At 64.3% G+C, this 57,671-nt stretch carries 49 protein-coding genes; 23 read left to right on the forward strand and 26 right to left on the reverse strand.

Annotated elements, in window-relative coordinates; genetic code table 11:
* Window positions 1-88: 88 nt before the first annotated feature.
* Entirely contained in the window at window positions 89-1,210 is a 1,122-nt protein-coding gene (locus U5798_RS33340) for a polyamine ABC transporter substrate-binding protein (RefSeq protein WP_322084487.1), read from the reverse strand.
* A gap of 241 nt (window positions 1,211-1,451) precedes the next feature.
* Between U5798_RS33340 and U5798_RS33345 the strand changes: the two genes are divergently transcribed.
* The 3 genes from U5798_RS33345 to U5798_RS33355 all read left to right on the forward strand — a co-directional run bounded on the left by U5798_RS33345 (window position 1,452) and on the right by U5798_RS33355 (window position 4,344).
* Window positions 1,452-2,285, forward strand: coding sequence for a helix-turn-helix transcriptional regulator (locus U5798_RS33345; protein WP_322084488.1), 834 nt, complete (start codon window positions 1,452-1,454; stop codon window positions 2,283-2,285).
* 137 nt (window positions 2,286-2,422) lie between these two features.
* Window positions 2,423-3,595, forward strand: coding sequence for a porin (locus tag U5798_RS33350; protein WP_124456681.1), 1,173 nt, complete (start codon window positions 2,423-2,425; stop codon window positions 3,593-3,595).
* 104 nt (window positions 3,596-3,699) lie between these two features.
* Window positions 3,700-4,344, forward strand: a complete 645-nt coding sequence (locus U5798_RS33355; protein WP_322084489.1) for a glutathione S-transferase — start codon at window positions 3,700-3,702, stop codon at window positions 4,342-4,344.
* A 63-nt stretch (window positions 4,345-4,407) separates the two neighbouring features.
* On the opposite strand, the gene U5798_RS33360 is transcribed toward U5798_RS33355, so the two are convergent.
* The 4 genes from U5798_RS33360 to U5798_RS33375 form a co-directional block, all read right to left on the reverse strand.
* The gene (locus U5798_RS33360) at window positions 4,408-4,908 is read right to left on the reverse strand and encodes a hypothetical protein (RefSeq protein WP_322084519.1); all 501 of its coding nucleotides are present in this window, start codon (window positions 4,906-4,908) and stop codon (window positions 4,408-4,410) included.
* Between the two features lie 221 nt (window positions 4,909-5,129).
* Window positions 5,130-5,597, reverse strand: a complete 468-nt coding sequence (locus tag U5798_RS33365) for a sodium:proline symporter (RefSeq protein ID WP_322084490.1) — start codon at window positions 5,595-5,597, stop codon at window positions 5,130-5,132.
* A 36-nt stretch (window positions 5,598-5,633) separates the two neighbouring features.
* Window positions 5,634-6,305, reverse strand: coding sequence for a nitroreductase (locus tag U5798_RS33370; protein ID WP_322084491.1), 672 nt, complete (start codon window positions 6,303-6,305; stop codon window positions 5,634-5,636).
* A 196-nt stretch (window positions 6,306-6,501) separates the two neighbouring features.
* Entirely contained in the window at window positions 6,502-7,479 is a 978-nt protein-coding gene (locus U5798_RS33375) for a LysR substrate-binding domain-containing protein (RefSeq protein WP_124456685.1), read from the reverse strand.
* Between the two features lie 57 nt (window positions 7,480-7,536).
* Between U5798_RS33375 and U5798_RS33380 the strand changes: the two genes are divergently transcribed.
* The 3 genes from U5798_RS33380 (at window position 7,537) to U5798_RS33390 (ending at window position 10,619) form a co-directional block, all read left to right on the forward strand.
* Window positions 7,537-8,436, forward strand: coding sequence for a DMT family transporter (locus tag U5798_RS33380; RefSeq protein WP_322084492.1), 900 nt, complete (start codon window positions 7,537-7,539; stop codon window positions 8,434-8,436).
* Window positions 8,437-9,075: 639 nt separating this feature from the next.
* Window positions 9,076-10,230 (forward strand): branched-chain amino acid ABC transporter substrate-binding protein, encoded by a 1,155-nt coding sequence (locus U5798_RS33385; RefSeq protein ID WP_124456687.1) that lies wholly within the window; start codon window positions 9,076-9,078, stop codon window positions 10,228-10,230.
* An 86-nt stretch (window positions 10,231-10,316) separates the two neighbouring features.
* Window positions 10,317-10,619, forward strand: a complete 303-nt coding sequence (locus tag U5798_RS33390; protein ID WP_124456688.1) for an XRE family transcriptional regulator — start codon at window positions 10,317-10,319, stop codon at window positions 10,617-10,619.
* A 92-nt stretch (window positions 10,620-10,711) separates the two neighbouring features.
* Here U5798_RS33390 and U5798_RS33395 read toward each other — a convergent pair whose 3' ends face one another.
* Window positions 10,712-13,759, reverse strand: a complete 3,048-nt coding sequence (locus U5798_RS33395; protein WP_322084493.1) for an FAD-binding and (Fe-S)-binding domain-containing protein — start codon at window positions 13,757-13,759, stop codon at window positions 10,712-10,714.
* A 152-nt stretch (window positions 13,760-13,911) separates the two neighbouring features.
* Here U5798_RS33395 and U5798_RS33400 point away from each other — a divergent pair, with 152 nt between their 5' ends.
* Window positions 13,912-14,802, forward strand: a complete 891-nt coding sequence (locus tag U5798_RS33400; RefSeq protein ID WP_124456690.1) for a LysR substrate-binding domain-containing protein — start codon at window positions 13,912-13,914, stop codon at window positions 14,800-14,802.
* Window positions 14,803-14,824: 22 nt separating this feature from the next.
* Here U5798_RS33400 and U5798_RS33405 read toward each other — a convergent pair whose 3' ends face one another.
* Window positions 14,825-15,676, reverse strand: coding sequence for a LysR substrate-binding domain-containing protein (locus U5798_RS33405; RefSeq protein ID WP_322084494.1), 852 nt, complete (start codon window positions 15,674-15,676; stop codon window positions 14,825-14,827).
* Between the two features lie 110 nt (window positions 15,677-15,786).
* Between U5798_RS33405 and U5798_RS33410 the strand changes: the two genes are divergently transcribed.
* Complete coding sequence (locus U5798_RS33410) at window positions 15,787-16,434, forward strand: LysE family translocator (RefSeq protein WP_322084495.1); 648 nt, start codon at window positions 15,787-15,789, stop codon at window positions 16,432-16,434.
* Between the two features lie 63 nt (window positions 16,435-16,497).
* Here U5798_RS33410 and sfnG read toward each other — a convergent pair whose 3' ends face one another.
* Together sfnG and msuE are read right to left on the reverse strand one after the other, a co-directional pair.
* A complete protein-coding gene (gene sfnG / locus U5798_RS33415) occupies window positions 16,498-17,601 on the reverse strand; it encodes a dimethylsulfone monooxygenase SfnG (protein ID WP_322084496.1) in 1,104 nt (367 codons plus the stop codon).
* Window positions 17,602-17,636: 35 nt separating this feature from the next.
* Window positions 17,637-18,197, reverse strand: coding sequence for an FMN reductase (gene msuE, locus U5798_RS33420; protein ID WP_322084497.1), 561 nt, complete (start codon window positions 18,195-18,197; stop codon window positions 17,637-17,639).
* A 477-nt stretch (window positions 18,198-18,674) separates the two neighbouring features.
* On the opposite strand from msuE, the gene U5798_RS33425 reads away from it, so the two are divergent.
* Both U5798_RS33425 and U5798_RS33430 read left to right on the forward strand, forming a co-directional pair.
* Window positions 18,675-19,829 carry a sigma-54 interaction domain-containing protein gene (locus U5798_RS33425; protein WP_322084498.1) on the forward strand — a complete coding sequence of 385 codons (1,155 nt, stop codon included), beginning with the start codon at window positions 18,675-18,677 and terminating at the stop codon, window positions 19,827-19,829.
* A gap of 226 nt (window positions 19,830-20,055) precedes the next feature.
* Window positions 20,056-21,756, forward strand: coding sequence for a dihydroxyacetone kinase family protein (locus U5798_RS33430; protein WP_322084499.1), 1,701 nt, complete (start codon window positions 20,056-20,058; stop codon window positions 21,754-21,756).
* A 43-nt stretch (window positions 21,757-21,799) separates the two neighbouring features.
* Here U5798_RS33430 and U5798_RS33435 read toward each other — a convergent pair whose 3' ends face one another.
* From U5798_RS33435 to U5798_RS33490, 12 genes are all read right to left on the reverse strand, one after another.
* Window positions 21,800-22,261 carry a hypothetical protein gene (locus tag U5798_RS33435; RefSeq protein ID WP_322084500.1) on the reverse strand — a complete coding sequence of 154 codons (462 nt, stop codon included), beginning with the start codon at window positions 22,259-22,261 and terminating at the stop codon, window positions 21,800-21,802.
* A gap of 51 nt (window positions 22,262-22,312) precedes the next feature.
* Entirely contained in the window at window positions 22,313-22,600 is a 288-nt protein-coding gene (locus tag U5798_RS33440; RefSeq protein WP_124456700.1) for a DUF1330 domain-containing protein, read from the reverse strand.
* A gap of 129 nt (window positions 22,601-22,729) precedes the next feature.
* Complete coding sequence (gene tssF / locus U5798_RS33445) at window positions 22,730-24,610, reverse strand: type VI secretion system baseplate subunit TssF (protein ID WP_322084501.1); 1,881 nt, start codon at window positions 24,608-24,610, stop codon at window positions 22,730-22,732.
* A gap of 171 nt (window positions 24,611-24,781) precedes the next feature.
* Complete coding sequence (locus tag U5798_RS33450) at window positions 24,782-25,042, reverse strand: PAAR domain-containing protein (RefSeq protein ID WP_322084502.1); 261 nt, start codon at window positions 25,040-25,042, stop codon at window positions 24,782-24,784.
* A 13-nt stretch (window positions 25,043-25,055) separates the two neighbouring features.
* Window positions 25,056-26,126 (reverse strand): DUF6708 domain-containing protein, encoded by a 1,071-nt coding sequence (locus U5798_RS33455; protein ID WP_322084503.1) that lies wholly within the window; start codon window positions 26,124-26,126, stop codon window positions 25,056-25,058.
* 113 nt (window positions 26,127-26,239) lie between these two features.
* A complete protein-coding gene (locus U5798_RS33460) occupies window positions 26,240-27,298 on the reverse strand; it encodes a DUF6708 domain-containing protein (RefSeq protein WP_322084504.1) in 1,059 nt (352 codons plus the stop codon).
* A 127-nt stretch (window positions 27,299-27,425) separates the two neighbouring features.
* Window positions 27,426-28,493 (reverse strand): DUF6708 domain-containing protein, encoded by a 1,068-nt coding sequence (locus U5798_RS33465; RefSeq protein WP_322084505.1) that lies wholly within the window; start codon window positions 28,491-28,493, stop codon window positions 27,426-27,428.
* 3 nt (window positions 28,494-28,496) lie between these two features.
* On the reverse strand, window positions 28,497-31,058 hold the full coding sequence (locus tag U5798_RS33470; protein WP_322084506.1) for a T6SS effector BTH_I2691 family protein: 2,562 nt from the start codon (window positions 31,056-31,058) through the stop codon (window positions 28,497-28,499).
* A gap of 17 nt (window positions 31,059-31,075) precedes the next feature.
* A complete protein-coding gene (locus U5798_RS33475; protein WP_322084507.1) occupies window positions 31,076-31,957 on the reverse strand; it encodes a DUF4123 domain-containing protein in 882 nt (293 codons plus the stop codon).
* A gap of 5 nt (window positions 31,958-31,962) precedes the next feature.
* Complete coding sequence (locus U5798_RS33480; protein WP_322084508.1) at window positions 31,963-34,431, reverse strand: type VI secretion system Vgr family protein; 2,469 nt, start codon at window positions 34,429-34,431, stop codon at window positions 31,963-31,965.
* Between the two features lie 75 nt (window positions 34,432-34,506).
* Window positions 34,507-34,827, reverse strand: a complete 321-nt coding sequence (locus tag U5798_RS33485) for a hypothetical protein (protein ID WP_322084509.1) — start codon at window positions 34,825-34,827, stop codon at window positions 34,507-34,509.
* 34 nt (window positions 34,828-34,861) lie between these two features.
* Window positions 34,862-35,722 (reverse strand): FAS1-like dehydratase domain-containing protein, encoded by an 861-nt coding sequence (locus tag U5798_RS33490; protein ID WP_322084510.1) that lies wholly within the window; start codon window positions 35,720-35,722, stop codon window positions 34,862-34,864.
* A gap of 323 nt (window positions 35,723-36,045) precedes the next feature.
* On the opposite strand from U5798_RS33490, the gene U5798_RS33495 reads away from it, so the two are divergent.
* The 7 genes from U5798_RS33495 to U5798_RS33525 all read left to right on the forward strand — a co-directional run bounded on the left by U5798_RS33495 (window position 36,046) and on the right by U5798_RS33525 (window position 42,632).
* Window positions 36,046-36,525 carry a MarR family winged helix-turn-helix transcriptional regulator gene (locus U5798_RS33495; RefSeq protein ID WP_124456723.1) on the forward strand — a complete coding sequence of 160 codons (480 nt, stop codon included), beginning with the start codon at window positions 36,046-36,048 and terminating at the stop codon, window positions 36,523-36,525.
* Window positions 36,522-38,645, forward strand: coding sequence for an FUSC family protein (locus U5798_RS33500; protein ID WP_322084511.1), 2,124 nt, complete (start codon window positions 36,522-36,524; stop codon window positions 38,643-38,645). Before U5798_RS33495 ends, U5798_RS33500 begins: the two co-directional genes overlap by 4 nt.
* Before the next feature lie 34 nt (window positions 38,646-38,679).
* Complete coding sequence (locus U5798_RS33505) at window positions 38,680-38,892, forward strand: DUF1656 domain-containing protein (protein WP_124456703.1); 213 nt, start codon at window positions 38,680-38,682, stop codon at window positions 38,890-38,892.
* A 1-nt stretch (window position 38,893) separates the two neighbouring features.
* Window positions 38,894-39,874 (forward strand): HlyD family secretion protein, encoded by a 981-nt coding sequence (locus U5798_RS33510; protein WP_124456704.1) that lies wholly within the window; start codon window positions 38,894-38,896, stop codon window positions 39,872-39,874.
* The gene (locus U5798_RS33515) at window positions 39,871-41,370 is read left to right on the forward strand and encodes an efflux transporter outer membrane subunit (protein WP_322084512.1); all 1,500 of its coding nucleotides are present in this window, start codon (window positions 39,871-39,873) and stop codon (window positions 41,368-41,370) included. The genes U5798_RS33510 and U5798_RS33515 overlap by 4 nt, the downstream gene beginning before the upstream one ends.
* 187 nt (window positions 41,371-41,557) lie before the next feature.
* Complete coding sequence (locus U5798_RS33520; protein WP_124456706.1) at window positions 41,558-41,983, forward strand: TOBE domain-containing protein; 426 nt, start codon at window positions 41,558-41,560, stop codon at window positions 41,981-41,983.
* Between the two features lie 58 nt (window positions 41,984-42,041).
* Entirely contained in the window at window positions 42,042-42,632 is a 591-nt protein-coding gene (locus tag U5798_RS33525) for a nitrogen fixation protein NifQ (protein ID WP_322084513.1), read from the forward strand.
* Window positions 42,633-42,745: 113 nt separating this feature from the next.
* Here the strand turns inward: U5798_RS33525 and U5798_RS33530 are convergent, their stop codons facing one another.
* Both U5798_RS33530 and U5798_RS33535 read right to left on the reverse strand, forming a co-directional pair.
* On the reverse strand, window positions 42,746-43,807 hold the full coding sequence (locus tag U5798_RS33530) for a DMT family transporter (protein ID WP_124456708.1): 1,062 nt from the start codon (window positions 43,805-43,807) through the stop codon (window positions 42,746-42,748).
* A 460-nt stretch (window positions 43,808-44,267) separates the two neighbouring features.
* Window positions 44,268-44,951, reverse strand: coding sequence for a ProQ/FinO family protein (locus U5798_RS33535; protein WP_124456724.1), 684 nt, complete (start codon window positions 44,949-44,951; stop codon window positions 44,268-44,270).
* Between the two features lie 621 nt (window positions 44,952-45,572).
* Here U5798_RS33535 and U5798_RS33540 point away from each other — a divergent pair.
* Entirely contained in the window at window positions 45,573-46,157 is a 585-nt protein-coding gene (locus U5798_RS33540) for a DUF2889 domain-containing protein (protein ID WP_124456709.1), read from the forward strand.
* A gap of 69 nt (window positions 46,158-46,226) precedes the next feature.
* Here the strand turns inward: U5798_RS33540 and U5798_RS33545 are convergent, their stop codons facing one another.
* Both U5798_RS33545 and U5798_RS33550 read right to left on the reverse strand, forming a co-directional pair.
* Window positions 46,227-46,718, reverse strand: a complete 492-nt coding sequence (locus U5798_RS33545) for a flavodoxin family protein (RefSeq protein WP_124456710.1) — start codon at window positions 46,716-46,718, stop codon at window positions 46,227-46,229.
* Window positions 46,719-46,829: 111 nt separating this feature from the next.
* On the reverse strand, window positions 46,830-47,483 hold the full coding sequence (locus tag U5798_RS33550) for a TetR/AcrR family transcriptional regulator (protein ID WP_124456711.1): 654 nt from the start codon (window positions 47,481-47,483) through the stop codon (window positions 46,830-46,832).
* An 83-nt stretch (window positions 47,484-47,566) separates the two neighbouring features.
* Here U5798_RS33550 and U5798_RS33555 point away from each other — a divergent pair, with 83 nt between their 5' ends.
* The 4 genes from U5798_RS33555 (at window position 47,567) to U5798_RS33570 (ending at window position 53,371) form a co-directional block, all read left to right on the forward strand.
* Window positions 47,567-48,691 (forward strand): MBL fold metallo-hydrolase, encoded by a 1,125-nt coding sequence (locus tag U5798_RS33555; RefSeq protein ID WP_322084514.1) that lies wholly within the window; start codon window positions 47,567-47,569, stop codon window positions 48,689-48,691.
* A 130-nt stretch (window positions 48,692-48,821) separates the two neighbouring features.
* On the forward strand, window positions 48,822-49,838 hold the full coding sequence (locus U5798_RS33560; protein ID WP_322084515.1) for an AraC family transcriptional regulator: 1,017 nt from the start codon (window positions 48,822-48,824) through the stop codon (window positions 49,836-49,838).
* 1,813 nt (window positions 49,839-51,651) lie between these two features.
* The gene (locus U5798_RS33565; protein ID WP_011350423.1) at window positions 51,652-52,347 is read left to right on the forward strand and encodes a ParA family protein; all 696 of its coding nucleotides are present in this window, start codon (window positions 51,652-51,654) and stop codon (window positions 52,345-52,347) included.
* Complete coding sequence (locus U5798_RS33570) at window positions 52,340-53,371, forward strand: ParB/RepB/Spo0J family partition protein (protein ID WP_124456714.1); 1,032 nt, start codon at window positions 52,340-52,342, stop codon at window positions 53,369-53,371. The genes U5798_RS33565 and U5798_RS33570 overlap by 8 nt, the downstream gene beginning before the upstream one ends.
* A gap of 97 nt (window positions 53,372-53,468) precedes the next feature.
* Here U5798_RS33570 and U5798_RS33575 read toward each other — a convergent pair whose 3' ends face one another.
* Window positions 53,469-54,785 carry a replication initiation protein gene (locus U5798_RS33575; protein ID WP_322084516.1) on the reverse strand — a complete coding sequence of 439 codons (1,317 nt, stop codon included), beginning with the start codon at window positions 54,783-54,785 and terminating at the stop codon, window positions 53,469-53,471.
* 2,504 nt (window positions 54,786-57,289) lie between these two features.
* Here U5798_RS33575 and U5798_RS33580 point away from each other — a divergent pair.
* Window positions 57,290-57,604 carry a DUF4148 domain-containing protein gene (locus U5798_RS33580; protein ID WP_322084520.1) on the forward strand — a complete coding sequence of 105 codons (315 nt, stop codon included), beginning with the start codon at window positions 57,290-57,292 and terminating at the stop codon, window positions 57,602-57,604.
* Window positions 57,605-57,671: the final 67 nt, after the last annotated feature.

The raw sequence follows: 57,671 nt of genomic DNA on the forward strand, positions 1-57,671 counted from the left end.
TTCTCGATGCGGACGAACGCGTCCGTGCCGAAGCGTGCGCCGGCCGCGGCCGGCACTGCGAGGAGTGGCTGGATCATCGTCGTCTCCCTCAACCGCCCGACTTCAGTTGCAGCCAGAGACGGTTCTGCATCCGCGCGATCTCGGCGCTTCTAGGCATCGCGAGCGCCGTCTTCGCGATCGTCGCGTCGGACAGGTAGACGCTCGGATCCTGCACGATCGCCGGTGTCACGAACGCGCGCGCGGCCTTGTTCGCGCTCGGATAGAAGATCTCGTTCGTGATCGCCGCGTTGGTCTTCGGATCCTCGATGTAGTTGATCCACTTCAGCGCGGCTTCCGGATGCGGCGCATCCTTCGGAATCGCCATCACGTCGAACCACAGCAGGCCGCCTTCCTTCGGATTCACGTAGCGGATCTCGTACGAGCGCTTCGCGTCCAGCGTGCGCCGCCGCGCGATGCTCACGTCGCCCGACCAGCCGAGCACGACGCACACGTCGTTGTTCGCGAGATCGTCGGAATAGCCGGCCGAACTGAACTGCGTCACGTACGGGCGGATCTTCTTCAGCACGTCGTAGGCGGCCTGGTAGTCGGCCGGGTTCTTGCTGTTCGGATCCTTGCCCATGTACTGCAACGTCGCGGCGAACGCGGCGTCCGGCGCGTCGAGCAGCGAGATGCCGCAGCCTTTCAGCTTCGCCGCGTTCACCGGGTCGAACAGCAGCGCCCAGCTGTCGATCGGCGCGCTGTCGCCGAGCCGCTTGCGCACGGCCTCGACGTTGTAGCCGATGCCGGTCGTGCCCCATGCCCACGGCACGCCGTACTGGTTGCCCGGATCGACCTTCGCGATCATTTTCATCAGCACCGGATCCAGGTTCGCGAGGTTCGGCAGCTTCGACTTGTCGAGCTTCTGGTACACGCCGGCCTGGATCTGCTGCGCGAGATAGTTGGACGTCGGCACGACGATGTCGTAGCCCGAACTGCCCGCGAGCAGCTTCGTCTGCAGCGTATCGTCGCTGTCGTAGCTGTCGTAGCGCACCTTGATGCCCGACTGCTTCTCGAACGTGGGCACCGTGTCCTTCGCGACGTACTCCGACCAGTTGTACACGTTCAGGTTGGTGTCGCCCGCACGGGCCGACAGGCTGGCCGCGAGGGCCAGTACCGCCGACGCGACGAGCGTGGCGCGCAGGGCCGGATGACGACGGATACGGATACGCATGGGGACTCTCCTTGTGATGGGGATCGGCCGTTGCGCCCGGTCCGGGTCCGGACTCGCGTCAACGCCGTCGAGCGGTGTTCAGCACAAGGGGCAATGTAGAGATCGCGGCCCGCACCGTCAGTCCTGCAAACCGGGACAAACGGCGACTTCGTTTCGGGCCGCTTGGGTAGATTCCCGCGTAGGCAGTCGAAATTATTCGTGATACCTGTAGCGCCACCTGAAATCTTCGACACCCGACGCCATGAGCGCTGCGCTTCCCGCCCCCGATCTCCCGCTGAGCCACGTCGCGTTCGTCACCGAAACGCTGGGCGATATCGCGCAAGCGGTCGGGACGCCGCAATTCATGCGCGCCGTCTACGACACGCTCGTGCGCTACGTCGACTTCGACGCCGTGCATCTCGACTACGAACGCGGCGCGTCGGCGGGCCGGCGCAACGTCGGCTGGATCGGCAGCTTCGGCCGCGAGCCCGAGCTGGTCGCGCAGGTGATGCGGCACTACTACCGCAGCTACGCGAGCGACGATGCGACGTATGCGGCGATCGAAACCGAGAGCGACGTGCAACTGCTGCAGGTGTCCGCGCAGCGCGTCGCGAGCGAACTCCGGCACCTGTTCTTCGACGCGGGCGACATTCACGACGAATGCGTGATCGCGGGCGTGACGGGCGGCACGCGCTACTCGATCTCGATCGCGCGCTCGCGGCGGCTGCCGCCGTTCTCGCTGAAGGAGCTGAGCCTGCTGAAGCAGCTGTCGCAGGTCGTGCTGCCGCTGGCGTCCGCGCACAAGCGCCTGCTCGGCGCGATCTCCGCAGACGACTCGCCGCGCGACGAGCTCGATCTCGACCTCGTCGCGCAATGGCTGCCCGAATGGCAGGGGCGGCTGACCGCGCGCGAGATGCATGTGTGCGCATCGTTCATCCAGGGCATGACGTCAGCCGCGATCGCGCAGGCGATGGGGCTGAAGACGTCCACCGTCGATACGTACGCGAAACGTGCATTCGCGAAGCTCGGCGTCGAATCGCGGCGGCAACTGATGACGCTCGTGCTGAGGAATGCGTCGCGACGGCACGACGCGTAGGCTGCCAGCCCGTTGCGCGCGCATCCATCACCGCGCCGCCTCATAACGATTCGACAATTTATTGGTTCCCTTGACGATGCGCCGTCCGTATCGTTCACCGATTCGTCAGACCAATCGACCTACGGGGGAATCCAACAATGAAACGCATCCGTTCATTCGCACTGCTCGCGCTGCCGGCCGCGCTGTACGCCGCCGGCGCGCACGCGCAAAGCAGCGTCACGCTGTACGGCATCGCCGACGCAGGCATCGCCTACGTGCACAACGCGCAGAACGCGAACGGCAGCAATGCGTCGAGCCTCGTCAAGTTCAGCAGCGGCAACCTGTCCGGCAGCCGCTGGGGGCTGCGCGGCATCGAGGATCTCGGCAGCGGCCTGTCCGCGCTGTTCCAGCTCGAGAACGGCTTCAACATCGGCACCGGCGCACTCGGCCAGGGCGGGCGCGAATTCGGCCGCAAGGCCGTCGTCGGCCTCGCCAGCAGCACGTACGGTACCGTGACGCTCGGCCGCCAGTACGATCCGGTCGTCGACCTCGTGCAGGGCCTCACGCAGGACAACTATTTCGGCGGCGTGTTCGCGACGCCGGGCGACCTCGACAACTACGACAACAGCCTGCGCGTCAGCAACTCGGTGAAGTACACGAGCCCGCTGATCTCGGGCTTCCAGTTCGCGGCCCTGTACGGCTTCGGCGGCGTCGCGGGCGCCACCGGCAACGGCCGCACGTACAGCTTCGGCGCGAGCTACGCGAACGGCCCGCTGTCGCTCGGCGCCGGCTTCTTCTACGCGAACGGCGGCACGACGGTCGCCAACGGCGTGCGCACGTGGTCGAGCAGCTCGGACACGCTGTTCAACACCGTGATCAACCAGGGCTTCTCGAGCGCGAAGTCGATCCAGATCGTGCGCGTGGCCGGCCAGTACGTGGCCGGGCCGGCGACCTTCGGCCTCGCGTATTCGAATACGCAGTACGGTGCGGACACGCTGTCGGCGTTCAGCCAGAACGCGAAGTTCAACAACGGCTCGGCGTTCTTCAACTGGCAGTTCTCGCCGGCACTGCGCGCGGGCGTCGGCTACAACTACACGTCGCTGACGGGCCCGGCTTCCGCGCACTACAACCAGGTCAACCTCGGCGCGGACTACGCGCTGTCGAAGCGCACCGACCTGTATGCGCTGTTCGGCTACCAGAAGGCGAGCGGCAACACGCTCAACGCGAGCGGCGCCACCGTGAAAGCGGCCGCATCGGTCGGCTCGTACGGCGTGAACTCGGGCACCGATACGCAGGAACTCGCGATCGTCGGCATCCGCCACAAGTTCTGATCGCGTCGTCGCACGACGACTGCCCCGCAGGCGCGCACCACGGTGCGCGCCTGCGGCGTTTACACTGTCCGACTTCAGGTTCCGCACGACGCAAGGAGACCGGCATGCTGACGGTATGGGGACGACGCAACGCGTTCAACGTCCAGAAGGTGATGTGGCTCGTCGACGAGCTCGCGCTCGCGCATCGGCACGTGCCGGCCGGCGGCCGGTTCGGCGTGCTCGATACGCCCGAGTTTCTCGCGATGAACCCGCATGGACGCGTGCCCTTGATCGACGACGAAGGTACCGTCGTATGGGAATCGCACAGCATCCTGCGCTACCTCGCCGCGCGTTACGGGCGCCCCGGCTTCTGGCGCGACGACCCGGCCGAGCAGTCGCGCGCCGACCGCTGGATGGACTGGGCGCAGACGACACTGCAGCCGACGTTCCTCAACGGCGTGTTCCGCGGTTACTTCCGGACGCCGCCCGAGCAGCGCGACACCGTGCGCGTCGAGCAGAGCATCGCGCAGTGCGCGCAGTATTTCCAGCTGCTCGACGCAGTGCTGGCCGAACATCCGTTTCTCGCCGGCGACACGATCACGCTCGCCGACATCGCGGCCGGCACGCACCTGTATCGCTATTCCGAACTCGACATCGCGCGGCCGGAGCTGCCGCACGTGCAAGCGTGGTACGAACGCCTGCAGGCGCGGCCCGCGTATCGCGCGAACGTGATGATCCCGTTCGACGACCTGCGCGGCAAGCTCGACTAGGCTGGCGCCGCGCCGACGGCGGAACGACTTGCCGGAAGGTCTCGGGAACCGCTGATTGCCGGCCTAACGCCGCCGCATGCCTCCCGCCCCGCCCATGCCGCCGAACCGGTGCATGCCGCCAAACCCATGCCCGACTCCGACCGGGAACGCGCCATGGTGAAAGCCCGCGTCCATCGGTACACCGAAGCGGCGATGATCGATCGGGTTGAAATGGTTGACGTGATCGAAGTGGTGGAAGCGATGGAACCGATCGACGAAGATGAAGCTCACGCCCGCGCCGATGAACACCGGCGGCCCCCAGTACCACGCGTCGTCATACGGATAGGCTGCCACCGGATACCACAGCACGCTACCGTCGGCACTTTGCACGATCTGCCAGGTGCCGTCGCTTTGCAGGCACGCGCGCCCGACGATTTGCTGCGCCGTGCCGTCGATGTCGGCTTGCGCGACGACTGCGCGGCAGTTCGTGCCGTTGTCCGAAGGATCGTCGATCATTTGCGCAAGGACGGACGTGGAAAGACCGAGACAGACGATGCCCGCCACGGATCGAAACAGGTTGCACATGATCGGCTCCTGCGTTGTTGCCCCCGACCACCCGATCCCCGGCGTCGCTGGCGGCGCCCGGAACACCGGTTTGCTTGCGCACGATGGGGCGCGCGGCGGTCATGGCGCACCGCGTCCTCGTGCAGGGTCTCCTGACGGCTAAACGACGCGGCCAGGCGGGTTATTCCTGGGGTCTGGATGCGAAGGGCCGGTGCCGGAACCGTCGGCACGCGTTGCCGTGGTCAGCGCACGGCGTGGCGAGTCGCGACGCGGTAAACGGCGGCTGCCGCGACCCCGAATACCAGATGGGCTAGCAGCGTGATCTCGCCGCGAACCGGGATGAACCACGGGAAGATTGCGGTGAAGGCGTACAGGTTGACGCCATACAGGAGGAGTCCGAACGCACTGCCGGCGAGCAGCGTGGCGCGGAACGACAATCCGTGGACCAGCCGTGCCAGCACGGCCGCATAGACCAGCGAAAGCGCGGCATGCACGACCGTCGCCACGCCCATGACCAGCGGATCGAAGCCGCCGGACGAACCGAGCACGCCGCGCCCCATCACGATGGCCGCCGTGAGGCGCGCGTCGCGAAGCAGGTTCCGGACGGCGTCATCGCCGACGATCGCCCAGAGCAGCAGCTCGATGACGGTCGAGGCGACCGCCGCGCCGAATGCCGCCCAGAGGATCGGAACCGGGCCGGTCTGCTTCAAGTGCCCACCTCCGCGATGGCAATCCGCTGCGCAGACTTACAACGGCCGTTCGCAATCCGACCAGTACGCAAACGGGTCGCGATGCTTCGGATAGTGCTCGTCGAGCCATTTCAGCAACGTCGCACGCGCATTGTCCATGTCGGCTTTCAGCGACGACGTCGTGAGTTCGTGCACTTCGATGGACTTTTCGCGGTCGATCACGAAGCAGTTCCAGTCGGGGCCGTCGAGATCCGGATCGTCGGATGGCTTCGACGACTTGCTCCAGCCGAAGCGCTTGCGTGCGTCGATGTAGTAGCGCGGGTGCACCTTCAGATACGACATCTCGCCGCCCTGCAGGCTGCTCTCGGCGCGCAGCACGTCGCGTTCGTCGACGATCTGCGTGACTTCCGGAAGGCGGCGCGAGCGCCATCCGGCCGGCAGCGTCGCCACGGCCCGGACGCTGTCGTACGTCCCCCATTCCAGCCCCCATGCTTCGGCCATGCGCTTCATGAACGCATCGGCGCTCGGATAGCCGCGCAGCTGGATCCGGGTCGACAGCGTGACTTCGACGCCGCCACGGCCGCCGGATGCACGGGACACCTCGTCGTCCGCCGCTTCGAACGGATTGCCGGGGCGCGGCGACGAACGCGTCGCGTCCGCGGGCGCCATGCCCGAAAACAGTTGATCCAGCGCGGCACGCGCTTTCGACGACTTGTCTGGTCTATTCATCGGTTCCCTTTTCTGCAAGTTTGAACCCGTACTGCAATGGTTGGAGATTGGCTCGCCGCCGGCCAAAGGCGCGATTTTGCCTCATTGCGGCGATCTCGCCGTATTCCGCGGCTGCATTGTAACGATCTGGCGACGCCGGTCGAGCGAACAGCATGGGCATGGGCACGGTCCGTCGCATCCACGGCAAGCCGCGCGCCTACCCCAGCGCCTTCACCATCCGCTCCATCAACGCCAGCACTTCCGGCCGATTCTCGCCCTTCGCATGCACGAAGTGATACCTGAGCAGCGAATCGACTTCATGCCGGCTGACGCGGACGAGCGTACTGCGCTTCAGGTACGCGTCGGCCAGCGGCGTCCGCGCGAGCGCCACGCCGAGGCCCGCTTCGGCCGCCGCCAGCACGAGGTTGTAATCCTCGAACCGGCGATCCTGCGCCCGCGGCTTGAACGGGATGCCGAGCCCGTCGAACCAGGTGCGCCAGCCCGTCACGTCGGAATCGTGCAGCAGCGGCATGTCGAGCAGCGCGGCATCGCCGGTTCGGCGGCGCGCCTTCGCCAGCTGCTCGGCGAGCCGCGGATGCGCAACCGGATACAGCCGTTCCGGCATGAACGCACGGGTTTCGAGCTGGCGCCAGTTGCCGCGCCCGTACCGGACCGACAGATCGGCTTCGCCGCCGGCGATATCGACGTTGCGCAGTTCGATGCCGAGCTCGATACGCAGCGCGGGCGCCTCGCTTTCGAGCATAGGCTGCCGCTCGAACAGCCACAACTGCGCGAACGCGGGCACCACGCTCATCCGGACCAGCCGCGGCGTACGCGGGGAGCGCCACTGATCGGCCGCGCCGTCGATGATCGCGAATGCCTGCTCGATCCGGCCGACGAAGCGCTGCCCGTCCGGCGTCAGGCGCACGCCGCGCGCATGCCGCTCGAACAGCGCCATCCCGAGCCAGTTCTCGACGGCGGCCACCCGCCGGCTGATCGCGCCGTGCGTGACGCCGGAAACGTCGGCGGCCGCGAGAAACGAACCCTCGCGTGCCACCGTGCAGACGGTCTCCAGGCTCGCGAGCGGCGGCCGCGGGCCGGGCGCCGGCGCGGCGACCGGCAGTGCGCCCACGACCTGGCGCGCACGCGCCGGATCGTCAGCCCGCCGCGAACCCGAGCTGTGAGCCATTTTCATATCCGGATGTTGATCTGTGCGCTAGCTTAACATCTCGCCACGCCGCACCATGGCTGCATGAATACCCTTTCCTCATCGACGTCGCGCGGCGCGCGACAACCGCTCGTCGCGGCAGGCGCGGTCGCATTCACGATCGTCTCGTGGGCGTCCGCCTTCCCGTTCATCCGGATCGGCCTGCACGGCCTCGCACCGCTGCAGCTCGCGTCGGCGCGCTTCGCGACCGCGGCCCTGCTCGTGATCGCGTGGCTCGCATGGCGACGGCCGCCGCTGCCGGCGAAACGCGACGCGCTGCGCTTCGTCGCGTGCGGTTTTCTCGGCATCGCGCTTTACAACGCACTGCTCAATACCGGCGAGCAAACCGTGTCGGCCGGCGCAGCGAGTTTCATCGTGAACACGCTGCCGATCTTCACCGCGCTGCTGGCCGCCGTGTTTCTGCACGAGCGCTTCAATCGCTGGGGATGGCTCGGTTCGCTGGTCAGCCTGGCCGGCATCGCAGTAATCGCACAAGGGCAGCCCGGCGGCCTCGTGCTCGGCTCGGGAAGCACGCTGATCCTCGGCGCGGCGCTGTGTTCGGCCAGCTATTTCGTCTTGCAGCGACGGCTGATCCCCGTGTACGGCGCACTGACCTGTACCGCGTACACGCTGCTGGCCGGCGCGGTGCTGCTCACGCCCTGGCTGCCCGGCGCGCTCGGGTCGCTCGCAGGCGGATCGCGCGATACGGCGCTGGCCGTCGTTGTGCTCGGCGTATTTCCCGCCGCGCTGGGTTACGCGACCTGGACCTTCGCGCTCGGCTACTTCGGCGCGGCGCGCGCGGCCAACTTCCTCTATCTGACGCCGGCGGTCGCGACGCTGCTGTCGATGGTGCTGACGGGCGAGCGGCCCGGCATCGCGACGGCATGCGGCGGCCTGCTGGCGATTGCCGGCGTGGTCTTCGTCGCATTGCGCGGACGTTTGTAGGATCGCAACGCCACCGAAAGACAGTACCGGCCCGTCGATCCGGATGCGGGCCGGGCGAAAAGACCCCGGCACCTGCCAAGCGGTATGGATGATCCATGCCGTGAAGTCCGCATCCGTTCGCCGATGCCGGCGAACCTGACCGTTAGTTGCGTTATAGAGGAAGCAACCGTTGATGAAACCAGCCGACGAAACCGGATACGCGCTTGCGAGTGTCCAAACTGTGCAGACAAATCGACCGAACAGTTCCCGATTGACCGTGCATCAGTGTCCATGGCTTCGTCCTGGCGACCGGCCGAATAATGCGTGTGGCCGTAAGGCCGACGTCAGCGAATCGCAGCCTTGGGGCTCGCCGCAGCGCACGATTTCCGGCATCCGGAGCCTTCGACGTCCGGGTGCCGGCCCGCGCCGCACCGGCCCGCTACGCGATTCGCCGCAGCGCGCAAAACCGGCTTCAGATATATTCATACGAATTGCATGATGTCCGGCGACGATCCGCCCGCTCGCCCGGGCGGTCCGTCACACCACCGGACGCCATGCAAGTGAAGCCCGTGATGGGTATGGAGACGCGTCCGATCGCCCCGGCACCCCGGCCGGCCGGTCGAGACGTCACTAGAAAGACATTCAATTCGGAGATGGCAGATGGAACGAAGCACTGTCGGCATGCGCTGCAAACCCCTGATCACCGTTGCACTGGCTGCCGCCGCGTTCGCGGCCGCGTCGACGGCAATGGCCGACCAGGTCGTCAAGATCGGCAGCGTCGAACCGACGACGGGCGGTATCTCGCACCTCGGCAAGGACAACGAGAACGGCGCGCGCCTCGCGGTCGAGGAAATCAACGCCAAGGGCCTGACGATCGGCGGCAAGAAGGTCACGCTGCAGCTCGACGCGCAGGATGACGCGGCCGACCCGCGCCAGGCCACGCAGGTTGCGCAGAAGCTCGTCGACGACAAGGTCGTCGCCGTCATCGGCCACCTGAACTCGGGCACGTCGATCCCCGCATCGAAGATCTACAGCGACGCGGGCATCGTGCAGATCTCGCCGTCGGCCACGAACCCGACCTACACGCAGCAAGGCTTCAAGACGACCTACCGCGTCGTCGCGACCGATGCGCAGCAGGGCCCGGCGCTCGCGAGCTACGCGCAGTCGAAGGGCGTGAAGAGCGTCGCGGTGATCGACGATTCGACCGCGTACGGCCAGGGCCTCGCGAACGAGTTCGAGAAGAAGGCGAAGGCGCTCGGCCTGAAGGTGCTGTCGCACGACGCGACCAACGACAAGGCAGTCGACTTCCGCGCGATTCTGACCAAGGTCAAGGGCGAGAACCCCGACGCGATCATGTACGGCGGCATGGACGCCACCGGCGGCCCGCTCGCGAAGCAGGCGAAGCAGCTCGGCCTGCGCGCGAAGATCCTGTCCGGCGACGGCGTGTGCACCGACTCGCTGGCCGAACTGGCCGGCCCGGCGGCCGACAACGTGCTGTGCTCGCAGGCAGGCGCTGCGCTCGAGAAGATGCCGGGCGGCGCGGACTTCCTCGCGAAGTATCAGAAGCGTTTCAACCAGGGCATCAAGTTCGACGCACCGTTCGCGTATGACGCGGTCTACATCGCGGTCGACGCGATGAAGCGCGCGAATTCGACCGACCCGGCGAAGATCCTCGCGGCGATGCCGTCGACGAAGTACGACGGCGTGATCGGCACGACGACGTTCGATTCGAAGGGCGACCTGACGCACGGGATCATCTCGATCTACGGCTACAAGACCGGCAAGAAGACCTTCCTCGACCAGGTGAAGATGTAATCCGCGCGGCGCCGGCACGACGGGAACGCCACCTGTCGGCGCCGGCGCCACGCGGACCGATTTCTGATTCGCGGAGACGAAGCATCATGTGTGCAATGGCGTATGCGGAATTCCAACAGGAGTTGAAGAAGGCTCAGCTGACGGCGCGCGAGTTCGCCCGCCTGATCCGGATGAACGAAAGTTCGATCACGAACTATTCGAGCAAGGGCACCGTCCCGTCCCACCTCGCGGTCATCGCGAAACTGATCGGCACGCTGGCCGCGCACGAGATCGACTTCCGGCGCGTGATCCGGCAAATGCGGATCGAGCCGAAACGGCCGCGCGGCGTCGGCGTGTTTCCCGCGGCGGAAAAGCCGCGCACGCGGAAAGCCGCGAAAGCCGACGCCTGAACGGCGGCATGCGTCGAACGCGGCAAGGAGATGGCCGCTCGACGCTCGATCGATGCATCCTCACGGGCCGTGCGACACGCGCCGCCCGATCGTCACCCCGCCGCCCGCACGTGATCGAGCAGCGCCTGCAGCGGATGGCGCAACTGCTTCGACGACATGCGCTTCACCTGGCTGCGACAGGAATACCCGGTCGCCAACGCCTCGCCCTCGTCCTCCGGGCCGTCGACGTGCACCGCCCACGACTGCGCATAGATCGTCTTCGACGTCGCGAGATTGCGCGCCTCGTGCCCGTAGGTACCCGACATCCCGCAGCATCCGGTCGACTCGACCTTCAACCGCAGCCCGCGCCGCGCGAACACCTGCGTCCATTGCTTGCCGCTGTCGGGCGCATTGGTCTTCTCGGTACAGTGCGGCAGCAACCGGTACGAACCGGTCGCACCGCCCGCACCGGCTTCCGGCAGTGCCTGCAGCAGCCACTCCTGCGGGAGTGCAACTTTCGGTACCTCGGTAAGCCCCGTCACCTTCAGGTATTCCTGCCGGTACGTGAGCGTCATCGCCGGATCGAGACCGACCAGCGCGACGCCCGAACGCGCCAGCGCGGCCAGTTGCGTCGCATTGCGGATCGCGGCCTTCTCGAACGCCTGCAGAAAGCCCTGGACGTGCAGCGCCTTGCCGTTCGGTGCGAGCGGCGCGAGCCAGACCTGGAAGCCCGTGCGCGCCGCCAGCTCGATCAGCGTCGCCAGTTGCCCGGTATCGAAATAGCGCGTGAACGTGTCCTGCACGATGACGACGCTGCGCTCGCGCTGCGCATCGCTCAGTGCGGCGAGCGCATGCGGGTCGGCCGGCTTCACGTTCCATTGCCGGATCACGGCCGCGAGATCGAAGCGGCTCAGCAGCGGGCTGTCGACCATCCCGACCTGCCGCTCGAGCAGCGTGCGCATCCACCTCGCACGCATCAATCCGTTGTACAGCGCAGGCACGCGTGCCATCCACGGCATCGTGAATTCGAGCGAGCCGATCAGGTAGTCGCGCAGCGGCCGCAGGTAGCGCTGGTGATACAGCTCGAGAAAGCGTGACCGGAACTCGGGCACGTTGACCTTCACCGGGCACTGTCCCGCGCACGACTTGCATGCGAGGCAACCGGCCATCGCGTCGTACACCTCGTGCGAAAAATCGGCGTCGCCGTTGCGCGCCGCGCGGCTGTTGCGCCAGCGCTCGGCCAGGCCGCGCAGGAGCGGCTGCCGCGCACGCGCCGCCGCGACGACGTCGATGCCGGCCTGTCCTTGCAGGCGCAACCATTCGCGCATCAGCGACGCGCGCCCCTTCGGCGATTGCACGCGTTCGCGCGTCGCCTTCCACGACGGGCACATCGCGTCGTCCGGATCGAAGTTGTAGCACGCGCCGTTGCCGTTGCAGTGCATCGCCGTGCCGTAGCTCTGCCACACGCGCTCGTCGATCTGCCGGTCGTGGTCGCCGCGCGTCGGCACCTCGTCGATCTTCAGCAGCCGCATCGTGTTGTCCGGCGGCGTCGCGATCTTGCCCGGGTTGAACTGGTTGTGCGGATCGAACGCGGCCTTCAGCTGCTGCAGCGACGGATACAGCTCGCCGAAAAACGCCGGTGCATATTCGGAGCGCACGCCCTTGCCGTGCTCGCCCCACAGCAGGCCACCATGCCGCTGCGTGAGTTCGGCCACCGCGTCCGACACGGGCCGCACCAGCGCGGCCTGCTTCGGGTCCTTCATGTCGAGCGCCGGGCGCACGTGCAGCACGCCCGCGTCGACGTGGCCGAACATCCCGTACTGCAGCCCGTGGCCGTCGAGCAGCGCACGGAATTCGGCGATGTACGCGGCGAGGTTCTCGGGCGGCACCGCGGTGTCCTCGACGAACGGCTGCGGGCGCGCCTCGCCCTGCACGTTGCCGAGCAGGCCGACGGCGCGCTTGCGCATCGCATACACGCGCTTCACCGCATCGTCGCCGGCCGCGAGCGTATGGCCGAGGCGCTCCACGCTCGTATCGGTGCGCAGATGCTCGACGAACGCACGCACGCGCGCATCGACGTCGTCCGCGTCGTCGCCGCTGAACTCGATCAGGTTGATGCCGAGCGTCGGCCGCTGGTCGTCCTGCGGGAAATACTCGGCCACGCTGCTCCACACGAAATCCTTCATCGCGAGCATCAGCACCTTCGAGTCGACCGTCTCGATCGACAGCGGCTTGAGTTCGAGCAGCGCGCGCGCATCGCGCAGCGCGTCCATGAAGCCCGCATAGCGCACGTTGACGAGCACCGAAACCTTCGGGATCGGCAGCACGTTGAGTTTCGCCTCGACGACGAAACCGAGCGAGCCCTCCGCGCCGCACAGCACGCTGTTCAGGTTGAAACGGCCGTCGGGTTCGCGCAGGTGCGCGAGGTCATAGCCGGTCAGGCAGCGGTTGAGCTTCGGAAATTTCGCGTCGATCAGCGCCGCCTTGTCGTCGCTGATGCGGCGCGCGGTGCGATACACCTTGCCGATACGATCCTGCCGCGCGCACCGGCGCTCGAGTTCGTCGTCATCGAGCGCGTCGCTGTGCAATTGCTCGCCGCCCATCAGCACGAAATCGAGTTCGAGCACGTGGTCGCGCGTCTTGCCGTACGTGCAGCTGCCCTGCCCGCTCGCATCGGTGTTGATCATCCCGCCGACGGTCGCGCGATTCGACGTCGACAGCTCCGGCGCAAAAAACAGCCCGTGCGGCTTCAGCGCCGCATTGAGCTGATCCTTGACGACGCCCGCCTGCACGCGCACCCAGCGCTGCTCGACATCGATTTCGAGGATCCGGTTCATGTTGCGCGACAGGTCGACGACGACGCCGTCGGTCAGCGACTGCCCGTTCGTGCCCGTGCCGCCGCCGCGCGCGGCCACGGCAACGTCGCGGTGCGCGGGCTCGGCCAGCAGTCGTGCCACCAGCCGGACGTCATCGGCATGCGCGGGGCAGATCACCGCCTGCGGCAGGCGCTGGTAGATCGAGTTGTCGGTGGCCTGCACCGTCCGGTTCGCGTGATCGGCACGGATCTCCCCGGCGAATCCGGCGGCCCGCAGCGCGGCGAGAAAGTCGCGGTACGCGTTGGCAGGCGGGCTGGCGGGACGGGGCAACGGGGCGATCGACATGGGTAAAAGCGCAGTGTGGGTGGAGCCGGCCGGCATGCGCGCGCCAAAACATGAATTTTCGGCAAGTTTCCACGCGACCGGGAATTCCAGTATCTTCGGAGATTCCATGAGAAACAAACGAATTCTCATCCGTCGAATATTGCATAAAACTCATGAATTACCGTCGCCTGACCCCGTCGATGTCATTGCTGCTCGTGTTCGAGGCCGCCGCCCGGCATGAAAGCTACACGCGCGCGGCCGAGGAACTGTCGCTGAGCCAGAGCGCGATCAGCCGGCAGGTCCAGACGCTCGAGGATCAGCTCGGCGTGCCGCTGTTCCGGCGCGAGGGGCGCTCGGTCAAGCTGACCGAAGTCGGCCGCCGCTACTTTGCCGAACTGAGCGGCGCGCTCGGGCGCATCCGTGGCGCGACGCTGCAGGCGATGTCGCATCAGGCGGGCGCCGGCACGCTGCGGCTCGCCACCTTGCCGACGTTCGGTTCGAAATGGCTGCTGCCGCACCTGCACGACTTCTACGCCGCGCATCCGGGCGTGACCGTGCATCTTCATTCGCGGATCGGCGCGATCGATTTCCTGCACGACGACCTCGACGCGGCCATCACCGTCGGCGCGGGCGACTGGCCCGGCCTGCACGCGCACCGGCTGTACAACGAGTTCCTGATCGCGATCGCGCCGCCCGACCCGGGCCGTGGCCGCAAGGCCGACGCGCGCACGCCGGCGTGGGCCGCCAAGCAGACGCTGCTGGGCGTGACGAGCAACCAGCAGGCGTGGGCCGAATGGTTCTCGCACTATCGGCTCGATCATCGCCAGATGCGGATCGGCCCGAGCTTCGAGCTGACGTCGCACCTGATCCAGGCCGTGCGCGCCGGGATGGGAATCGGGCTGGTGCCGAAGGTGCTGGTGGAGGATGAACTGAGCCGCGGCGAACTCGTGTCGATCGGCGACGCGATTACCAGCCAGCGCAGCTACTACCTCGTCTATCCGCCGGGCAACGAGACGCTGCCGTCGCTCGTCGCGTTCCGCGAATGGCTGATGACGTCGTGCTGACGCGCGGCCGGCCGCGGGCCGCTCAGGTGCGCCATTCGCCGAGAATCTGCTCGGCCAGGTAGTCGCACGGCGGGCGCGCGGACTGCGCGCTGCGCGCGAGCACGACTTCGATCTCGCCCAGCGGCGGCAGCCCGTGGCTTTCCGACAACTGCATCAGGTGATCCGGGATGCAGCAGCGCGCCAGCGGCGCGACCGCGAGCCCGGCCTCCACCATGCTCAGCAGCCCGAGGTGACTCGGGCTTTCGTACGACATCCGGTACGGGATCTTCTGCCGGTTCAGCGCCTTGACCGCCCGATCGCGCGCCATGCTGCCGCCGTACGTGAAAAACGCCACCGGCAGCGGCCGCTCCTCCCACACGTCGCGCTTCGGCGACCCGGCCCAGACGAGCGGCTCCATCCGGATCAGCTCGCCGGTCACGCCCTTGATCCGCGTGAGGCACGCGAGGTCGACCGTGTTGTCCTTCAGCATCGGCACGAGCGCGCTGCTCGGCTGGCCGATCACGCGCACTTCGACACGCGGGTGCATCGCGGCGAATTTGCCGAGCACCTGCGGCAGCAGCGACGAAATGTAGTCGTCCGGCACACCGATCGTCACGCGGCCGCGGATCTCCGGACGCACCACCGACGCCCATGCCTCGTCGCGCAGCGCCAGCATCCGGCGGCCATACTCGGCGAGCATCGTGCCGTCGTCGGTCGCCGTCACGTTGCGCGTGTCGCGGACGAACAGCGGCTTGCCGAGCGCGTCTTCCAGCGCCTTGATCTGCATGCTCACCGCCGACGGCGACCGGTGCACGGCCTGCGCGCCCTGCGCGAACGATCCGGTTTCGGCGACGGCCACCACCATCGCGAGCACATCGAGGTCGAGCTTTTTCATGTCGATTCAGGAAATCTGATCAATCGATTCAGTTTATCCCGTTTTACTGTTCGCCTCCACGGCCGGACAATGAACTCCGTCAGCACTCACTCGATGCAGGAAGCGGAAACATGCAACCCTCCGGATCGCTCTACGGATTTCTCGCCATCGGCGGCATGCTCGCGGTCACGCCCGGGCCGAACATGGTCTACGTGATGTCGCGCTCGATCGCGCAAGGCCGCACGGCCGGGCTCATTTCGCTGGCCGGCGTGATGATCGGCTACCTGTTCTACATGTTCGGCGCGGCGTTCGGCATCACGACGCTGTTCATGAGCGTGCCCTATGCGGGCAGCGCGCTGGGCGCGGTCGGGGCGGTCTACCTGCTGTACCTCGCATGGCAGGCCGTGCGGCCCGGCGGACGTTCGCCGTTCGAGGTGCAGGCACTGCCGAACGAGCAGCCGATGCGCCTGCTCGCGATGGGCGCGACGACCAGCGTGCTGAACCCGAAGCTCGCGATGCTGTTCGTGTCGCTGCTGCCGCAGTTCATCGACTACCGGCAGGGCAGCGTGTTCGGCCAGTCGCTGTTTCTCGGGTCGCTGCTGATCGCCGCGTTCGCGTCGGCCAACGGGCTGGTGGCGATCTGCTCGAGCAGCATCGCGAAGCTCCTGCACGGGCGCCCGACGCTGCTGCTCGCGCAGCGCTGGGCGATGGGTGCGGTGCTCGGCGGGCTGGGCGTGCAGATGGTGGCCGAAGCGTCGAGAATGGCGGGCGCGGCGTGAGTCACACACCGACGGGGCGCGCGCCCGCGCGATCGCGAGCCGCGCGCTTTCGTCCCGCAATCGTCACGCGGGCACTGCCTGCCGCTGCGCTTCGAGTTCGCGCACGAGCGGCAGCACGCGCTTGCCGAAGTACTCGACTTCCTCGATGAAGTGCAGGAACCCGGCCAGCACGAGATCGACGCCGATCGCCTTCAGCGCGACGATCCGCTCGGCGATCTGCTGCGGCGTGCCGATCAGGTTCGTGCGGAAGCCGTCGTTGTACTGCACGAGATCCTCGAACGTCGATTTCGCCCAATTGCCCTCGCCTTCGGGCGACGCCTTGCCGGCCTCCTTCACCGCATCGCCGAACGCGTGCACGGCCTCGACGTGCGCGTGCCGGATGATGTCGTCGAGCACGGCCTTCGCCTCCTCCTCGGTATCGCGTGCGATCACGAACGCGTTGACGCCGATCCGCACGCGATGGTTGTTCGCAGCCGCCTTCGCGCGGATGTCGTCGATCTGCGCCTTCAGGTTCTCCGGCGTATTGCCGTTCGTGAAATACCAGTCCGACACGCTCGCCGCGTTGTCGCGCGCCGCACGCGAACTGCCTCCCTGGAAGATCTCCGGATGCGGCTTCTGCACCGGCTTCGGGCTCAGCGTGTAGTCGTTGAAGCGGTAGAAATCGCCCTTGAACGTGAAGTTGTCCTGCGTCCAGATGCCCTTCAGCGCCTGGATGAATTCCTTCGAGCGCCGATAGCGTTCGTCGTGTTCGAGCCACGGCTCGCCGATCGCGGTGAATTCGCCCTTGAACCAGCCGCTGACGACGTTGATCGCGATGCGCCCGTTCGAGATGTGGTCGATCGTCGCGAGCTGCTTCGCGACCACGGCCGGATGCCATGGCCCCGGCAGGATCGCGGCGAGCACCTTGAGCTTCGTCGTCGCATGCAGCAGCGCCTGGCTGAACGACACCGACTCGTGCTGGTATTCGGCGCCGTAGCCGGCCGTGAAGCGGATCTGGCTCAGCGCGTAGTCGAAGCCGGCCGCCTCGGCCGTGCGCGCGAGCTGCTGGTTGTATTCGAGGCTCCAGTCGGTGCGTTGCTCGATCGTGCTGACGACGAGGCCGCCGCTGACGTTCGGCACCCAGTATGCGAATTTGACGCCGTCGGAGGAAGGGTCGGGAAGGCTCATGAAGGTGTCCTGTCGAAGGGGAACGAAAAAGCGGCTTACGCGGCCGCGGCGGAAAGCGCGGGCACGCGCAGTTGCGGCACGGCGCGCTCGACAGCGAGTGCGATGCGCTCGCGCAGCGCCGGGTTCGCGATCCGGTACTGGTCGAAATCGCTTTCGGATGCATACACGCCGATCGGCAGCGTGCGCGCCTGGAAGAAGCTGAACAGCGGTCGCAGCTGATGGTCGATCACGAGCGCATGACGCTCGCTGCCGCCAGTGGCCGCGAGCAGCACGGGCACGTCGACGAGCGCATCGTGGCGCACGAGGTCGATCAGGTGCTTGAACAGGCCCGTATAGGACGCCCGATAGACCGGGCTCGCGACGACCAGTACGTCAGCCGTCTCGATCGCGCGGATCAGTGCGTCGAGGTCGGCCGGCACCTGCGCGCGCGTCAGTGCGCCGGCCAGCCGGCTGCCGATTTCTCCGAGTTCGATCAGCCGCGTGTCGATCGGCAGCGCGGCGCCGAGTGTCGCGACGATCTCGTGGATCAGCGCCAGCGTGCGCGACGGCCGCTGCAGGCTGCCCGATATCGCGACCACGTTGAGGGGATTGCTCATGCGATGCGTTCCTGTTGTCGAGCCGCATGTCGATGCGGCGATACCGCTTCGAGTCAGCAAGGAGCGTGCCATTGGCGCAGGCCGTGTCACTGCGTGATCGTCTGCATCGCGAAGTTCTGTGTGGTCGCCCGCCTGGCATGGTGTTCGCTCAAATGCGCGAGCGCTGCAAGCTTTCCGATGCTTGCGTCACATCGATAGTCCGCAGCGTGATGAACCGGGCGAAGCGGTGATGCTCGAGCGCTGCTGCTCAGGAAGCAGCAAATCGCACGTTTCGACATCAAATTCGAAGCTCCTACGCCACATCGATCGCGCTCACCCGCACCATTGCTGGTTCCGCAGCAATCGCGCTTTGGTTATCAGAAATCGATGCTTTTCGCGCGCGAAGAAACGTTGAACACTCTGCTGACCACGCAGCAGCCGGACCGCCGCGCCCGCCGACACGGGCCTGCGTCGCCGGCCATCCAACGGTTCATCGCCATGACTTCCATTTCCGCATCGTCGCGCCCGCTCAACCTTCGTGTCGTCGCCACGCCCCGCAACGCGTCGGAAACGCACGATCCGGGCGACCTGCCCGCTGCGGAGCGCACCGCATCCGTCCTGACGTTGCCCGGACGCCACGCGCAGGTCCGCGCGCGGGCGCAGGTGTTCGCCGACCCGCGTTCGCTCGCGCTGCTCGAACAGGTGCGCCGCGTCGCGCCGAGCGACGCGAACGTGCTGATCGTCGGCGAGACTGGCACCGGCAAGGAACTGATCGCGCGCCACGTGCACGAACTCGGCGCTCGCCGCGACGGGCCGTTCATCGCGGTGAACTGCGGCGCGTTCTCCGACACGCTCGTCGACAGCGAACTGTTCGGCCATGAGAAAGGCGCGTTTACGGGTGCCTTCAGCGCAAAACCCGGCTGGTTCGAGGCCGCGCACGGCGGCACGCTGTTTCTCGACGAGATCGGCGACCTGCCGCTGTCGATGCAGGTCAAGCTGCTGCGCGTGCTGCAGGAGCGCGAAGTTGTGCGGCTCGGTTCGCGCACGGGCATTCCGGTCGACGTGCGCGTGGTGGCCGCAACCAACGTCGATCTGCAGCAGGCGGTGGCCGCGGGGCATTTTCGCGGCGACCTGTTCTACCGGCTCAATGTCGTGCAGCTCGCGGTCCCGCCGCTGCGCGAGCGGCCGGGCGACATCCTGCCGCTCGCGCGTCACTTCTTCGACGACTATCGCAGCCGGCTCGGCTACGGCCCGCGGAGCATCGATCCGCGCGCCGAGCGCCGGCTCGCGGCACACGGCTGGCCCGGCAATATCCGCGAACTGGAGAACGTGATCCATCATGCGCTGCTCGTGTGCCGTCACGACGCGCTGCGCGACACCGACCTGCACCTTGCATCGCCATGCATGCCGCCGGCCGCCGTGCATGCGCCCGAATCGTCCACCCACGCGCAGGCAGCGTTCGAACGCGCGCTGCGCGACCTGTTCGACGACGGACACGGCAACCTCTTCGAACACATCGAGGACACCGTAATGCGTGTCGCGTTCGACTTCAGCCACCGCAACCAGATCCGTGCCGCGCAGTTGCTCGGCATCAGCCGCAACGTGCTGCGCGCGCGGCTGATCCGCGCAAGGGAAATTACGGCGCTGAAGTAGCCGCCCCCGATGGCGCGATCGCGCCGCAATCCGTGCATGGACGTCCGAACCTGATGTATCGTGGCGCGAAGCATGTGCTTCGTCGCCGCTCCTGCATCCGGTTGCCCGTCACGCGACCGTCCGCACCCGGCGACCGCGCACCCGCACGATTCTCCGCAATACGAAAGCCGGCCGGCGCCCGTGCGGGCCCGGCCGTGCCCCGTTCACCCGTCCGGAATCCGTCGCCATGAAAAAGCTTGTGAACCGCCCGTCCGATGTCGTGCGAGAAATGCTGGAAGGCATCGCGCGGCAATCGCCGCATCTCGCGATCCTCGGCGACGAGCACGTGCTCGTCCGCCAGCCGTTGCCCGAACCGTCCCAGCGCCCTGTCGCGATCCTGTCCGGCGGCGGCAGCGGCCACGAGCCCGCACACGGCGGCTACGTCGGTGAAGGGATGCTGAGCGCGGCCGTGTGCGGCGAAGTGTTCACGTCGCCGTCCACCGACGCCGTGCTCGCCGCGATCCGCGCCAGCGCCGGCCCCAACGGCGCGCTGCTGATCGTGAAGAACTACACGGGCGACCGGCTCAATTTCGGGCTCGCCGCCGAACTTGCGCGCGCCGAAGGCATTCCGGTCGAAACGGTCATCGTCGCCGACGACGTATCGCTGCGCGGCCGTGTCGATCGTAGCCAGCGGCGCGGCATCGCCGGCACCGTGCTGATCCACAAGCTCGCCGGCGCGGCCGCCGCGCGCGGGCTGCCGCTCGCGCGTGTCGCGGCCATCGCGCGCGACGCGGCGGCCGAGCTCGGCACGATGGGCGTCGCGCTCGACGGCTGCACGATCCCGGGCGCCGACAAATCGGGCTTCAGCCTCGGCGACAACGAGATCGAGCTCGGTCTCGGCATCCACGGCGAGAAAGGCGTCGAGCGCCGCGCGCCGCTGGCGGCCGATGCGCTTGCCGACACGCTGCTGTCGAGCATCGTCGCCGATCTCGTGCTCGACCGCGATGAACGCGTCGCGCTGTTCGTCAACGGCCTCGGCGCGACGCCGGACATGGAACTCGCGATCGTGCTGCGCGCCGCGTACGACAACCTGACCCGGCGCGGCATCGTCGTCGCACGCGCATGGGCCGGCACGTTCCTGTCCGCGCTGAACATGCCCGGCTGCTCGATCTCGGTGCTGCGGCTGAACGACGAACGCGCGGCGCTGCTCGACGCGCCGACGCAGGCGCGTGCGTGGCCGGGCGGCGGCGCCGTGAATGCGCAGATCCGCGTCGCCGCAGCCGCGTCGCAGGATGCCCCGTTGCCGCCGCTCGATGCGGCCGGTCGCGCGTGGGCCGCGCGCCTGCAGCCGGCGCTGCAGGCGGTCGCACAGACGCTGATCGACCACGAGCAGACGCTGACGGACCTCGACGCGGCGGCCGGCGACGGCGACCTCGGCGCGAGCATGCTGCGGGCCGCGCAAGCGATCCTCGCGTTGCCCGACACCGCATACGCCACACCGGCCGGCGCGCTCGCGGCGCTCGGCGCGGCATTGCGCCGTGCGATCGCCGGCAGCTCCGGGCCGTTCTACGCGACCGCGCTGCTGCGCGCGTCGCGCCGGCTGGCCGATCTCGCCGAACCGTCGGCGCGCGACTGGGCCGCGGCATTCCGCGCGGCCGTGGATTCGATCGGCGAACTGGGCGGCGCGCATGCCGGCGACCGGACGATGCTCGATGCGCTGGTGCCGGCCGTCGACGCATTCGGTCGCGCACTCGACAACGATCGCGATACCGCAAGCGCATGGACGGCGGCCGTCGAAGCGGCCGTGGAAGGTGCAGAGGCAACGGCGCGGATGACGCCGCGCGCGGGGCGCGCGAGCTATCTCGGCGAGCGCGCGATCGGCACGCCGGATGGCGGCGCGGTAGCCGTGTCGTACTGGTTGCGTGCATTGCAGCCGCACGTGCGCTGAACGGCGACGAACACGATGCGGGAGCGCGGCCGCGCCGCCCGCATCAGCCTGCCTTCATCCGCCCGGGCAAGAACACCGCGCCGACCAGCGCGGCGCCGAAACTCGCAAGCCAGCACCAGTAGCCGGCTGCATCGAGATGAACCGGCTCGACGGTGCCAGCTTCGTTCACGACGATCTGGTGCTGCGACAGGAAGCTCAGCCCGGACAGCAGCGCGAGCGCGGCCAGCACGGCCGCCTGCACGCGCAGGCGCTTCACGGTCAGCAACCACGCACCGAACACGAGCGGGTTCGCGAGCCACGCATAGATGCCGTCGAGCACGCCCATCCAACCCGTCAGCAGCACCTGCCAGCCGTCGGCCCACGGGTGCGGGTCCGGCGCGCCGACGCGGAACGGCGCGGTGAACATCGCGACGAGATAGAGCAGCATGCTGGCGGCAAGCAGCACGGTGGCCGGGCGGCCCATCGGCGGACGGATGGGCGCGGAGGAAGGCGTCGTCGGGTTCATGGTGGCGTCAGGCGCAGTGTCGCGTCGAAGCGAACGCCTGACGCATCACGCTCAAACGCCTTCAACCAGCACCGCGCGATAGCGCGCGCCCTTGAAACGGTGCTGGACGACAGTCTGGTATTCGGGACCGTGGTACCACGCGTGCGCCGCTTCCTTGGACGGAAACTCGACGATCACGACACCCTCCGGCCCTTCGCCCTCCAGAATTTCCTGAGCGCCGTAAGCGGCCAGCACCTTCACGGGATGACCGGCAAGCGTCGCGCCGACCTTGCTCCCGTAGATGTCGAGTTCGTGCTGGTCCTGTGTGCTTTCCCTGGTAAACACGATGTAGGTTGCCAAGATACGGTCCCCTTGTGCGATGGATGGGAGAAATCGCGTGCGCCGCCGGGCCGGCGGCAGCACGCACCGAGCCGGGACGCCGGCCGGATGGGCGGATTATAGATGTTTGCCGGGAAGCGGTATGTGCGCTCAGACGACGGGCTGCGTACCCGCCAGCGCGGCACCGCGAATCAGCTCCTTGTCCGTCAGAGCCGAGCGGATCACCAGCTGTACATAGCTGTTCGTGTGCCCATACGGCAGGAAAAACCGCTCCATTACCATGGCAAATACCGTCAGACTTGCATCGCGCATCGCCGCTTCGTCGAGAGACAATCCGATCTCGATCCCGCGCACGAACGACGGTTGCTGATTATGCAATGACATCCACCGGATCGCCGGCTTGTAGCCCAGGTCCGTGATGGCGTCGACGCAACGCTGCGCCGACGGTCCGCTCACTGCATGCAGCCGCAAGAGCTCCTTGAGTGCGGGCAGTCCGTCGCGAGTCAGATCGATCGGATGCGACGTCAGCGCGGATAGCACGCGCCACAGCGCGCCGTCGCCGCGCGGCGGCCGAACCGACACAGTCGGTCGGGTCATCAGCTGTATCGGACAATCCACCGTCTTGCCCTCCAGCAGCAGATCGCCCAGCGGATTGCCGATCGGCAATCGGGACGGTAAAGCGCGATTGGTCGCGATCGTCACGACGTCGAGTTGCGGTAGCGCGGATCGCGCAGGACGACCGTCCAATCCGACCAGCGACAGCATCGTTGCGGGCACGGTGCTCTGTCCCGCATCACGATCGTGGAATGCAACCCAGTACAGCCCGGACGGTTCCGCCGACCGCGCGTGACTGAACGCCTGATACGGGGCGACCGGTACGCGCGGCGTCTCGAGTTCGGTCAATGGCTTCCGGTCGTTTCCGTCGATCTCGTCGTTGGCCTTCTCACTCAGATAGACGGCTTCGATCGAATAGACATCGAGTGGGGCATGCGCGGTCAGGGGCGCGGAGGCAACAGGATAAGCCACCGCTCCCGTCAATACGATAGGTGTAGCGGGCCGAGGAAACAGGTTGATGACCGGCGTGCAGAAGAGCTTGAATGCACTCGCGCTCAAAAACCCGAGCATCTGTGCAGCATGCGATTCGGACGACGTGTTTCGCAAGACGACATGCAACGTCAACTCTCTCGCATCGGGTGCGCGCGCAGCTCGACGGACACGACCGATGTCGAGGTCGACGAAGTCGAACATCTCGGGAAACGCGAAGTACTCGAGCAGCGTGCGCACGGCCGATGCATCTCCGTTCGAAGCGGGACTATCCGGCAACAGGCGCTCGTTGTCCGCGAAACCGGCCGACGCGAACGGCACCTTCGACAACGCGAGCCAACGACGGTCGTGATCCACTTCCACGTAAGCTGCTGCGGCGCGCAGCAGCAACGCGTCGACCAGCGATGCGACGAGCGGTCGATCTCCCGTGAGGTGAACGCGCACCGGGCCGTTCGGTATCGCAGCGGTAAACCGGCCGGTTGCCGACCTGAACGCGATCGATACGATACCGGTCGCATCGGCAGGAAGCTTGGCGGACGGCGGCGCGAGCGTGACAGGTGCATACTGCGCGGATGCGATCTGCAGCGGTGTGACCGTCACGTCGTAGACCGAGCGAAAGCGCACGGGTGCCGTGCGTGCATTCAGCGACGTGCCGCGCGGCAGGGTCAGCGGCGCCGTCAGGTGTCCGACCAGCGCGGCCGGTTCGAATCGGGCAATCGCGCACGACGGCACGCCCCGCAGGTAGTGTGGATGAACGACTTCGAGCAGCGCCTCGGTGAATTCCGGAAAATCGTCGGCCAGTTTCGAATCGAGTCGTGCGGCGAGAAACGAGAATGTCTGGACCAGACGTTCAACGTGAAGATCGTCGGTATGTCCGCCTTTTACGCCAAGACGAGCCGCAATCTTCGGATAGCGCGCGGCAAATGCTGCAATGGCCCGGGCAAGCAACCCGAGCTCGTGCTCGTAGTGCGACCGCAGTTCATCCATCCTGCGACAATCCCGGTCGGCCAGACTCAATGAAGGCGGCGGGCCGTTGCGTGCAAGTCTGCTCGCCACGTCGCGAATAATTCAGTGATTCGGCAACGCCATTTTCTTCACGCGTTGTCGCCGTCGATGACGCGTTCCTCATGCGATCTACCATCCGTCTGCTGTGCGTCGCTATTCGATCGAAGAAATCAAACGCGCACCGCATTCCGTCGGATCGTTGTCGAACGCGATCGCCGTGCCGTGATGATTGCGTGTGCTGTTTTCCGGAAGGATCCTGAACTGTCCGCCACATTGCGGACATTCGGTCAGATGCCCTTCCTGCGCGACAGGGACGCCCTGAGCCTTCAGATCGTCGCTCGCGGTAATCACGTGGCCACCGTGGGTGGTCTTGTCATGCAGGCGGATCACCCCGCGCCCGTTTTCGTCTTTCATCGAAGCTCCATCGTCATGCGGTGTGCACCGCCGGCTTGTCGAGCCATGCCGCGGCGTGTTGCTCTCCGTTTGCTTCGCCGGTCCAGCCTTGGGTACGCGCTTTCGGATCGCTCGGATATTCGCCACGCTGCTGGGCGAGGACTGTAGCGCTCCAACCAACCGGAGTGCCCGTGCGGGGTTCCGCATAGGGATCGTCGGGGGAGACCGTCGAGATTTGTTTGATCGTGTCAGGCCATACCGGATCGCGACATGTCGCGTTCGCCAGATAACGCATAGCCGTGAAGACCAAAATCAGCGGCATCATCAACAGGCGTATCGCGACCGGTGCATGCATCCCGAAACCGTACAGCGAGAACAGGAACGATTCACGCAGTGTCTCGCGTTGCGTGTGAAATAGCATCGGCTTCGGCAGGTCATTCGGCCCGTCGTTCATGTACACGCACCAGTAGTTCCATTGTGCGAGTGCCATCTCGACCTCACGTTTTCCCGTCCAATCCCGGCCGATCGAGAACACACGAGTGACGTTGCCGCGGTCGTCGAGAGAATAGTGACGAATGTGAAAAACTGTGCCGAAGGACGTGTCCTCGCGATGCAGGCAGAAGATCGATTCTTCCGTCCAGGGCACCTCCCATACCACGTCACCTTCGCCGGGTCTCGCGAAGAAACGCCGGGTACGCATCGCATACAGTTTGCGTGCCTCACGGTGAAGGCGGATCGGGCGGTAGCGCAGACCGAAGAACAGGCCGCGCCCGAGTTTCCAGACGAGAAAGCCAAATCCCAGAGAAACACATACGGAAAAGGTGTCACCTAATACATCTGCGGCATACGGATATCGAACATTGGTCATCCAATAGATGTACGGACCGATTCCCGTGCATAGAAATGCCAGCACGACACCCGTGACGAACCACTGCTTCTCGAGAAAAGACGGCTCGATAGCGTCCATGTAGGCCGAGTTAATGCTGAACGTCACCCCGAAATCCTGAACGTCAGGGCCAACCGACTGATTGATCAATAGGCGATGAGCCATGTCCCATTCAGGTACTGGCTTGCCTATACACGACTTCATGACTCGTTCGTCCATGGATCAGCCTCTTGCCATGGAATTGAACGCGTTCCGTGCGGTCTCGAGCGATTCGTCATGGTCCCAGACGCCAACTCGGCTGCGTAGGCCCTGCTTGAATTGCATTTGCTTCATCAGAGGGCGCCCGAAGGCGGACCGTCAAGCCACGCCGCAGCATGCCGACCTCCGTCCGATTCTCCGGTCCAGCCGTGGGCTCCCGCTTTCGGACCGTTCGGATACTCACCGCGCTGTTGAGCAAGAACCGTCTCACTCCAACCTACCGGAGTGCCAGCGCGAGGCTCTGCATAGGAATCGTCTGAGGCAACGGCCGAGATCTGTTCGACCGAGTCAGGCCACACCGGATCGCGACATGTCGCGTTCGCCACGTAGCGCATGACCGTGAAAATCAGAATGAGCGGCATCATCAGCAGGCGAATCGAGACGGGTGCATGCATCCCGAAACCGTAAAGCGAGAACAGGAACGATTCACGCAGTGTCTCGCGCTGTGTGTGGAACAGCATAGGCTTCGGCAGACCGTTCGGCCCGTCGTTCATATACGCACACCAGTAGTTCCACTGTGCGAGCGCCATTTCGACCTCGCGTTTCCCGGTCCACTCCCTGCCGATCGAAAACACGTGCGTGACGTTGCCACGCTCGTCGACCGAATAGTGACGAATGTGAAAAACTGTGCCAAAGGACGTGTCCTCGCGATGCAGGCAGAAGATCGATTCTTCCGTCCAGGGCACCTCCCAAACCACGTCACCTTCGCCGGGTCTCGCGAAGAAACGCCGGGTACGCATCGCATACAGCTTGCGTGCCTCCCGGTGAAAGCGGATCGGCCGATAGCGCAACCCAAAAAAAAGGCCGCGCCCGAGTTTCCAGGCGATACCACCAAATACCAGTACAAATGATAAGGCCATTAAATTGGCCACAAACAAGATAGAAGCGGAAGCATCCTCAGTGTGGGTATAGTTGTACAAATATGGCCCATACAATGCAGCCGCAAATACAACAAATACCCCTGTAACAAACCATTGCTTCTCCAGGAATGATGGCTCGATCACATCCATGTAGGTCAAGTTAATCTTAAAGATCGACCCAAAGTCTTGCACGTCGGGACCGACCAATCGATCAATCGACAAGCGATGCCTCAGATCCCACTCCGGCACTGGGTTCCCGATACATTTTTTCATTACTCGCTCGTCCACGTATCAGCCTCTTGTCACGGAATTGAACAAGTTCCATGCGGTCTCGAGCGATTCGTCATAGTCCCAGACGCCCGCTCGACTGCGTAAACCCGCTTGAATCGCATTCGCTTCATCAGAGGGTGCGCGAAGGCGGACCGTCAAGCCACGCCGCAGCATGCCGCTCTCCGTCCGATTCTCCGGTCCAGCCGTGGGCTCCCGCTTTCGGATCGTTCGGATACTCGCCGCGCTGTTGAGCAAGAACCGTCTCACTCCAACCTACCGGAGTGCCAGCGCGAGGCTCTGCATAGGGATCATCGGAGGCAACGGCCGAGATCTGTTCGACCGAGTCAGGCCACACCGGATCGCGGCATGTCGCATTCGCCACGTAGCGCATGACCGTGAAAGTCAGAATGAGCGGCATCATCAGCAGGCGAATCGAGACGGGTGCACGCATCCCGAAACCGTACAGCGAGAACAGGAACGATTCACGCAGTGTTTCACGCTGTGTGTGGAACAGCATCGGCTTCGGCAGACCGTTCGGCCCGTCATTCATATACGCACACCAGTAGTTCCACTGTGCGAGCGCCATTTCTACCTCGCGTTTCCCGGTCCACTCCCTGCCAATCGAAAACACGCGCGTGACGTTGCCACGCTCGTCGACCGAATAGTGACGAATGTGAAAAACTGTGCCGAAGGACGTGTCCTCGCGATGCAGGCAGAAGATCGATTCTTCCGTCCAAGGCACCTCCCACACCACGTCACCTTCGCCGGGTCTCGCGAAGAAACGCCGGGTACGCATCGCATACAGCTTGCGTGCCTCACGGTGAAGGCGGATCGGGCGGTAGCGCAGTCCGAAGAACAGGCCGCGTCCGAGTTTCCAGACAATCGTGCCAAAAATAGCAATCGCCGCAACGGCCAGGCAGTTCAGAACGAAGTCGCCTGACGATCCATTCGCGTGAGTAACAGCATAAATATATGGGCCCAAACCCATGCATAGGAAAGCCAACACAACACCAGTGGCAAACCACTGCTTTTCGAGGAAAGACGGTTCGATTACATCCATGTAGATTGAATTGATACCGAACGTCGATCCGAAATCCTGAACGTCCGGTCCCATTGACCGGATTACTGATAAGCGGTGAGCCATGTCCCACTCAGGTACCGGCTTACCGACGCACTGCGTCATTACTCTTTCATCCATGTATCAGCCTCCTGCCGCTGAACTAAACGCCTTGAGCTCAGCCTCGAGTGAATCGTAGTGCTCACTCTTGCTGAATTTGCAGCGCGATACCCAGTCCTTCAGAGCTGACGCCTTGAAAACTGCGATCGCGATACCCACCAAGATGGAAAGAATCAGGGCCGGCCAGAAAAGCGGAAGACTAAAGAACGCTGCGACAGCAACATATGCTCCAAGCAGTCCGCTAGCAACATAAAGCCTCGTAAGGCCTTTTTCTCCGTTGTTCCATGCCTCGGGAACATTCTTGAAGATGTCATACCCCGCCAGCATCAACCCCGCACCAGCACCCAAACCACGCCCAACTACCGCCCCCACGCCCGCCCATTTCCCCGCCCACCCCTTCATCAAATAAGCCGACAGCGGATGGGCCGGCGCCTTCAACGCCGTTTCGGACGAGTATTCGATCACACTCCCGACGACCGCAATGACGGCACCGACAGACTTCAAGGCGGTTTCACCCTCATTGAACTGATCGCTGCCGTGCCAATCCTTTGCGGCAAGCAAAAGCGCCGCCATTTGGAAGATCACGGTCGCGACACCCAGGTTGAAGTCGGTCGATGACCCCAGCCATTTCTTCGCCGCATCGACTCCCGGCACGCGCACCGCCTTGATTGCACCAGCATCCAGCTTCCCGTTCCGGACCAGCGCATCGACATCCATCTCGTACATCACGACATTGGGATCGACCGGCGGCGCCGTTCGCATGACCTGCTTCCCGACCTGGGTCGCCGATGCGCGCTGCTCGGTTCGATTGCCGTCCAGTTTGGCACCCAGCACTCGCGCCTGCTGCAACGCCCAGTCGCGAATCGCGAGTTTGCTGACTTGAGACGGCTTGAGCCGGACACCGGCCTGAATCGAGAGTCGGATCGTCACGAAACCCAGTGCCACGCCCCGTGTGCCTTTCGTGAGCACCCCAACGATATGATTGCCGGTCGTGACGATCAACCGATCACGCAGATTGGCCGAATTGCCAAGCTTCTCGATCTTCTTGAATGCTTCCTTGTAAAGATTCAGGAATTGCTCGTACTGGATATCCGAGTTGTGCACCTGCGCATCCGCGGCCTTCATCAACGCGTCCTGGTTGAACAGCAGCGCGCGTACATACAGATTCCGGACATTCGCGGCCTGCCCGTTCAGCCACTCGTCGAGCACTTTCGTGCAAGCCTCGGTGCCGACCGCCGCACCGATGACCTGTGCGCACGACTCGCTGTACGCGTAGCCGCTGCGCAAATCGTTGGAATCGTGGACCCCAGCCATCCATTCGGCGAGCAACGGCGATTTCAGCCAGTCGGCATGCGCTTGCACCAGCGGCAACCATTTCGGTTTGAACGCATCGAGCGCCTGCTGATATTCCTGAGGGAACCGCTTCAGCGCCTCTTCGTCGAGCACGCTGGTCCGCTTGCCGTCGGGTCCCACTTTGGTCGCCGCGTCCTCCCATGCATCGTTCGCCGCTTCGTCCTGGGTAGCCGGAATATTCTCGGCCTTGCGCGAGACCTCCTTTGTCGCCTGATCCAGGTCGCCTGTCTTGATCCAGGCCCGTACCAGGTTATACAGCCCAGCCGCATCGGGAATACCACGCTGACCGGCCTTCATGTTCGCGATGTTGGCATCCGCGACGGTTTTCGATACGCCATACGTGAAGCCTGTCACTGCCTTGGCGTTGGCACGGATGCCGGCTTCGGCACGCTCAAGCAGCTGTGCCGACGTCCATTTCCAGTACATCTGCTCGTCGAAGCCGTTGTTCAGGTTCGGGACCGTCAACTCGGCCAGGTCGTTCGTGATCCCGACGGGATCGTTGACCGCCACGACGAACCCCTTCTTCCCCGGCGACGCCGCCATGGCTTCGCCGATTCGTTTCGCGACGTCCTTGCGGCGCTGCTGTATTTCGCTTTTCGGATCGCGATTGCTGAAATCGAACGCGACCTTCATTGCCGCTTCGTCCATCGCAAGGTGCGCGATCTTGCCGCGCGTCGCCTCGAACTCACCGGTATCGGCAGCGCTACCTGCAACCATCGCGGGAATGTCGATGCACTGCATGTGCTGCTTCCGCCACGCGGGCCCCGCCTGTGCGTCGAGCGCCTTGTCGATCAATGCCTTGGTCCACAACACGTTCGACCAGCCGATCCACAATTTGGTCGCTTCGTCGCTGCCGGGCGTGTGCTCTACGTCGATGCAGCGGCCGAGCGCCTCAAAGCGAAAATCACCGTTGTATGCGCATCCTTGAGTCTGTATCTTGTCCGCTCCCGCCGACGGTGGCGTCGAGCCAGGCGGAAAGCTCCACAACATGCCATTGTCCAGCGCCATGTATGCGCGGAGCCGCCGGCGCTTCTCGTCGAACGTATACAGGTAGCCCGGTCGAAGCGCGCGCAGCGTATATTTGGCGGTGCCAATCGCTTGCGGTGCGCGACTGTCGATCTTGAAATTTCCCGACAATGCAGGGGCTTTCGCCGTACCGCGCGGGCTGGCGACCGCGTAGCGCACGGGATAGATCAACACCGACTGACGATCACATAAGGGGCAAGTCGCCATTTCCGGCTCCTTCAGCGTTAGGCATGTCGCGAATGGCGCGAGGTTTCAAGGGAAGCGAAGTCATCGGGTGTGAAGCGCATCACAATTTCAGGCCAGGTGATCTCGCCAGCGGCAAGGAGCGGCCATCCATCGACGAGTATCGGATGCCGTTCGAATGCCGGCCCATACTTCACGCAATGCCATGCGTAGTCCGTCAGCGCGTCGCCATCGGCAAGCCCGTACCGCATCGCATCGCTCAAAATCCTGTCAAGCTCGGACGGAAGACGGGCTGCGTCGTCAACAGATGACACCGGCAATCGATTGACGACTTGCGTCACGACCTCGCTTCGGTTCACGCGCAGCCACTGTTCGGCGGTCGGCCAGGCCGGTGCATGCGCTTCGAGCACGTCAGCGACGGTGCCCGGCCCTCGAAACGCCCACTGATGCCCGGCCCATGCAAACTGCCATGTCCTGATCGGACCGAGCAAAGCCTGCTTCTGCGAGGGTTCGAGAACCGTCAGCGTCAGGGCCAATACACGTGGATCGTAGTAACGCCAGAACACGGATTGGCCGTCAGCACCCGGGCCAACGAGATAGCGGGCAACGTGCTCGGCCACCTCGTCGATGCCGCCGTCACTGTCGAGCCATGCACACACGACGGGCGGTCGTTCGGCGTAAGGCTCAGCCCGCCAGACCTCGGTCGCTGCAGCACGGGCCTGCTCATCGAGCACGGCGACGTCGATCAGCCTCGGCATCAATTCCTCGCGGTGCGCCAGCGCACGTGGCGTACACGAACGCATGTCCAGTTCGGCAAGTTCGGGAGCCTCGACGAGCGTCGCGGGCTCGACCAGCAGAAACCCGTGCGTCAAGGGTTCGGACAATCCGGTCGCCGCTTGCATCGGCAAAATCGTCGATTTCATCGAGGCTATGACAGCGAGACTGCAGCACTACCGGCCTGCGCCGCGCCGTTTGACAGCGATGAACAGAGATCGGCACCGGGGAATTGCGCGGGAACACTCTGCGGCCCCACTGTGTCGTGACTACCGGCGTGGACCCTGTTCTCGCCTGGTGTATAGCCGACGATACCTTTCGCGCTGACCTCAAATTGACTGTTTCCCGCGGTCAGACGAATACCCTGTTTCGCGGTGATATTGATCCAGTCTGTTGTGCTGATGATCGACATCACCTTCTTTGCCAGTAACTCGAGCTCGTCGTTCTGAGCCTGGATCTGAACCTTGCCGCTGGCAGCGATCAGCTTCATACCCATCTTGTGCACGAACAGCGAAAACTTGTCGGAAACGCTTGCCAGGATCGATTTGCCGGCCGCAACCGACAGCGTGTCGCCAGCTGTCACGGCGACGTGCTGTCCGCCGGTCACGTGGACCGTACCCGGCGTCGTGACGGCGATGCCAGCCGCCCCGGCCAGCAGCAGTTGCGCCTCGTCCAGCTCGGGGAAACTTCCATCCCCGCGGCTCGCGCTTGCTCCCGCGCCCTGAATGCCGTCGACTTGCGACTGGAGTGCGTCTGCAATCCGGAACTGATCGGCACCGTTCTCCTGAGCCTGGTGATGCTGCGCCAGTTTGCCGAGTTGCCCGTGCAGTGTCTGTGCCTTTGCCAGGCGCACCGCCGGCTCACCAACATCCGAAAGATGTCCCTTCGCCATCGGACGCATCTCAGTGCTGATGACCATCCCCTTGCCGGACCGGATCGCGCCCACTTCATCGGTGCGTAGCTCGAAACCCTCTCCTCGCGCATCCTGTCGGCCTTGCCAGTCCTCGATACGGGTAATCTTGCCCAGCGAAAGCTGGCTCGACGCATGATCGGATCGCAACTGCGCCTGAATGGCATTCGCGGTATCGTCGAAAATCAGATGGTTACTCCGGCCCACCGATGCATTCCCGTCAGCGCCGCTGAGCTCCCTGCTGCGAATACCCATCAGCGCGCTTTGCTCAGGCAGCTTCCACGACGGCTGATTGCGTGCATTCATCACGCGACCCGTGATGATCGGATGGTCCGGATTCCCATCTAGCCATTGCACGATCACCTCGGACCCGATCCGCGGCAACGCCGCAATCCCCTGGCTGCCGCCGGACCAGCCACTAGCCACGCGTACCCACGTCGTGTACCTGCCCTCGCGATCCCAGTGAAACTGAATGAGAACGCGGCCATGTTCGTCGGTGTGAATGCTGGTTCCCGACTGACCGACTACGGTAGCCGTTTGAGGCGCGAGGATCCGGGTATCGACGCTGTTGAACCGACGCCCCGGCCGCCATGGCGTTGCCTTGCGAACGCACGTGAACTCATTGCGATATTCCGCCGGCACGCCGGTGTCGGCCAGATAATTGTTCGTCGCGACGTGACGCACCGACACGATCAGATATTCGTCGTCCTGCTGATTGCGGCTCAACGCCGATCCATAATGGTCGGTCAACCGGAACCACCGGCCCGGCATCACGAAGCGGCTATTGCCCTTCGCTTCGAACCGCTTGATCGTCGCACCGATTTCCTCCATGCGACGATTCGCGATCTGGTAGCCGTGCTCCATGTTCCGGTAACCGTATGCACCCACATACTCGTTCCATTCCAGTATCGGCAGCGCGGCATCCGGCTGTGGCAGGCTAGTCTGAACGTGGGTGGGAGTCGGCGCTTTGAAGTCGAAACGGGAAAATTCGGCGTGATTCGGAGCGGTATGCTGGCATGCGGACCAACTCACGATACTGTCCGCCTCCTCCGCCCCCATGCCGTTGTGGAAGCGGATCTCGCGAGCCTTGCCGTCGATTTCCGGCGCGGCGCGGGTGGGGTCGGAAACAACCAGCTTGTGCGAATCGGCCGTATGCTCGTACCAGTAGACAAGGCCCGCGTGCTCCCAGCGTCGATGGACGTAGTTGTGATCGTCTTCATCGAACTGACAAGCCATCGTCATCCGTGGATCGTCTTCCCTGACTTGCCATGTCCAGTCCGGCAACGCACCGTAGTTCTGAAAAACCGTTGCGGTCTGGTCGTGCAGATTCTGGTCGAGAAACAACCGATTATGCTGGCCGAACTTGAGATAGCGAAGCCACGGCCCGATCACTGCTTCGTAGAACGCACAACCACCATCCGTTTTGACGTGCCGGAACGTAAAAATATGGCCGTTGAAGTACCGATAGCTACCGTCTTTGCGCAGCAAGCGGACGGTCACTCGTCTGCCGATGAAATCCTTCGGCTCGAGCAGCGCGTTGTCAGACAGGATTTCGATTCTGAACTGGAAATCCCGAGACAGCGATTCCGTCCCCTCAATACCGTTCAACAGCAGAAGCCGGTAAGGCGCTTCGTCGTGGAACGTCAACTGCAGCAGGCGGCGGTGCTGGGATTCGAGCGCCAGCCTTCTCAGATCTTGTGCTGAATTGGACATGGTTGTTCTTCGGTATCCCTCGGATCCGGCATTCTATAATGTTTTTGTAATATTTTAGAATGCATTCGGAAAGAATTAGATGCCGATCCGGTCAGTCCATGACTGCAGCGCATCACGCGCCCGCAGCAGGCGCAAGGGAATGTCAACGATTGAAACGCTAGCCGCGTCCCCGCGATTCAACACGAGATAGAACAGCATGCTGGCCGCGGGCAGCGCGGTGGCCGCGCAACCCATCGGCCGATTGATGGACGCGGGAAGGATGTTGCGGGGTTCTTGGTGGCGACGCGGACGGGTGATCTGCCGCGATTTGATCTGCGGCTGAGTCTCGCGCGGCTCGACGCGGCCGCGCACCGGGCACCTGACGATCGGTTTCGTCAGCGCCGCGCTGTTCGACACGCTGCCGCGCGCGATCCGAAAGCACCGCCGTGCATCAGACCAGCGTCGCAGTCGCCTGCATCGCCAGCCAGCCTTCGCGATCCTTCGCCCACAGCTCGATCGTGCTGCCGTCGTCCGACGGCTTGCCGCACAGCATGAACGGCTCGCCGTCGAAGATCGGGCGCACCGCGCGGAACGCGAAGCTCGCGAGCGTCGCGCCCGGCCGTTCGCGATGCACGAGATCGACGAGCAGCGTCGCAATCAGCGGGCCGTGCACGACGAGCCCCGGATAGCCTTCTTCCTGCGTCACGTAGTTGCGGTCGTAGTGGATGCGGTGGCCGTTGAAGGTCAGCGCCGAGTAACGGAACAGCATCACGGCGTCGGCCGTGACGGTGCGCGCCCACGTTTCGCCCGCGGGTGCCGCGACCGGCTTCTGCACCGGCGCGCCCGGCTGCGGCGCGTCGCGATAGACGATGTCGTGCTCCTCCTCGACGCACAGCGCGCCGTCGGATTCGATCCGGTGCTGCACCGTCACGAACACGAGCCGCCCGCTGCGGCCCGTCTTGTCCTCGATGTTCGCGATCGTCGATTCGCGCGTCGCACGCCGCCCGGCGCGCAGCGGCGCATGAAACGTCAGCCGGCCGCCGGCCCACATGCGGCGCGGCAGCGGTACAGGCGGCAGGAAGCCGCCGCGCTTCGGGTGGCCGTCAGGGCCGACCTCGGCCAGCGGCGCGACGGGCAGGAAGTACAGCCAGTGCCACATCGGCGGCACGACGTCGCGGGGCGACGGACGGTCGAGCGTGGCGGCCAGCGCGTTCAGCGGGAACGCGGTGATGTCGTCGCCGAGCGTTTCGGTCTTGCCGAGCCACGCGTCGAGTGACGCGGGGGCGGCGGGCTGCAAGGATGAGTTCGACACTGATGGAGTCTCCGGTACGCTGGCAATGTCCCAAATATGCACGCCGCACACCGTTTCGCGAAGTCGGCATTGCCGAACCGAGGCTTCGAATTTGCTTGACGCATGCGGCCTTGCGTGTCCTGCCCGACGATTTTCGTCTGACCATTCAATATAGCCGCCACGCGCGATTCGTGCGATTTTCGGCCCCCCCTTACAGCTTGACCACCGCCGGCACGCCGCCTAAATTGCTTCTGACGGACCGGCCGCGCCACGAGCGACATGTCATCCGGGTGACAGGAAACGATAGTTTGCTATCGAATGTTTTTACCCCTATCATCTCGGCCATGACCAATCTGCACGACCTCCGCCTCGCCGTCAGCAGCCTGCTCGTGCTGTCCGCGCGCAAGTGGCGCCGCACCAGCGACGGCGTGCTGAACGCATACAACGTGTCCGAAGCCTGCGCGACGCCGCTCCTGATCGCCGGCCGGCTCGGCGAGGGCGTGCGGCAGGGCACGCTCGCCGAACACGTCGGCATTGAAGGGCCGTCGCTCGTGCGCCTGCTCGACCAGCTGTGCGCGGCCGGCCTCGCGCGTCGCGACGAGGATCCGCACGACCGTCGCGCGAAGACGATCTCGCTGACGGCCGCCGGCCGCGCGGTCACCGCGAAGATGGAAGAAGACCTGCGCGTGCTGCGCGCCCGGGTGCTCAAGGGCGTGTCGCGCGCCGATCTTGAAACGACGCTGCGCGTGCTCGAGGCGTTCAACGCGTCCGAGTCGCACGCGCCCGGCACGCGTCTCCCCCACGCCGACGACACTGCGTCATGACCTATCCGAGCCTTCGCGACTGGCTGTTCTCGGGCAAGACGTTCGCCGCGTCGATGCTGGCGCTGTACCTCGGCCTGTATTTCCAGCTGCCGCGCCCGTACTGGGCGATGGCGAGCGTCTACATCGTGTCGAACCCGTTCGTCGGCGCGACGCGCTCGAAGGCGCTGTACCGCGCGCTCGGCACCGCGCTCGGCGCGGCCGCCGCGATCTTCTTCGTGCCGCCGTTCGTCGAGACGCCGCTCCTGTTCAGCATCATCGTCGCGACCTGGTGCGGCACGCTGCTCTACCTCGCGATCTCCGACCGCACCGCGCGCAGCTACGTGTTCATGCTCGCCGGCTACACGATGCCGCTGATCGCGCTGCCGACCGTGACCGATCCGTCCACCATATTCGACGTCGCGATCGCGCGGACCGAGGAAATCGTGCTCGGCATCGTGTGCGCGAGCGTGGTCGGCAGCGCCGTGTTCCCGAACCGGCTCGCGCCGACGCTGATCGAACGCACCGACGCGTGGTTCAAGGACGCCGCGTTCTACGGCCGCGAGACGCTGTCCGGGCATATCGCCGGCAAGGCACTGTCGGCCTGCCGGCAACGGCTCGCGGCGACGATCACCGGCCTCGAATTCCTGCTGAGCCAGCTGAGCTACGACCATGCGCATCCGCGCGTCCTGGCGCGCGCGCAGGCGCTCGCCGGCCGCATGCAGCTGTTCCTGCCGCTGATGTCGTCGCTCGCCGATCCCTTGATCGCGCTGATGCGCGACCTGCATGTGCGCCCGCCCGCCCTCGACGCGCTGCTGGCCGACGCCGCGAAATGGTTCGACGCACCGCTGCCGGCCGTGAAGGCCGGCACCGACGGCGACATGGCCCATGATCCGGTCGCGGACAACCTGCGCGAGCGCATCGCCGCGCTCCAGCCCGCCGACAGCGCGCTGGCGAGCTGGGATGGCGCATTGCTGTCGAACGCGTTGTGGCGGCTGCGCCAGGTCATCGACATCTGGCAGGACTGCCGCTCGTTGCGCGCGCTGATCGCGAACGAGTCGGGCGTGTGGCAACCGCGCTACCGGCACTGGCGGCTCGGCGGCACCGAGCGCTTCTTCGATCGCGGAATGATGCTGTTCTCGACGCTGACCGTCGTGCTCGCGATCGTGTTCGCGTGCTGGCTGTGGATCTCGTCCGGCTGGCACGACGGCGCGGCGGCCGTCACGCTCGTCGCCGTGTCGTGCAGCTTCTTCGCCGCGCTCGACGAACCCGCGCCGCTGGTGTTCAAGTTCTTCCTGTCGACCGCCGCGAGCGTCGTGTTCGCAGGCCTGTACCTGTTCGTCGTGCTGCCGCACGTGCATGACTTCGCCATGCTCGTGCTGATGTTCGCGGGCCCGTTCATCCTGATCGGCACGCTGCTGCCGCGCCCGCAGTTCAACATGGTGACGATGCTCGTCGCGGTGAACACGGCCACCTTCATCAGCATCCAGAGCGCGTACGATGCCGACTTCTTCGTGTTCCTGAACAGCAACCTCGCGGGTGTCGCCGGGCTGCTGTTCGCATACGTATGGACGCGGGCGACACGGCCGTTCGGCGCGGAACTCGCGGTGCGGCGCCTGCTGCGCGCGGGCTGGGAAGACGTCGCGCGCTCCGCGTCGACGCAGCCGCTCGACGACCAGCGCAATCACGCATCGCGGATGCTCGACCGCGTCACGCAGTTGCTGCCGCGCCTCGGCGCGTCCGACGACCACCGCCACCCGTCGATCGAAAGCTTCCGCGACCTGCGCATCGCGCTGAACGCGCTCGACCTGCGACGCTCGCGCCGCCGCCTGTCGGGCGACGTACCCGACGCAATCGATCGCGTGCTCGCCGGCGTCACCGATCACTACGCACACTGCGCGGCAGCGAACGCGCGCCAGCCGGTGCCGCCCGCGCTGCTCGCGACGATCGACGACGCGCTGCACCGCGTGGCCGGCCGCAACCTGCCGGGCACGGTGCCGGCCGACGGCGGCACCGCGCCTGCGGCCCCGGCTACGCACCGCCGGCTACGCGACACGCTGCACGCGCTCGTCGGGCTGCGCCTGTCGCTGTATCCGGCCGCTGCCGGCCAGGCGCCACAGGCACCGGACGGAGCACGCGCATGACCCGGCTTTCCAACCTGCCCTTCCGACCGCGACCATGATCGGCGAAATCGACATCTTCGGCGTATTCGTGCCGGCTCCGCTCGTGCTGATGCTGATCGCCTACCTGATCAACATCGTCGTGCGCGCCGTGCTCGAGCGCGTCGGCTTCTACCGCCTCGTCTGGCACCGTTCGATCTTCGACCTCGGCATCTACGTGTTCGTGCTTGCCGCCGTCGTCATCGCTTCCCACCGTCTCGTGGCTACCTAACGTGAAAAAATCCTGGCTCTCGGCAGGGCAAATCCTGCTCACCCTGATCGTTGTCGTCGTGGCCGGCCTCGTGCTGTGGCGGATCATCAATTACTACATGTTCTCGCCGTGGACGCGCGACGGGCACGTGCGCGCCGACGTGATCCAGGTCGCGCCGGACGTGTCGGGCCTCATCACCTCGGTTCAGGTCGCCGACAACCAGGAGGTCAGGCGCGGCCAGGTGCTGTTCGTGATCGACCAGGCGCGCTACACGCTTGCGGAACGGCTCGCCGAAGCGACCCTCGCGCAGCGCCGCGCGACACTGGCCCAGGCGAAGCGCGAATACGCGCGCAACCTGCAGCTCGGCAACCTAGTCGCGAGCGAACAGGTCGAGGAAAGCCGCACGCGCGTCGAGCAAGGCGAGGCCAGCGTCGCCGACGCGCAAGTATCGCTCGACACGGCGAAGCTGAACCTGCAGCGCACGACGATCGTGAGTCCCGTAGACGGCTACCTGAACGACCGAGCGCCGCGCGTCGGCGAATACGTGCCGGCCGGCCGCGCGGTGCTGTCGGTCGTCGACCGCAATTCGTTCCGCGTCGACGGCTACTTCGAGGAAACCAAGCTGCGCGGCATCCATATCGGCCAGCCGGTCGACATCATCGTGATGGGCGAGCCGCATGCGCTGCGCGGCCACGTGCAGAGCATCGTCGCCGCGATCGAGGATCGCGACCGCACGCAGGGCGCGAACCTGCTGCCGAACGTGAACCCGGCGTTCAGCTGGGTGCGGCTCGCGCAGCGCGTGCCGGTACGCGTCGTGCTCGACGAAGTGCCCGACGACTTCCGGATGATCGCGGGCCGCACCGCGACCGTGTCGATGCGCGACGCCGACACGCGCCGGAACGGCACCGCAAAACCGGCTGTCGGTGCCAGCGCGGCCTCGGCTGCGGCGCCGGCGTCTGCGGCAGCCGCGGCAGCCGCCAGCGCGGCGGGAGCATCACAATGAACCGGCACGGTCTGCGCCTCGCGGCCGCATTCGCGCCGCTTGCGCTCGCACTTGGCGCGTGCAAATCCGTCGGCCCCGACTACACGCTGCCGCAGCAGGCGTACGTGAACGCGCCGCTCGCGAACCATGCGCTCGACGACGCGAACGGTACGCTCGTGTCGCGCGACGCGCTGCCCGGCAACTGGTGGCAGCTGTATGACGATCCCGTGCTCGACGCGCTCGTGCGCGATGCGCTGAAGTCGAACACCGACCTGCGCGTCGCCGCGGCCAACCTCGCGCGTTCGCGTGCGGCGCTGGAAGTCGCGAGCCAGCAGGGCGGGTTCTCGGGCGGTGCCGAAGCCGCCGTGCAGCGCGCGCAGGAATCGGCCGAGCAATACCTGCTCGAGAACAAGCTGCCGGTCGTCAACGAAGGCGCGGTCGGCATCAACGTGTCGTACGAGATCGACCTGTTCGGCAAGCTCCGGCGCGGTGTCGAAGCCGCACGCGCAGACAGCGACGCCGTGAAGGCGGCCGGCGACCTGGCGCGCATCACGGTCGTCGCCGACGTCGTGCGCGCATACGTCGAATCGTGCTCGGCCGGTGACGAGCTGGCGATCGCGAAGCAGTCGCTCGCGCTGCAGAAGCAGCGCGTCGCGCTGTCGCAGCGGCTGCGCGATGCCGGGCGCGGCAACCAGACCGACGTGACGCGCGGCGTGACGCAGGTGCGCACGCTGGCCGCCGACATCCCGCGCTTCGAAGGCCGCCGCAAGGTCGCGCAATACCAGCTCGCCGCGCTGCTCGCGCGCGCGCCGGCCGACCTGCCGAGGGCCGTCGCCGAATGCGAACGGCTGCCGAAGCTGCGCCAGCCGATTCCGATCGGCGACGGTGCCGCGCTGCTGCGCCGCCGCCCCGACGTACGCGAAGCCGAGCGGCAGCTCGCCGCCGCGACCGCGCGGATCGGCGTGGCGACCGCCGCGCTGTATCCGTCGATCAGCATCGGTGCGTCGGCCGGCTCGGTCGGCGTCGCCGCCGACCTGTTCTCGTCCAACACGAATCGCTGGTCGTTCGGTCCGCTGATCAGTTGGTCGTTCCCCGTCAACGGCCAGCGCGCACGTGTGCGCGAAGCCGAGGCCGCGACGGGCGGCGCGCTCGCGCATTTCGATGGCGTCGTGCTGAATGCGCTGCGTGAAACGCAGTCGAGCCTCGCGACCTATGCGGCCGACGTGCAGCGCACCGATGCGCTGCGCACGGCGTACGAATCGGCGCGCAATTCCGCCGACGAAACGCATCGTCTCTATGCCGCCGGCCGCGAGTCGTTCATCTCCGATCTCGATGCGACGCGCACGCTGACGAGCGTGCAGGCGCAGGTCGCGGCGGCCGAAGGCCAGGTCGCGGCCGATCAGGTGCGGCTCTTCCTTGCGCTGGGCGGTGGGTGGGAAGGCGACGGCGCAGCGGTTGCCCGGGATGCCCGCCCCGCCAACGTGCGTGCCGCCGCGACGCCTGCCGGCAACGAATGATCGCCTCACCGGTATCACTTCACCACATGACGACTGTGCGGCGAAACGCCCTGTGCTTGCGGGTATCCCTGATTCGCGCCATAGCATCCGGAGGACGACAGTCACCCGCGTTGACGGTAAGCTGATCGACGCGTTTTCATTCACCTGCCGTTGCCGCTCCGGCAGCGGCATCACTCGGAGATCCATCATGCGAACCAGCGCCCGCAACCATTTCGCCGGCCAGGTCGGCGCCGTCAAGCCCGGTGCCGTCAACGACGAAATCACGCTCCGCACGCAGGACGGCCTCGACATCGTCGCCGTAATCACCCACGGCAGCGCGGCTACGCTGGGCCTCGCGGCCGGCACGAAGGCGTTCGCACTCGTCAAGGCGTCGTCGGTCATCGTGATGGTCGACGTCGACAGCAGCAAGGTATCGGCGCGCAACTGCGTCGCAGGCACCGTCGCGTCGGTCACGAAGGGCGCGGTCAATGCGGAGGTCGTGATCAAGGCCGCGGGCGGTGCCGAGATCGTCGCGATCGTCACCAACGACAGCGTCGATCGTCTCGGCCTCGCGAGCGGCTCGGCTGCGTCCGCGATCTTCAAGGCATCGAGCGTGATCGTCGGCGTCGAGTGATCGCGAACCGATCCGCGCCGCGTATTCGCGCGGCGCAGTTGTCATGCGGATACACACGATGACCGCCTCGTTCGATCGCGCGCATGAACAGGCGCTGCAATCGCTGCAATCGGCGGCAGCCCGTGCCGGCACACCCGACGCACAGCTGTTCGGCGCACTCATCGCAGCACGCGCGTACCGCAACGAACTCTCGCTGCTGGGCCTGACTCCCGGACAGTTCGCCGGCCTGCTTGCCCGGCAGTTTCCGCACCTGACGCCTGCCGCAATCGCCGCACTCATGCCGACGGTCACGCTGGCACGACTGCCAGCGGCCCACGCCGAGTTCGTCGCGACGCTTCACACGCGGCTGATGAACGATGCGAATCCCGCCGTCACCCACGACGATGCCGACTGCGTCGCATCGATCGTCGCGCATGCGTGCCTGCGCCCCGATCACCTGTGGCGCGATCTCGGGCTCGACGGGCGCGACGCGGTATCCGCAATGCTCGATCGCTATTTCCCTGCGCTCGCCGCGCGCAACGTCACCCACCTGCGCTGGAAGAAATTCCTCGCACAGGAAGTGGCGGCCTCGCTTGGTGCGCCTCCGGGTCCCGCACCGGGATGCCCAGGCTGCGAGGATTTCGGCTTCTGTTTTCCGCACGCGCGATAGCGTCACGGTGGCCCGGGCCGTCCACTTGCGTCATCGTCATCGTGGACAGGTGCGACACGCATCCCATAGACGGTCACCTTGCGGCGCGCGCTGCCTGCCGTCCACGATTGCGCTCAATGCCGATGCCGGTGATGAATGTCGGGAAAGTGCGCGTGGCTGTGCGTGATCGGCAGATGTACGTGCGGATGCGAGTGCGGCTCGTCGCCGTCGTACGCAAAGTCATGCGTATGCTGGTGATGTTCGTCGTGCCGATGCCGGTGCGTGTGCTCGAGCCGCTCGTGCTCGTGCGTGTGCTCATGCCGTTCGCGCACATGCAGCCAGATGCCGAGCGCCATCAACGCCGCGGCGACCCAGAAAGTTGCCGGCGGCAGCGCGGGCCAGATCAGCAACGACAGCACGACGCCGAACAGCGGCGCGATCGAGAAATATGCACCGGTGCGCGCGCTGCCGAGATGGCGTAGCGCGACGACGAACAGCACGAGGCTGATCCCGTAGCCGCCGAGCCCCGTCAGCATCGCCGCGGCCGCCACCGGTACGGGGGGCAGCATCGCGCCGGTCGCCAGCGCGATGCCGATGTTCACGGGCCCGGCGATCAGCCCCTTCAAGCACGCGATGACCATTGCGTCGTTCGCGGCGACCTTGCGGGTCAGGTTGTTGTCGAACGCCCAGCACAGGCATGCGCCGACGATCAACAGCGCGCCAACCGGCACGCCGGCCCGGCCTGGCGTCCACGACAGCAGCGTGCCGCCGGCGACGATTGCGACCATGCCGAGAAACACCTGCGTATCCACGTTCTCGCGAAACACGACCCACGCGATGACGGCCGTCAGTACGCCTTCGAGATTGAGCAGCAGCGCACTCGTCGCCGCCGGCGTGCTCGACAGCCCGAGCATCAGCAACGCCGGGCCGGCCACGCCGCCCGCGACGATCGCGCCGGCCAGCCACGGCAGGTCGGCGCGCTGCAGCGGTGCGGCGTCCGCCGCCGGTGCGCGACGGTTGTGCAGCCTGCGCAGCAAGATCCCGATGCCGAGCCCGACGCCGCTGCCGAGATAGAACAGGCCGGCGACCATGAACGGCGACATGGCGCCGACCAGCGCCTTGGCGAGCGGTGTCGCGGCGCCGAACAACGCGGCGGCGGTGAGTGCGACAAGAATCGCGGAATGTCTCGGGTTCATGATCCGGTTTGAATTGACATCGAAAATTGGCCGACGTGACTTCGGATCGTGTCGGCGCACGCTTGCCGCACCTTTCGAAATGCAAGCTGCATCGTGCGGCCCGACGATCCAGTCGGGATTATCGCGCGTCATGATGTCGCGATGACCTCAACCGGATCGTTCGCATCGTGCTCCGATATTCCGACATTTTTTAGGGAAACGAATTATCTGGAAAATCGATCTGTTCATTCAGGTATGCAAATCATCTACCTGAAAATGGCAAGCGCATGCCGTACCATCTGACGAGCGCGCTTCGTCGGGATGCGTTGCCTGTCTGACGCGGGATAGGTGTGTGCTGGCCGGCAAGCGCCGGGAAGGCAGTCCTGACCTGCCTCTGTCGAGGCAGGTCAGTCTGTCGTGTCATGCGCCACATGCGATGTGCATGCGGGTGCGCGCCGTGCCGTAGACGGCGGCGGCGGTGTTACTCGTTGCCGGCGACCTGCTGCTCGACCTGCGGTGCTGCATCGGTCTGAACTTCTGCTGCATCCACCGCTTGCGGTGCGGCAGCGGCCTCGGCCTGCTGTTCGGCCTTCGGCGGCGGCTGCGCGCCCTTGGTCGCCTGCGCGGCGCCCTTGTTGCCGGGACGGCGCGCCTTCAGCCGGCGTGCCCGTGCCGCGTCGTCATGCGTGACGCGCCCTGCTTCGTTGCCCTGCAGATCGACGCGCACCGCGTCTTCGACGAGGCACGACCAGTAGCGGTTGCCGCGGCACCACGTCGACATGGCTTCGCGCAGTTCGGCTTCGGTGAGGCCGACGGCCTGTGCTTCGCGCGCCAGGTCGTCCCAGATGCCGACCTTGAGCGGCACTTTAGGGGCCGGATTCTTCGGGAACGCGCTCGGAAACTTCCGTTGCAGTTTGCCGATCGCGACGATGACCGGATCGACCGGCGCCGACGGCTTGGCCGAAGCAGGCTTTGCGCGATGCGGCGCCTTCGCACCGGCACCCGCCTTGGCGCCAGCGCCCGGCTTCGCACCGCGGGACGGCTGGTCGCCGGACTTCGGCTTGGCGCCGGCGTCCGTCGGCGCTGCCGGCCGCTTTGCGTTGCGCTCCTGCTTGGCCTTCGCTGCGAGCTGCGCCCGCAATTCGGCAAGTTGTTCAAAACCCATAAATTCAATCCACCAGGAATATAAGGTGTGGTTCGTGCGGCCATGCCGCGCGGCTCGAAAGCTTCGCCGCCGTGCGGGCGGCCTGTCTGCCGCCGATGCGGAACATGACGGGGCCGCATCGCGCACGCCACTCTGTTTTCAGGCACCCGGCCACGATGCCGGACAAGGCAGGAGTGGAAGTATACCGGTACGCGCGGTGGCCGGTTGACTCGCCGGTCTGCATTTGCCCGACCCCGGAGGCCGGAAAGGCGTCCGCGCGGTCATGTTGCGCATTATATGGATACGCTTCCGGATGTCACGCCATTCGAGGACGTCGCGGAAATCGGGCCAGGCCCGGCTTCGGCACCGGCCCGCATCCGGCGTGCTGCATTCAGCGCGACGGACGTCGAACCCCGGCGCGCGACAGGTCACCCGTACGCCCCCTCGGTGGTACCGCACGCACCCTCGATTCGTTGTGTCCGCATCGATCGCGCCGCGTACATGGGTGCCGGAAAATGCGTAGTATGGCCGGATCGATGTCGTCGGCAGCGCACTTCGACCCGTTTCGCTGCACGCCCGGTCAGCCGGCGACATTCGCCTTTGCCTGCGAAAAGAACCGGTTGTACGAAACGGAGCGGATCCATGGTTCCCCGACACGACATCGCGCACGACGGCATCACGCGCGAGGAAATTCACCATCGGCACATCGACATGCGCGGCTATCGTCGCAGCGACGGCCTGTTCGAAGTGACAGCTTGCCTCGCGGACCGCAAGACCAGCGATTTCACGCCGCCGGGCGGCACGCGAACGGTCGCCGCGCTGTCGCCGATCCACGACCTCGGCGTGACGCTCGTCTTCGACGCCGACATGGTCGTTCGAGCGGTGTCGACGTTCATTCGCTCGCATCCGTATGCGCAGTGTCCGGGCGGCGGCGATTCGCTGCAGGCGCTCGTCGGGCTGACCATCGGTGCCGGCTGGAACAGCGAGGTTCGCAAGCGTCTGCCGTCCTGCGATACGTGCACGCACCTGAAGGAATTGCTCGGCCCGATCGCCACCACGGCCTATCAGACGATGGTCGGCATGCGGCGATCGTCGCTCGACTATCGCGACAGCGAAGGAAAGCCGCTCAAGATCGACAGTTGCCACGCGTATGGCGCATCGCGCGATCTCGTGAAACGTCTTTGGCCTGAATATCACCAGCCTTCGCCGGCGGCAAAGGGCAACTAGGGTTCGGTATTGGGCCGGTTGCGCGTCCGCTCGAACCGCGCCGGCAAGTCGTCACAACCGCAACCGTCATCAGAACACGCCCAGCGCGAGCCCCGCGGCGAGACCTGCACCCAGTTCAGCGCAGCGCGCGAGATCCTCGCCGTCGATGGTCTTTGCCGCGAGGATACGCTCCGGCGTTTGTGCGTGAGTACAGACGATCAGGCCGCGTGCGACGTTCTTCAACCGCCATCCGGTGGCGATCCGGTCGATCTGGCGCAACGCGTTCTGTCCGTCGCTTCCCGCGCAAATCATTGCCGCATACGGGCGACCGTTTACGCGATCGAGCGCCGCGTAGTAGCAGCGATCGAAGAAGTCCTTCATCAGCCCGGACATCGCCGCGAGATTCTCCGGCGTCGCAAACAGGTAAGCGTCGGCGGCCAGCACGTCGTCTGCGCTCGTCGCGTTCGCGCGCTGCAGCCTGACGTCGATGCCGGGTTGCTCGCGCGCCGCGGCGGCAGCCGCTTCGGCCATCTGCCTCGTGCCCCCGGTCATCGTGTGATAGACGATCAACAGCGTCTTCATGCGTAATCGCTCGTGTTCGGCTTCAGGTGCGACGGCTCATCGGTGCTGCGCGCGTCGCTCGTACACAGCGCGCCGGCTGCGCTTCGCGCAGGGCATGCCGACGCCTGATGGTCAGTCCTGCGTGGCGCGGATTGCATCGCCGCCGTCCGGGCGCGCGTAATACGCGAGAAACATGTCGGCCGCGGATTCCGCGACTTTCCGTTGCTCTTGCTCCGTGAGCGGCGGCTGGCCCATCGTGATCTGCGGCCAGAACGCAAATGCCTTCACGATGCCGTGCAACTGATGCGCGGCAAATACCGGATCGGTGACCGACAGGCGGCCGGCCGCTGCGGCCGCACGCACCCAGACCGTCATGTCCTCCTCTCGCTCGCCGAGACGCTCGACCATGTCGCGCGCACGCTCCGGGGAATGGATCGCGGCGCCGATCGCCACGCGCGCGAGTGCGAGAAACGCCTCGTCGTTCAGCAGGCGCAATTTGCGGTCCAGTAACGCGAGCAGTTGCTCGCGCAGCGGCACGTCGGCGCGATAGGTCGGCGAGCCGCCGGTCTGCGTCGCATCCCACAGCTTGTGCAGGATCGCGGCGAACAACGTTTCCTTACCGGGGAAGTGGTTATAGACCGTGCGCTTCGACACGTCCGCGCGCGCAGCGATACGATCCATGCTGGTCGCATCGTAGCCCGTCGCGAGAAATTCCTCGATCGCCGCATCGACGATGGCCGCGCGCTTTCGATCGGTCAGGCGCAGAGGGGGAGTGCTGGTATCCATACGAAAATTTTACACCGGACAGTTTACTTATCCAAAAAATAAACTACACTGTTTAGTGTACTTTATTCTCCGGACGAACCGACATGGCATCGCCTCTTGTTTTGATTCACCGCATTCTGGGTTTCGCAGCCGCCCGGCGCGGTCGTGCGCTGTCCGGCGGTTCGCCGCAGCACAACGGCGAGCGCTTCACCAATGTCGCACCGCGCCCCGTCGAAGGATTCGGCAAGACGCTCGGGATCGCGTGGAACATGCTGGTCAACAAGCCGCGCAACACCGTGCCGACCGGCGCGTTGCCCATCGATTCGCTGACCCGCGCAGCGCTCGACGCGGCTCCCGATCGCAGCCTGTATCGGTTAGGCCATTCGACGATGCTGTTCAAACTGCGCGGCGAATTCTGGCTGACCGACCCCGTATTCGCCGAGCGCGCATCGCCGTTCCGGCGCATCGGACCCAAGCGCTTCCATGCGCCGCCGATCGCGCTTGAAGATCTCCCGCCGCTGCGCGGGGTGATCCTGTCGCATGACCACTACGATCACCTCGATCGCGAGACGGTACTGGCGCTTGCCGCAACCACCGATGTGTTCGTAACCACGCTGGGCGTCGGCGATCGCCTGATCGAATGGGGTATCGACGCAAAGAAGGTTCGTCAGCTCGACTGGTGGCAGAGTGTCGACGTGGCCGGCCTGACACTGACGGCGACACCCGCGCAGCACTTTTCCGGCCGCAGCCTGTTCGACGGCAACAGCACGCTGTGGGCATCGTGGGTCATCGTCGACGACAACCTGCGTGTGTTCTTCAGCGGCGACACCGGCTACTTCGACGGGTTCCGGACGATCGGCGAGCGTCTCGGGCCGTTCGACGTGACGCTGATCGAAACAGGCGCCTATGATGCGCAATGGCCCTATGTGCACATGCAGCCGGAAGAAACCGTGCAGGCGCACATCGACTTGCGCGGACGCTGGCTGGTCCCGATCCATAACGGCACGTTCGATCTCGCCATGCATCGCTGGCAGGAACCGTTCGAGCGTGTCACGGCGCTGGCTCTCGTACGCGGCATCGAGTTGTCGACACCCAGGATCGGTGAGCGCCTCGATCTCGACGCACCGCATCGCGGCGAGCGGTGGTGGCGCACGGTTGACGAGCGCGCGACGGCGCCGGTAACGAAATCGCGCCGCTGGCAGCTTTGCGCGTCGCAGGCGACGAAGTAGGTCCGTCGGTCGTTGCGCCGTCCATCCGGGAGCGTGGCCATGCCGCGACTCCCGACGAAAGGCGTATGCGTTGCCGGCAGCCGCACACCGACGACCTGCCTGACCACCCGATTACCTGAATAGAGATGTCATGCCCCCGGCACCCGTCCGATACCCATCCGGCCAACGAGACGACGACGTCGCCATCGCTGCATTCAATCAGGCAGATCAACAGCCGATCAATCGCAGCCGCATGTGCGAACTACGGCAAACGCTCGCAACGCGCGTCGCGAGATGGACCGAAGGCGCCGATCACGTCACCACGACCATTCCGAACCTGAGTTTTCATCGCAGGGAAGCGCCGACGCAGCCGATGGAGTGCATGGTCGAGCCGAGCTTCGCTCTTGTCGTTCAGGGTACGAAACGGGTCATACAAAGCGGCGACGCCTATATTTACGATGCCAACCGTTTTCTGATCACGTCACTCGATTTGCCTGGTTCGACACAGGTCATCGAGGCCAGCCACGAGATGCCGTTTCTCGGGATCGGGCTCAAGCTCGATTTTCACGTTCTGGCGGAACTGATGATGCAGGTCGCTCCGGATGGCGACGATGCCCCCGTGGGCCGCGGCCTCGTCGTCGGCGACATGACCGAACCGCTATACGACGCACTGAACCGGTTGCTGGCGTTGCTGGACGACGCTAGCGCCATTCCTGTTCTCGCCCCATACGTCGAGCGGGAAATCTACTATCGGTTGCTGACGAGCGACCAAGGCGCTCGCCTGCGTCAGATCGCGTCCGCTGGTAGCCAGGGCAACCGTGTGTCGCGCGCGATCCAGTGGTTGCGTGCCCACTATGACGAGTCGTTGCGGGTCGACGATCTCGCGGCGCAAGTCCAGATGAGCAGTTCGACCTTCCATCACCACTTCCGCCAGCTCACGGGCATGAGTCCGCTGCAGTACCAGAAATGGATACGGCTCAACGAGGCACGTCGGCTGATGCTGTCCGAGCGACTCGACGCCGCATCGGCATCGTTCAGGGTCGGGTATGCGAGCCCGACCCAGTTCAATAGGGAATACAGCCGGTTGTTCGGCAACTCACCGCGGCGAGATATCGATAGCTTGCGCGGCGGGACGGATGTCGTTCTGTCGATCGCAGCAAGTCATTGATCGCGGGTAGCAGCCTCTGAGGTGCGGGGCGCCCTGCTTTGGCGGAACCCGCGGAACGACTGGATCGGTTTCACGCGTGTGTGATCGAGTCAGTTGATTCGAGCGGGGCGCAATGGAACGCGTGTGTCATGCCCGCTCAGGAATACCGGCTCAGGACCAATTGCCCGACATCGGTCCGGGGAATTTCATTTGAAGGTCTTGGGTGCGGTGATGACCGCATTCAAAGGGCCACGCACCCGAGCCCAGATGCCGGTCTGTTGCAGACAGCCATCACCCATCCCTGCCGACAATCGCAGCACCTGCCCCAGCGTTCAGGTTCTCGGGCGCAGATTTCTTATCGCTCGACTTCTCCCGAGACACCGTGTTTCGACGGATCGGGCGATTGATGTGATGATGCGTTGTCACGTGACAACTCGTGTTGAGTGTCACGACTACGCGTCGCGTCTGGGCAGCGACATGGTTCCATGTGGACCCCAGGCAGTAGCAAATTTGCCTTTCGTAGACCTAGGTTGCCGAAAATCGTATCAATAACCACTAAATACGTATTAAAAAATACGCATCATGGGGTTTGCAGGTTCGACGCTGGCAACAGCGGGCGAAAATATCATGCGCCCCTATTTCCGCGGGCGATTTTGTTCATTTAGCGTGAAACAACATGAAGAAAGTGGCGCAAGCCATTGCCAGACAACGATTTCCGAGAACGCCCCATTTCTCGAAAATGTTTCACGATACGCCCGGTAGCGTTGTTGCAAATCCTTCGACACGTAGTTTCGCGCCGATTTGACCCGCTCGCGTACGCCGCGGCCGTAGATCGACGTCGGGATACTTTGGCGGCAACGCCGGCGCACAACAAAGCAACGCCTCTCCCCTACCGGCAGCGTGACGAGATGAGACGATGGTACCCTTTGCATAAATGGGGACATATCAACAGCGACACATCCACACTACAACGGTTGCTCTGTCCGGGTGACCACGTGGCTCATGCTTGAACAAACGCGCGCTCGAGTGAGTAGTCGGTGGTGCAGCTGAATACAGGGCGATAGATCGTTCGCAAACTCGCCACCCTCAAGCACGTGCCCGCGACGACTGGGTGCGCCCTATCGATTAGCCGATCAAGAGGCCACGCCCGCAGTTTCGGTTGTCACGTGACAACTCATCAACGAATCGGGCGAGGGAAACCACATTCAGTGGCAAATCACCGACTGTGAAGCCTCTCGCCAATAGAAGGCTGCGCTTCTGCTCCATAGGCTGTTCAATCTCACTATCTTCGGAAGATGCTGTGTCGCTAACCCTGGCCGACACCACGAGCCGTTTGTCACGTGACAACTCGCTTCGGCGGCGGGTAGCCGTACACAACTCAAAAACCGTATTTCGGATGTAGAACCAGAGTTGTCTGCACCGACGCCACGACCGGATTTGAAATTTTCTGGCGATGTACACATCGACACGAATCGATTACTAGCGTCTTGTCACGTGACAACTACAAACCTCGTCGACGTTCGAGATTCCTGCTAATCAGAACCGCAGTGTGCTGAGAACGAAATAGAAAAATGTCACGACAGTCGTCTTTCATGTTTCATCTTCGTCGTCGACATTAGAACAAGTGACTTTTTCGAATCTCTAGGGATGTATTGGTAGAGCGATCAAAAATTTTATTTTTACTTGAACAATCATCTCTGATGACAAGTAGGCCATTTGGCCCACTTGTCACGTGACAACCACATGATCATCAAAATTTGCATTGCATTGAATACTTCTCTGGACATTTTTTCAGTAACTGCATATATTACGCAAAACTCCTTGGAGGAATTTAATGGCTTTCAAGATCGCCGTCAGTAATCAAAAAGGTGGGACTGGGAAGACGACCATCTCCGTCAACATCGCGGCTGCGTTCGAAGCCGGCGGCAACAAGGTGGCCCTGATCGATGCCGACCCTCAAGGCACTTCTGTCCGCTGGGTCACGAGCGGCGAGAACACGCTGCCGATGACGGTCCTTTCGCTGGCCCCTGCTGGCCGCGGCATCGGTGGCGAGATCAAGAAGCAGGACGCGAACTTCGACGTGATCGTCGTCGACTGTCCCGGCAACCTCGAAGATCCGCGCATCGCATCCGTCCTTGAAGTCGCCGACTTTTGCCTGGTGCCGCTGTCACCGTCGCCGGCCGACCTGTACAGCACCGTCGCGATGATCCGCATGATCGAGTCCATGCGTTCCGTTCGAAACCCTAATCTTTCTTCCGCATTGATGCTAAATAGTGTCAATGGAAAAACTAAAATGCGTGAAGAAATTTTAAAAATTCTAAGAGCGGAAGAAATAGGGGAGCATCTGCTCGACAGCCAGATCGCTCAACGCGAGGTCTACCGTCAGACATTCGCGCTCGGCACCACGATCCACCATCACAATCGATATCTGAAGGGCCTGAAAGAAGCCCGTGCGGAAATCGAAAAGCTGGTCACGGAAATGGCCCAATACATCGCGTCGACGCGCGCTACCGGAGCCGCCCATGGCTAAGGACACTTCGAAAGACAAGAAGCCGACTGGCAACCTGCACCTCGCCGCCGGCCTGCTGCGCGGACTCGCGCAGGAAAATGCGGCACTCGAGACGAGGCTGCCCGAACCGGCGGCCGTTGCAAATGTCGCCGTCGAGACAGCGCCTGCGGGCGCCCCGGCCGCAGTCACGCCCGCCGACACGCCGGATCTTGGCGCGCCGCAGAAGGTGCTGGTCAAGGACTGCATCCCGAACCCGTTCAACCCGCGCGTGTTCTACTCGGAATCGAGCCTGCACGAGCTCGCGCTCACGTTGAAACGGGAAGGGCAGATCGAGCCGATCAAGGTCACGCGGCTCCCGGAATTTCCCGGCAAGCTCGTCGTGATCGACGGGCAACGCCGGCTGCGCGCGACGAGCATCAATGGCGACGAGACCATCAACGCCACGTTCCGCACGGATCACACGCCCGAGCAGCTCTACACGATCGCGTATCGCGCGAACCACGACCACGAACGCCAGACGATCTTCGACGATGCGGTTGCATGGAAGCGCCTCCTCGACGAGAAGGTATTTTCCGACCAGAACACGCTCGCGGAAAAGATCGGCAAGGACAAGGCATCGATCAGCAAGACGCTGTCGCTCAATGCGCTGCCCAACACGCTGCTGGAGCGGATGGCCAGTGCGAATGACGTGGTCGGCCTGCAGGCGGCGTACTTCCTGAAGCTGATCTTCGAGCGCCTGGGCGAGCCGACGGCCGACCGGCTGCTGACGGCCGTGATCGACCGGAAGAAATCGGTTCGCGATCTCGAGAATTTCCTGCGGGCGCAGAGCGACGGCAACAAGAAAACGGGGCGCACGCGTTACAGCGTTCGTCACGACTTCGCGCTCGAGTCGCGCGCGATCGGCCAGTTGAAGACCTACCCCGACGGCCGTCTGGATCTGCAGCTCAAGGGCGTTGACGCGTCCCATCAGGAAGCGCTTGCCGACCAGCTCAAGACCGTCATCGATGCCTACGTCGCCGAGCTGGCGACGGCCGCGCAAAAGTAACGCGCCAAAAGCAGAAGGCCTCGCATCCGCCTTGCATCGCGAAGCCGGACGACCACAAAGTCCGGCGCACGACGCGCCCGCGGCCGCGAGGCCTTGATCAGTTGCCTGCGAGACTGCTTTTGAGCAGGAATTCCAGCAGGTCGTCCGAGGTCGGTTCGCCCCAGGTATCCAGTGCCAGCCATCGGAAGAAGCTGGTCTGCGCGAGCTTGCTCGCCTTCTTCTTCGGCGACAGCGTCAGGTCTTTCGAGCCCACTACCGTCTCGTTATAGCGTTCGAGCAGCTTGGTCTGGTCGTCGATCTCCAGCTCGCGGAAATACGCGCCGGCTTCCTCGACCTTCGCCGCCAGATATTTGTCGCGAATCTGCTCCTGCTTGCTCTGCGCGGATTCCTTCGCCGGTGCGGCCGTCTCGGTTCCCTGCCCGTCCGCCAGCGTATAGCCGTGCGTCAGTGCCTTGCGGAAATACGCGGCCACGTTGTCGACCGGCGCCGCATTCTTCTTCGTAGTCCGATTGAGCGTATAGGCGATCGCCGCCTTGATGCGCTGCACGCCGTATTGCGTGATCAGCCGGCGCGCCTCCGAACGCGGAATGCCGAACTTGGCGACTTCCTCGACCAGCGCTTCGTTCTTGACGTCGCCGTCCTCCACCGTATCGGCGCTCTGCTTGCGCGTCACCTTGAATTGCACGGCTTCCACGCTGCGGCCGGACTTGTGTTCGATCAACTCGAGCGTGTGATCCGATACTTCGTTCACCTCCTGAATGCACGGCACCAGGACCTTGCTCTTGAACAGCTTGTACTCCTTGTACGACTGCGATGCCTTGTCCTGGCCGAGAATGAGGTCCCGGAATTTCGGCAGCGGGATCTTCGCGGTGATGCCAATCCCTTCGTAGCGCACCGTGTTTTCCCACAGCGCCAGCGAGTGCGACCGCCGGAATTCGCGAGCGATCCGCATATCGATCAGCGCGTAGATTTCGGGGTTCAGCAGTTCGCTGCGAATCTGGTCGGAGAAGCTGTACTTCAGCACCGATTGCTCGAGCTCCGCGCCGGCGAGCAGGCCCGACGCTTTCCAGACCGTCGAACGGTCGGCGGCCAGGTAGTCCCAGTTGACGACGGTACTGATCAGCGAGTTGACCGTGTCCTTCACGTACTTCGTGTTGTTGCTGTTCAGCCCGCTCTCGTGCGAAAGCGACGCGATCGAGATCGAGAAGCTCGTCCGGCCAGGCTCGAACGCCTCCTGCCGAAGTGCATTCTTGATCAGCGAACTGAACATCTTGCGCTGCTGCAGCCCGATCTTCCCCGACTTGGGCGCGATATGAATCGCCTGGACCGCCTTGCGCAGCAAGTCGGGAGGCTCGGGTGTCTGAAACAGCGAAACCTGTTTGTCGGAGCCTTTGCTTGCGGGCTTGCGCGGCATCGTGATGTCCGGATAAGGTGACCGTGGTGATAGCGGACTTTATACCTTTTCTCGCTACGGGGCAACGCCATTTCTCCAGCATCACTTTCACTATCGCTCATAATTATATGATCCAAAAGGGAAATAAATGATTTTCAGGCCTGCAGGGAACCCCATATCCATCTACCTTTGGAAAAAAATACCTCCCAAAAGCCGCTACCTTTGATGTCCGGGCATCGAAACCCGGCACGAGATTTGCCCTGCGGAAGGTAACCATTCATGGGAGACAAACGTCCGGAATCGAGATCGCCGGCCGGATTCGTGGTGCCCTGCAGCACAGCCGTGTTTTCTCCCATAACTTGCTACCTTCATCGTTTCCCATAGGAGGGAACCTGTCAGCTTCGTCGATGGGGTTGTTTTCGATCAGGACGATGAAAATCGCTCCCATAAATGGTAACCATTGATTTTCCCCATAGCAGGTAACCTATCTGCGCCAACGATCCAGTCCATACGAAAGCTTTCCGGAGCACCGCCGAGAAATGCAGCCAATCCCGCTGAACTTTCTCCCATAAAAAGGTACCTTTGAGACTCCCCATAACCGGCTACCCGAAGAAAATCCCTGTGCGTCAAGGCATTAGAGGATCAAGAAAACTGCCCCATAAAAGGCTACCTTCGTACGTTCCCATAGATGACTACCCTGGGCGATTCATGACCGCTTTCCCATAACCGGGTACGCTTGCCCCATATCCACAACCCTGATTCCCCACAACGCGGTACCCCATTCCCCAAATCCACAGACCTGAAACCCCAGACCCTTCCACCTGTGCTCCCATAAATGGGTACCGAACCCCCCTCAAACCCTTGTGGCACAAGGCTGTGAGCCGGCTAAAAGTAGTTAAAGAAGTAAACGTGGTTTACAAAAGATGTAAACACACGTGCGCTGCCACAGAAAGACGAACCCCATAAACCGCTACCAATGGGAGCCGTCTGTGGTACGGAAGGCGTGTCGACCCTTCGATCCAGGCCTGCGAACACGAGGTTGGTGACTTGTTTCACCGGGATTTCAGGCCTGACAAGGCTCCCCGCAGAGGTGAGTGCCTACTCACAAACGCCGAAACGTAGAAACCTATGGGAGGAAATCGCGAAAAAGTCCTCCGATTCGGCATACAGGTTCCCGTTTATGGGACCCACGAATCCACTTCATGATCGCCTGCGCACCATGGATTAGCCGGCAGAGGAGGTTCGCGACCGAGGCGGCGGACATCTACGGATCCGCGCAAGCTACAGTTCGAAATCATCCCGGACTGCATGCGTGTGGTTTTTTGTCCTCGCGCATGCGTGTCCGTGGACAAGTTTTTACCGATCGCCCGCCGGCGCTTTTCGACAAATTTAGCCTGTGGACTGTGCGCAGGGGAAACCATTTCAGGCTGCTTCGTCATGCAGCAGCGGTCCAATTTTCTACCTTTGCCCCAACCGACGCGTCGCGCTGTGTCCCTGGCAAGCTACGAGGGGCCCGCACAACCGACCAGGAATGAGCGTCATGTCTACTCGCCATTCGCACAGGTTGCCGGCTCCTGGACCGATCCGGAGATCGTTATGCGCCGACGTGAAGATACGGTCGACGAAGAAGCTCACCGTAGTCGAACCGCGGATGGCTCCCGAACATGCTCACCTTCCGGAATTTCGTGATCCCGTAAAAGCTCACTGATCAGGCATCGCCACAGGTATCGGCAAGCTGTGAAAATTGCAGTGCCGTCCAGCTGACGCACCATCGAACCAGTCAAATGAAAAACCTGTGGCAAAGGCAAACTGTCCGTGGTGTATCCACCGACACAGCATCACGAATCAACAAGCCTTGTCTCGACTTCAGCGCCGGAGCAACCTCTGCCAGACGAGCACCATGCCTTCGCACGGTCCCTCGACGCATGCGTGAAGCGATGCGGGTCAACGTCTTCACCGCACGCACAGTGTTCGGCTTTTCGTCATACGTGCCTGTCGGTGACGGCCTGCACCGCGACAGGTAACTAAAGCCATAGGTAACCACCCACATCACAGCGTGGCGACGCAATGCGATCGTCTCGATTGTCGGACAAACCGAATCGTGGTCGTTTATGGGAGGAACCGTCGCTCGAGCCGCGTCGAACGACAACGTAATGCACACGTCGACCGCTGCTGCGGTGATCATGGATGCGCGAGGCGGCTCACGTCACGCATGAGCGTGTCGACATCACCACCGGTGAAACAGCCGTCGATGTCGCGCATCGAACTGTGCGTGCATATTCGTTGCAGTCACCGGAGCGTGCGATACGGCGTCCCTGTCTCTATCACGCGACGGCCGTGCAGGGTTCCCGTCTTCTCCCATACGCGTATCCCGATTCCGTCATCAACATCACGTTCGCGCCACATTTTTCACGACACGGTTATGATGCACAGGTCCTGATCGCGACATGACGACTGGTCAGGGCAGGGGCGGTATCTCGATGGTTTTTCAATCCGTGATAGTCATCAAAAAAGAGAGTTCAGCGATGCAAATCCAGATCAGAAAATTTGCGCTGGCTGCTACTGCAGCCGCTTTCCTGTCCGGCTCGGCCGTTCCTGCGTTTGCGCAGACCGACGCCGCCAGCGCACCTGCTGCACAGGATGCCAAGGCAGCGAAGAGCGAGGCACGCAAGGCGGCCAGGGCCAAACGCAAGGCCGAGCACAAGGCCGCCCGCGCGAAGAACACCGCCGAGCTGAAGAAACTCGAAGATGCCGGTTACAAGCCGGCGGCCAATGATCCGAACTATCCGCAGAACCTGCAGAACGCGGAGAAGAAAGCCGGCGCTGCAGCAAGCCAGTAAGCGTCGTTGGCGGCAAGCCGCGGCTCGCACCGCGGGTTGCCGCATGCATCGCGATCACGCGATGCAC

It is taken from the genome of Burkholderia sp. BCC1972, assembly GCF_905339605.1.
Lineage (GTDB): Bacteria > Pseudomonadota > Gammaproteobacteria > Burkholderiales > Burkholderiaceae > Burkholderia.

What these genes read in the sequence shown, in the direction of transcription:
- U5798_RS33340 (WP_322084487.1), bottom strand. Translation starts at nt 1,210, where the DNA reads ATGCGTATCCGTATCCGTCGTCATCCGGCCCTGCGCGCCACGCTCGTC.
- U5798_RS33345 (WP_322084488.1), top strand. Translation starts at nt 1,452, where the DNA reads ATGAGCGCTGCGCTTCCCGCCCCCGATCTCCCGCTGAGCCACGTCGCG.
- U5798_RS33350 (WP_124456681.1), top strand. Translation starts at nt 2,423, where the DNA reads ATGAAACGCATCCGTTCATTCGCACTGCTCGCGCTGCCGGCCGCGCTG.
- U5798_RS33355 (WP_322084489.1), top strand. Translation starts at nt 3,700, where the DNA reads ATGCTGACGGTATGGGGACGACGCAACGCGTTCAACGTCCAGAAGGTG.
- U5798_RS33360 (WP_322084519.1), bottom strand. Translation starts at nt 4,908, where the DNA reads ATGTGCAACCTGTTTCGATCCGTGGCGGGCATCGTCTGTCTCGGTCTT.
- U5798_RS33370 (WP_322084491.1), bottom strand. Translation starts at nt 6,305, where the DNA reads ATGAATAGACCAGACAAGTCGTCGAAAGCGCGTGCCGCGCTGGATCAA.
- U5798_RS33375 (WP_124456685.1), bottom strand. Translation starts at nt 7,479, where the DNA reads ATGAAAATGGCTCACAGCTCGGGTTCGCGGCGGGCTGACGATCCGGCG.
- U5798_RS33380 (WP_322084492.1), top strand. Translation starts at nt 7,537, where the DNA reads ATGAATACCCTTTCCTCATCGACGTCGCGCGGCGCGCGACAACCGCTC.
- U5798_RS33385 (WP_124456687.1), top strand. Translation starts at nt 9,076, where the DNA reads ATGGAACGAAGCACTGTCGGCATGCGCTGCAAACCCCTGATCACCGTT.
- U5798_RS33390 (WP_124456688.1), top strand. Translation starts at nt 10,317, where the DNA reads ATGTGTGCAATGGCGTATGCGGAATTCCAACAGGAGTTGAAGAAGGCT.
- U5798_RS33395 (WP_322084493.1), bottom strand. Translation starts at nt 13,759, where the DNA reads ATGTCGATCGCCCCGTTGCCCCGTCCCGCCAGCCCGCCTGCCAACGCG.
- U5798_RS33400 (WP_124456690.1), top strand. Translation starts at nt 13,912, where the DNA reads ATGAATTACCGTCGCCTGACCCCGTCGATGTCATTGCTGCTCGTGTTC.
- U5798_RS33405 (WP_322084494.1), bottom strand. Translation starts at nt 15,676, where the DNA reads ATGAAAAAGCTCGACCTCGATGTGCTCGCGATGGTGGTGGCCGTCGCC.
- U5798_RS33410 (WP_322084495.1), top strand. Translation starts at nt 15,787, where the DNA reads ATGCAACCCTCCGGATCGCTCTACGGATTTCTCGCCATCGGCGGCATG.
- sfnG (WP_322084496.1), bottom strand. Translation starts at nt 17,601, where the DNA reads ATGAGCCTTCCCGACCCTTCCTCCGACGGCGTCAAATTCGCATACTGG.
- msuE (WP_322084497.1), bottom strand. Translation starts at nt 18,197, where the DNA reads ATGAGCAATCCCCTCAACGTGGTCGCGATATCGGGCAGCCTGCAGCGG.
- U5798_RS33425 (WP_322084498.1), top strand. Translation starts at nt 18,675, where the DNA reads ATGACTTCCATTTCCGCATCGTCGCGCCCGCTCAACCTTCGTGTCGTC.
- U5798_RS33430 (WP_322084499.1), top strand. Translation starts at nt 20,056, where the DNA reads ATGAAAAAGCTTGTGAACCGCCCGTCCGATGTCGTGCGAGAAATGCTG.
- U5798_RS33435 (WP_322084500.1), bottom strand. Translation starts at nt 22,261, where the DNA reads ATGAACCCGACGACGCCTTCCTCCGCGCCCATCCGTCCGCCGATGGGC.
- tssF (WP_322084501.1), bottom strand. Translation starts at nt 24,610, where the DNA reads ATGGATGAACTGCGGTCGCACTACGAGCACGAGCTCGGGTTGCTTGCC.
- U5798_RS33450 (WP_322084502.1), bottom strand. Translation starts at nt 25,042, where the DNA reads ATGAAAGACGAAAACGGGCGCGGGGTGATCCGCCTGCATGACAAGACC.
- U5798_RS33455 (WP_322084503.1), bottom strand. Translation starts at nt 26,126, where the DNA reads ATGGACGAACGAGTCATGAAGTCGTGTATAGGCAAGCCAGTACCTGAA.
- U5798_RS33460 (WP_322084504.1), bottom strand. Translation starts at nt 27,298, where the DNA reads ATGAAAAAATGTATCGGGAACCCAGTGCCGGAGTGGGATCTGAGGCAT.
- U5798_RS33465 (WP_322084505.1), bottom strand. Translation starts at nt 28,493, where the DNA reads ATGGATGAAAGAGTAATGACGCAGTGCGTCGGTAAGCCGGTACCTGAG.
- U5798_RS33470 (WP_322084506.1), bottom strand. Translation starts at nt 31,058, where the DNA reads ATGGCGACTTGCCCCTTATGTGATCGTCAGTCGGTGTTGATCTATCCC.
- U5798_RS33475 (WP_322084507.1), bottom strand. Translation starts at nt 31,957, where the DNA reads ATGAAATCGACGATTTTGCCGATGCAAGCGGCGACCGGATTGTCCGAA.
- U5798_RS33480 (WP_322084508.1), bottom strand. Translation starts at nt 34,431, where the DNA reads ATGTCCAATTCAGCACAAGATCTGAGAAGGCTGGCGCTCGAATCCCAG.
- U5798_RS33495 (WP_124456723.1), top strand. Translation starts at nt 36,046, where the DNA reads ATGACCAATCTGCACGACCTCCGCCTCGCCGTCAGCAGCCTGCTCGTG.
- U5798_RS33500 (WP_322084511.1), top strand. Translation starts at nt 36,522, where the DNA reads ATGACCTATCCGAGCCTTCGCGACTGGCTGTTCTCGGGCAAGACGTTC.
- U5798_RS33505 (WP_124456703.1), top strand. Translation starts at nt 38,680, where the DNA reads ATGATCGGCGAAATCGACATCTTCGGCGTATTCGTGCCGGCTCCGCTC.
- U5798_RS33515 (WP_322084512.1), top strand. Translation starts at nt 39,871, where the DNA reads ATGAACCGGCACGGTCTGCGCCTCGCGGCCGCATTCGCGCCGCTTGCG.
- U5798_RS33520 (WP_124456706.1), top strand. Translation starts at nt 41,558, where the DNA reads ATGCGAACCAGCGCCCGCAACCATTTCGCCGGCCAGGTCGGCGCCGTC.
- U5798_RS33525 (WP_322084513.1), top strand. Translation starts at nt 42,042, where the DNA reads ATGACCGCCTCGTTCGATCGCGCGCATGAACAGGCGCTGCAATCGCTG.
- U5798_RS33530 (WP_124456708.1), bottom strand. Translation starts at nt 43,807, where the DNA reads ATGAACCCGAGACATTCCGCGATTCTTGTCGCACTCACCGCCGCCGCG.
- U5798_RS33535 (WP_124456724.1), bottom strand. Translation starts at nt 44,951, where the DNA reads ATGGGTTTTGAACAACTTGCCGAATTGCGGGCGCAGCTCGCAGCGAAG.
- U5798_RS33540 (WP_124456709.1), top strand. Translation starts at nt 45,573, where the DNA reads ATGGTTCCCCGACACGACATCGCGCACGACGGCATCACGCGCGAGGAA.
- U5798_RS33545 (WP_124456710.1), bottom strand. Translation starts at nt 46,718, where the DNA reads ATGAAGACGCTGTTGATCGTCTATCACACGATGACCGGGGGCACGAGG.
- U5798_RS33550 (WP_124456711.1), bottom strand. Translation starts at nt 47,483, where the DNA reads ATGGATACCAGCACTCCCCCTCTGCGCCTGACCGATCGAAAGCGCGCG.
- U5798_RS33555 (WP_322084514.1), top strand. Translation starts at nt 47,567, where the DNA reads ATGGCATCGCCTCTTGTTTTGATTCACCGCATTCTGGGTTTCGCAGCC.
- U5798_RS33560 (WP_322084515.1), top strand. Translation starts at nt 48,822, where the DNA reads ATGCCCCCGGCACCCGTCCGATACCCATCCGGCCAACGAGACGACGAC.
- U5798_RS33565 (WP_011350423.1), top strand. Translation starts at nt 51,652, where the DNA reads ATGGCTTTCAAGATCGCCGTCAGTAATCAAAAAGGTGGGACTGGGAAG.
- U5798_RS33570 (WP_124456714.1), top strand. Translation starts at nt 52,340, where the DNA reads ATGGCTAAGGACACTTCGAAAGACAAGAAGCCGACTGGCAACCTGCAC.
- U5798_RS33575 (WP_322084516.1), bottom strand. Translation starts at nt 54,785, where the DNA reads ATGCCGCGCAAGCCCGCAAGCAAAGGCTCCGACAAACAGGTTTCGCTG.
- U5798_RS33580 (WP_322084520.1), top strand. Translation starts at nt 57,290, where the DNA reads ATGCAAATCCAGATCAGAAAATTTGCGCTGGCTGCTACTGCAGCCGCT.